Source organism: Arenicella chitinivorans, assembly GCF_014651515.1.
GTDB lineage: Bacteria > Pseudomonadota > Gammaproteobacteria > Arenicellales > Arenicellaceae > Arenicella > Arenicella chitinivorans.
The window spans coordinates 346029-403699 of the sequence record NZ_BMXA01000001.1 but is presented as its reverse complement, the minus strand read 5'-3'; the positions used below and the strand labels follow the sequence as shown (position 1 = coordinate 403699).

53 protein-coding genes and 2 tRNA genes (2 of these 55 cut by a window edge) are annotated in these 57671 nt (G+C 50.9%); 10 read left to right on the top strand and 45 right to left on the bottom strand.

The window, feature by feature from the left end; translation table 11 throughout:
• The 26 genes from yoaA to IE055_RS01685 form a co-directional block, all read right to left on the bottom strand.
• On the bottom strand, positions 1 to 1216 hold the 5' portion of the coding sequence (yoaA, locus tag IE055_RS01810; RefSeq protein ID WP_189398294.1) for a DNA repair helicase YoaA. 737 nt of this gene lie to the left of the window's left edge; only the first 1216 of its 1953 coding nucleotides appear in the window; it begins with the start codon at positions 1214 to 1216; its stop codon lies off the left edge, out of view.
• Positions 1217 to 1227: 11 nt separating this feature from the next.
• A complete protein-coding gene (rfbD, locus tag IE055_RS01805; protein ID WP_189398293.1) occupies positions 1228 to 2103 on the bottom strand; it encodes a dTDP-4-dehydrorhamnose reductase in 876 nt (291 codons plus the stop codon).
• A 1-nt stretch (position 2104) separates the two neighbouring features.
• Positions 2105 to 2653 (bottom strand): dTDP-4-dehydrorhamnose 3,5-epimerase, encoded by a 549-nt coding sequence (gene rfbC / locus IE055_RS01800; protein WP_189398292.1) that lies wholly within the window; start codon positions 2651 to 2653, stop codon positions 2105 to 2107.
• A gap of 87 nt (positions 2654 to 2740) precedes the next feature.
• Positions 2741 to 4378, bottom strand: coding sequence for a glycerol-3-phosphate dehydrogenase/oxidase (locus IE055_RS01795; protein WP_189398291.1), 1638 nt, complete (start codon positions 4376 to 4378; stop codon positions 2741 to 2743).
• Between the two features lie 124 nt (positions 4379 to 4502).
• The gene (locus tag IE055_RS01790; RefSeq protein ID WP_189398290.1) at positions 4503 to 6632 is read right to left on the bottom strand and encodes a spermidine synthase; all 2130 of its coding nucleotides are present in this window, start codon (positions 6630 to 6632) and stop codon (positions 4503 to 4505) included.
• Positions 6633 to 6778: 146 nt separating this feature from the next.
• A complete protein-coding gene (locus IE055_RS01785; RefSeq protein WP_189398289.1) occupies positions 6779 to 7726 on the bottom strand; it encodes an OmpA family protein in 948 nt (315 codons plus the stop codon).
• 55 nt (positions 7727 to 7781) lie between these two features.
• Positions 7782 to 8537, bottom strand: a complete 756-nt coding sequence (locus tag IE055_RS01780; RefSeq protein ID WP_189398288.1) for a TadE/TadG family type IV pilus assembly protein — start codon at positions 8535 to 8537, stop codon at positions 7782 to 7784.
• 45 nt (positions 8538 to 8582) lie between these two features.
• Positions 8583 to 9134 carry a tetratricopeptide repeat protein gene (locus IE055_RS01775; protein ID WP_189398287.1) on the bottom strand — a complete coding sequence of 184 codons (552 nt, stop codon included), beginning with the start codon at positions 9132 to 9134 and terminating at the stop codon, positions 8583 to 8585.
• Positions 9127 to 9495 carry a DUF192 domain-containing protein gene (locus tag IE055_RS01770; RefSeq protein WP_189398286.1) on the bottom strand — a complete coding sequence of 123 codons (369 nt, stop codon included), beginning with the start codon at positions 9493 to 9495 and terminating at the stop codon, positions 9127 to 9129. Before IE055_RS01770 ends, IE055_RS01775 begins: the two co-directional genes overlap by 8 nt.
• A gap of 2 nt (positions 9496 to 9497) precedes the next feature.
• Complete coding sequence (locus tag IE055_RS01765) at positions 9498 to 10376, bottom strand: type II secretion system F family protein (protein ID WP_189398285.1); 879 nt, start codon at positions 10374 to 10376, stop codon at positions 9498 to 9500.
• Positions 10369 to 11220, bottom strand: coding sequence for a type II secretion system F family protein (locus tag IE055_RS01760; protein WP_189398284.1), 852 nt, complete (start codon positions 11218 to 11220; stop codon positions 10369 to 10371). The genes IE055_RS01765 and IE055_RS01760 overlap by 8 nt, the downstream gene beginning before the upstream one ends.
• Positions 11221 to 11229: 9 nt before the next feature.
• A complete protein-coding gene (locus IE055_RS01755; protein ID WP_189398283.1) occupies positions 11230 to 12978 on the bottom strand; it encodes a TadA family conjugal transfer-associated ATPase in 1749 nt (582 codons plus the stop codon).
• A 3-nt stretch (positions 12979 to 12981) separates the two neighbouring features.
• Positions 12982 to 14370: a type II and III secretion system protein family protein gene (locus IE055_RS01750; protein WP_189398282.1), complete on the bottom strand. Its 1389-nt coding sequence runs from the start codon at positions 14368 to 14370 to the stop codon at positions 12982 to 12984.
• Complete coding sequence (gene cpaB / locus IE055_RS01745) at positions 14297 to 15349, bottom strand: Flp pilus assembly protein CpaB (protein WP_189398281.1); 1053 nt, start codon at positions 15347 to 15349, stop codon at positions 14297 to 14299. The genes IE055_RS01750 and cpaB overlap by 74 nt, the downstream gene beginning before the upstream one ends.
• A 275-nt stretch (positions 15350 to 15624) precedes the next feature.
• A complete protein-coding gene (locus tag IE055_RS01740) occupies positions 15625 to 16329 on the bottom strand; it encodes a class II glutamine amidotransferase domain-containing protein (protein WP_189398280.1) in 705 nt (234 codons plus the stop codon).
• A gap of 20 nt (positions 16330 to 16349) precedes the next feature.
• Positions 16350 to 17222: a hypothetical protein gene (locus IE055_RS01735; protein WP_189398279.1), complete on the bottom strand. Its 873-nt coding sequence runs from the start codon at positions 17220 to 17222 to the stop codon at positions 16350 to 16352.
• Positions 17219 to 18628, bottom strand: coding sequence for a Tad domain-containing protein (locus IE055_RS01730; protein ID WP_189398278.1), 1410 nt, complete (start codon positions 18626 to 18628; stop codon positions 17219 to 17221). The genes IE055_RS01735 and IE055_RS01730 overlap by 4 nt, the downstream gene beginning before the upstream one ends.
• Positions 18629 to 18672: 44 nt before the next feature.
• The gene (locus tag IE055_RS01725) at positions 18673 to 19056 is read right to left on the bottom strand and encodes a hypothetical protein (RefSeq protein ID WP_189398277.1); all 384 of its coding nucleotides are present in this window, start codon (positions 19054 to 19056) and stop codon (positions 18673 to 18675) included.
• Positions 19057 to 19077: 21 nt separating this feature from the next.
• Positions 19078 to 20022, bottom strand: a complete 945-nt coding sequence (locus IE055_RS01720; RefSeq protein WP_189398276.1) for an OmpA family protein — start codon at positions 20020 to 20022, stop codon at positions 19078 to 19080.
• A 177-nt stretch (positions 20023 to 20199) separates the two neighbouring features.
• A complete protein-coding gene (locus IE055_RS01715; RefSeq protein ID WP_189398275.1) occupies positions 20200 to 20478 on the bottom strand; it encodes a pilus assembly protein in 279 nt (92 codons plus the stop codon).
• Between the two features lie 873 nt (positions 20479 to 21351).
• Positions 21352 to 21427: transfer RNA gene (locus tag IE055_RS01710), tRNA-Glu, on the bottom strand.
• A 122-nt stretch (positions 21428 to 21549) separates the two neighbouring features.
• Positions 21550 to 21625, bottom strand: a tRNA-Ala gene (locus IE055_RS01705).
• A 268-nt stretch (positions 21626 to 21893) separates the two neighbouring features.
• On the bottom strand, positions 21894 to 22898 hold the full coding sequence (locus IE055_RS01700) for a pentapeptide repeat-containing protein (protein WP_189398274.1): 1005 nt from the start codon (positions 22896 to 22898) through the stop codon (positions 21894 to 21896).
• A gap of 74 nt (positions 22899 to 22972) precedes the next feature.
• Complete coding sequence (gene dnaQ / locus IE055_RS01695; RefSeq protein ID WP_189398273.1) at positions 22973 to 23716, bottom strand: DNA polymerase III subunit epsilon; 744 nt, start codon at positions 23714 to 23716, stop codon at positions 22973 to 22975.
• 4 nt (positions 23717 to 23720) lie between these two features.
• Entirely contained in the window at positions 23721 to 24158 is a 438-nt protein-coding gene (gene rnhA, locus IE055_RS01690; RefSeq protein ID WP_189398272.1) for a ribonuclease HI, read from the bottom strand.
• A 10-nt stretch (positions 24159 to 24168) separates the two neighbouring features.
• A complete protein-coding gene (locus IE055_RS01685) occupies positions 24169 to 24909 on the bottom strand; it encodes a class I SAM-dependent methyltransferase (RefSeq protein ID WP_189398271.1) in 741 nt (246 codons plus the stop codon).
• A gap of 84 nt (positions 24910 to 24993) precedes the next feature.
• Between IE055_RS01685 and IE055_RS01680 the strand changes: the two genes are divergently transcribed.
• On the top strand, positions 24994 to 26370 hold the full coding sequence (locus tag IE055_RS01680; protein WP_189398270.1) for a LysM peptidoglycan-binding domain-containing protein: 1377 nt from the start codon (positions 24994 to 24996) through the stop codon (positions 26368 to 26370).
• Here IE055_RS01680 and rimI read toward each other — a convergent pair.
• The 9 genes from rimI to IE055_RS01635 form a co-directional block, all read right to left on the bottom strand.
• On the bottom strand, positions 26367 to 26852 hold the full coding sequence (rimI, locus tag IE055_RS01675; protein ID WP_189398269.1) for a ribosomal protein S18-alanine N-acetyltransferase: 486 nt from the start codon (positions 26850 to 26852) through the stop codon (positions 26367 to 26369). The genes IE055_RS01680 and rimI overlap by 4 nt on opposite strands.
• 9 nt (positions 26853 to 26861) lie before the next feature.
• A complete protein-coding gene (locus tag IE055_RS01670; RefSeq protein ID WP_189398268.1) occupies positions 26862 to 27755 on the bottom strand; it encodes a uracil-DNA glycosylase in 894 nt (297 codons plus the stop codon).
• Position 27756: 1 nt separating this feature from the next.
• Complete coding sequence (locus tag IE055_RS01665) at positions 27757 to 28296, bottom strand: hypothetical protein (RefSeq protein WP_189398267.1); 540 nt, start codon at positions 28294 to 28296, stop codon at positions 27757 to 27759.
• Positions 28280 to 29239, bottom strand: a complete 960-nt coding sequence (locus IE055_RS01660) for a DHH family phosphoesterase (RefSeq protein ID WP_189398266.1) — start codon at positions 29237 to 29239, stop codon at positions 28280 to 28282. Before IE055_RS01660 ends, IE055_RS01665 begins: the two co-directional genes overlap by 17 nt.
• A complete protein-coding gene (locus IE055_RS01655; protein WP_189398265.1) occupies positions 29239 to 29589 on the bottom strand; it encodes an arsenate reductase family protein in 351 nt (116 codons plus the stop codon). Before IE055_RS01655 ends, IE055_RS01660 begins: the two co-directional genes overlap by 1 nt.
• Positions 29590 to 29662: 73 nt before the next feature.
• Complete coding sequence (locus IE055_RS01650) at positions 29663 to 31651, bottom strand: ATP-binding protein (RefSeq protein WP_189398264.1); 1989 nt, start codon at positions 31649 to 31651, stop codon at positions 29663 to 29665.
• A 175-nt stretch (positions 31652 to 31826) separates the two neighbouring features.
• Positions 31827 to 32618, bottom strand: coding sequence for a sulfite exporter TauE/SafE family protein (locus IE055_RS01645; protein ID WP_189398263.1), 792 nt, complete (start codon positions 32616 to 32618; stop codon positions 31827 to 31829).
• 80 nt (positions 32619 to 32698) lie between these two features.
• Entirely contained in the window at positions 32699 to 33475 is a 777-nt protein-coding gene (locus tag IE055_RS01640; protein WP_189398262.1) for a sulfite exporter TauE/SafE family protein, read from the bottom strand.
• Positions 33476 to 33499: 24 nt separating this feature from the next.
• Positions 33500 to 34138, bottom strand: a complete 639-nt coding sequence (locus IE055_RS01635) for a rhomboid family intramembrane serine protease (protein WP_189398261.1) — start codon at positions 34136 to 34138, stop codon at positions 33500 to 33502.
• 170 nt (positions 34139 to 34308) lie between these two features.
• On the opposite strand from IE055_RS01635, the gene IE055_RS01630 reads away from it, so the two are divergent.
• From IE055_RS01630 to IE055_RS01615, 4 genes are all read left to right on the top strand, one after another.
• Positions 34309 to 36522: a TonB-dependent receptor gene (locus IE055_RS01630; protein WP_189398260.1), complete on the top strand. Its 2214-nt coding sequence runs from the start codon at positions 34309 to 34311 to the stop codon at positions 36520 to 36522.
• Positions 36523 to 36674: 152 nt separating this feature from the next.
• Positions 36675 to 37514, top strand: a complete 840-nt coding sequence (fghA, locus tag IE055_RS01625; RefSeq protein ID WP_189398907.1) for an S-formylglutathione hydrolase — start codon at positions 36675 to 36677, stop codon at positions 37512 to 37514.
• 93 nt (positions 37515 to 37607) lie between these two features.
• Positions 37608 to 38102: a (2Fe-2S)-binding protein gene (locus IE055_RS01620; protein ID WP_189398259.1), complete on the top strand. Its 495-nt coding sequence runs from the start codon at positions 37608 to 37610 to the stop codon at positions 38100 to 38102.
• On the top strand, positions 38099 to 40339 hold the full coding sequence (locus IE055_RS01615; protein WP_189398258.1) for a xanthine dehydrogenase family protein molybdopterin-binding subunit: 2241 nt from the start codon (positions 38099 to 38101) through the stop codon (positions 40337 to 40339). The genes IE055_RS01620 and IE055_RS01615 overlap by 4 nt, the downstream gene beginning before the upstream one ends.
• Here IE055_RS01615 and IE055_RS01610 read toward each other — a convergent pair.
• From IE055_RS01610 to IE055_RS01600, 3 genes are all read right to left on the bottom strand, one after another.
• Positions 40336 to 43449 carry an efflux RND transporter permease subunit gene (locus IE055_RS01610; RefSeq protein ID WP_189398257.1) on the bottom strand — a complete coding sequence of 1038 codons (3114 nt, stop codon included), beginning with the start codon at positions 43447 to 43449 and terminating at the stop codon, positions 40336 to 40338. The two genes, IE055_RS01615 and IE055_RS01610, sit on opposite strands and share 4 nt — an antisense overlap.
• Positions 43446 to 44537, bottom strand: coding sequence for an efflux RND transporter periplasmic adaptor subunit (locus IE055_RS01605; RefSeq protein ID WP_189398256.1), 1092 nt, complete (start codon positions 44535 to 44537; stop codon positions 43446 to 43448). Before IE055_RS01605 ends, IE055_RS01610 begins: the two co-directional genes overlap by 4 nt.
• 123 nt (positions 44538 to 44660) lie before the next feature.
• Positions 44661 to 45113 (bottom strand): acyl-CoA thioesterase, encoded by a 453-nt coding sequence (locus IE055_RS01600; protein ID WP_229794071.1) that lies wholly within the window; start codon positions 45111 to 45113, stop codon positions 44661 to 44663.
• A 146-nt stretch (positions 45114 to 45259) separates the two neighbouring features.
• Here IE055_RS01600 and IE055_RS01595 point away from each other — a divergent pair, with 146 nt between their 5' ends.
• Positions 45260 to 46153 (top strand): alpha/beta hydrolase family protein, encoded by an 894-nt coding sequence (locus IE055_RS01595; protein ID WP_189398255.1) that lies wholly within the window; start codon positions 45260 to 45262, stop codon positions 46151 to 46153.
• Positions 46150 to 47400: a kynureninase gene (kynU, locus tag IE055_RS01590; protein WP_189398254.1), complete on the top strand. Its 1251-nt coding sequence runs from the start codon at positions 46150 to 46152 to the stop codon at positions 47398 to 47400. The genes IE055_RS01595 and kynU overlap by 4 nt, the downstream gene beginning before the upstream one ends.
• A gap of 5 nt (positions 47401 to 47405) precedes the next feature.
• Here the strand turns inward: kynU and IE055_RS01585 are convergent, their stop codons facing one another.
• From IE055_RS01585 to IE055_RS01575, 3 genes are read right to left on the bottom strand one after another with little or no spacing between them, the layout of a single operon-like run.
• Positions 47406 to 48161: an SDR family NAD(P)-dependent oxidoreductase gene (locus IE055_RS01585; protein WP_189398253.1), complete on the bottom strand. Its 756-nt coding sequence runs from the start codon at positions 48159 to 48161 to the stop codon at positions 47406 to 47408.
• Positions 48162 to 48170: 9 nt separating this feature from the next.
• Positions 48171 to 49313, bottom strand: a complete 1143-nt coding sequence (locus tag IE055_RS01580; RefSeq protein WP_189398252.1) for an acyl-CoA dehydrogenase family protein — start codon at positions 49311 to 49313, stop codon at positions 48171 to 48173.
• A 6-nt stretch (positions 49314 to 49319) separates the two neighbouring features.
• Positions 49320 to 50501 (bottom strand): thiolase family protein, encoded by a 1182-nt coding sequence (locus tag IE055_RS01575; protein ID WP_189398251.1) that lies wholly within the window; start codon positions 50499 to 50501, stop codon positions 49320 to 49322.
• Positions 50502 to 50700: 199 nt separating this feature from the next.
• Here IE055_RS01575 and IE055_RS01570 point away from each other — a divergent pair, with 199 nt between their 5' ends.
• Positions 50701 to 51915, top strand: a complete 1215-nt coding sequence (locus IE055_RS01570) for an NAD(P)/FAD-dependent oxidoreductase (RefSeq protein ID WP_189398250.1) — start codon at positions 50701 to 50703, stop codon at positions 51913 to 51915.
• Here the strand turns inward: IE055_RS01570 and IE055_RS01565 are convergent.
• Both IE055_RS01565 and IE055_RS01560 read right to left on the bottom strand, forming a co-directional pair.
• A complete protein-coding gene (locus IE055_RS01565) occupies positions 51912 to 53099 on the bottom strand; it encodes an FAD-dependent oxidoreductase (RefSeq protein ID WP_189398249.1) in 1188 nt (395 codons plus the stop codon). The genes IE055_RS01570 and IE055_RS01565 overlap by 4 nt on opposite strands.
• A 90-nt stretch (positions 53100 to 53189) precedes the next feature.
• Positions 53190 to 53597 (bottom strand): DUF2177 family protein, encoded by a 408-nt coding sequence (locus IE055_RS01560; protein WP_189398248.1) that lies wholly within the window; start codon positions 53595 to 53597, stop codon positions 53190 to 53192.
• A gap of 146 nt (positions 53598 to 53743) precedes the next feature.
• Between IE055_RS01560 and IE055_RS01555 the strand changes: the two genes are divergently transcribed.
• Positions 53744 to 54622, top strand: coding sequence for a mechanosensitive ion channel family protein (locus tag IE055_RS01555; RefSeq protein ID WP_189398247.1), 879 nt, complete (start codon positions 53744 to 53746; stop codon positions 54620 to 54622).
• Between the two features lie 24 nt (positions 54623 to 54646).
• Positions 54647 to 55627 (top strand): zinc transporter ZntB, encoded by a 981-nt coding sequence (locus IE055_RS01550; protein ID WP_189398246.1) that lies wholly within the window; start codon positions 54647 to 54649, stop codon positions 55625 to 55627.
• Positions 55628 to 55649: 22 nt separating this feature from the next.
• On the opposite strand, the gene IE055_RS01545 is transcribed toward IE055_RS01550, so the two are convergent.
• Positions 55650 to 56114, bottom strand: a complete 465-nt coding sequence (locus tag IE055_RS01545; RefSeq protein WP_189398245.1) for a spore coat protein U domain-containing protein — start codon at positions 56112 to 56114, stop codon at positions 55650 to 55652.
• Positions 56111 to 57671: the 3' portion of a fimbria/pilus outer membrane usher protein gene (locus tag IE055_RS01540; RefSeq protein WP_189398244.1), read on the bottom strand. The gene runs 875 nt beyond the window's last position; only the last 1561 of its 2436 coding nucleotides appear in the window; its start codon lies off the right edge, out of view — the gene reads right to left on this strand; its stop codon occupies positions 56111 to 56113. The genes IE055_RS01545 and IE055_RS01540 overlap by 4 nt, the downstream gene beginning before the upstream one ends.

Sequence of the window (57671 nt, the reverse complement as noted above, 5' to 3'; positions counted from 1 at the left end):
ATGTTGCAGAGGTAAAAACCCGCGCTTGCTGCTGATTCCCAAAATATCGAGCTAGTTCGCTGCCAATATTTAACGGTGTTTCATGGATCCTGAATGTACGGCGCGCGATTTCAACCCAACGCACAGTTTCATCGCTGTCGCTCTCCTGCGCTAAGACCTGACACGCCTCGGCCAGCTCACTGGCTCGCTCGTAGCAGCGGGTGAGCGCTTCACCAGCCATGGAGGCCTCCTCCAGCACATCACGAAACTCAGACAGCTTATCCGCCAACGTTTCGAGTTTCTTGGGCAGGTTTGGAATCTCATCCAACAAATCGATCCACGCGACACGCCGCTCGTTTAACCCTAGCGCTAGCCGATAATCAGCGGTCAATTTATCTAACTCATCGGCACAGGGAATTAAAGATCGAATTAGACTCTTCTCCCTTAACTCGGCGGCTCGAGTGTCATTGGCCAATTCCATGATTTGCCAAGAACTGAAACTACTGCCGAGAAAATTGGAAGCGATATCGGGAATTTGATGCGCTTCATCAAATATCACCGTATCCACTTCAGGTAGCAGAGCACCGAACCCATCGTTTTTGAGTGCTTTATCAGCAAAGAATAAGTGATGATTGACGACCACAATGTCACTGGTCAAGGCAGCCTTGCGGGCTTTGTTGACAAAACAATCTTCGAAATAACTACATTCCTGACCGATACAATTGTCGACGGTTGAGGTGACCTGCGGCCAAATACGCGAGTCCTCAGGCACCTCGGTTAAGTTGCCAACGTCGCCATCCTTGGATCGACTGCCCCACTGATAGATCGCTTCGAGTTCGGCCGCTTGGACTTTATCCAGACGACGAGGGCCACCACGAGTCAACGATAGACGGTGTAGACACAGGTAGTTGCTGCGACCTTTGAGGAGCGACACTTTGACGTGCAAAGCCAAAGTTTTGATAACGAGCGGGATGTCGCGGTGGAATAGTTGCTCCTGCAGATGTTTGGTCCCAGTCGACAACAAGGTCTTCTTGCCCGACAACAAAGCCGGCACTAGGTAAGCAAATGTTTTACCGGTACCAGTGCCAGACTCCGCCAACAAGGTCTGTTTGTTTTCAATTACGTGTTCAATGGCCTCGGCCATTTCCACCTGCGATGGGCGTGACTGAAAGTTAGCGACGCTGCGAGAAAACGCGCCCGCTTCTCCGAGAATATGCGCAATACTGTCGGAGTCCATACGCTACAAAATCAAAGCGACTTAGATTCAGCAGCGCACTGTGCTAACGCGGTGCCCCAATGTGGCAGTGCAATGCCGAAAACCGACTTCAACTTGTTGCCATCAAGGACAGAAAACGCCGGACGTTTGGCCGGCGTCGGGTAATCGGCCGTGGCAATTGGGTTAACCGTGACATTCGTGACCTCATTTTCGACAAAAATGGCCCGCGCAAACTCACACCAAGACGTTTGACCAGCACACGTAAAATGGTAAATACCCGATTGTTCCTTCCGCAAACCACCTTGCTCCAGAATAATGTCGACCAAACGCTTTGTGGCCTCGGCAATGCTGCCCGCGTAGGTTGGCGCACCGATTTGATCAGCCACCACTGACAGTTCATCGCGTGACTCGGCCAAACTTAACATCGTGCGGTAAAAATTTTTGCCATGATTTGAATAAACCCAGGCCGTACGCAAGATCAGCGCAGGGGCGCCCGATTCAAGCACGGCTTTTTCGCCTGCCAGCTTACTTGCGCCATACACACCGGTCGGGCCAGGCACGTCAGTTTCTTTATATGGCTTGTCCGCATCGCCAGGGAATACATAATCGGTAGAGAAATGAATCAGCGGCACCTGATGCCTGGCCGCGTACTGCGCAATCTCAGCAACTGCATCGCGGTTAATGGCGTAGGCGAGTTCAGTTTCCGATTCAGCCAAATCCACTGCCGTATAGGCCGCAGGGTTGATAATCAAATCCGGCGCCAGTGCCGCAAGCGATTCCTGAACTTGATCTACTTTGCTCAGATCCAGTATCTCGCGATTGGCCACTTGCAATGAGTCTGCTGGCAAAACACCTTGCAAATAAGTACTCACTTGCCCGTTCTGACCAATTAAGAGAATTTTTTTCATGCTAATCTGCCACCGTCAGCGACGGTAGATCAGCAAGTCGCTGACCCAGCTCATCTTTGGCTGACAAAATCGGAGAGTCTACCGGCCAGTTAATACCGATATCCGGATCATTCCATAATACACTGCCCTCCTGGCTGGGCGCATATAAATCGGTACACTTGTAGACCACTTCTGCGGTGTCGCTGGTCACCACAAAACCATGCGCAAAACCGGGCGGCACATACAATTGCTGTTTATTTTCATCATTCAGGTAATAACCAACCCACTTACCAAAGGTTGGTGAACCAGCTCGAATATCAACGGCCACATCAAAGATCTCGCCCTGCACTGTTCGCACCAGCTTACCTTGCCATTGTGGATACTGGTAATGCAGGCCGCGTAAAACACCCCTGGTGGACTTGGAGTGGTTGTCCTGAACAAATTCAGCCGGCAACCCCAGTTCAATAGCGACCTCCCGGTTGTAGGTTTCCATAAAAAAACCACGGTCGTCACCAAATACGTTTGGCGTCACCAACAGGACACCGTCGAGCTCGGTTTGTTCTACTTTCATTGTTGATTATCCGGAAATACGCAAAGGTGCGATTGTACCCTTTGCTGCCAGTGATGAGAACCGTTTCATCGCTGGCAGCATGGTAAGCTAGAATGGATTCGGGCCATCCAATTGATCCCCCAAAGAAGCGATATATTCCTCGAGTTTTGCCTCAGCTTGATCGCCAAAAAATATTTTACACGCCTCCATTAGGCCTGGCGCATGCACGATATCGCGATTGCGTACCACCTGCGTGATTTTCGAACGTCGGCGCAGAAAGTCTTCCAGCTTAGTTACCATTTCATAGCGCGCGGTATGCTCGATCTCACAACGCAAGTACTCAGCACTCTGCATTAAGCGCTCTGCCTGCCTTGGATCCTGCCGAATATCTTCCAGCAACTCTAAGGCATTGCCACCGTATCGTCGCCAAAGCCGTTGAGAGAGTGGCTCTGATGATCCTTCGACCGTATAGTTGTCGAGGTCCATGAGTCGTGCCCGATGGTAGAATTCGTCTTTGACTGAGTCATCATCTTCACCGTACCACTTAAAGCCCTCAAACGGTAATTCGACCCCCATGTCACTTACCAATTCTGCGATTTCATTACCCACGTTTATGCAGTCTGTGGTCTTACCACCAAAAATACTGATATGACGGTCAGATGCATTCACATCGACTGCATGCTTGCGTGACAATTTAACCCAATCCGCGACGCCATCACCGCCCTTTTGTGCTAGTGGTCGGACACCGCAGCGCTCCGCGATCACATCGTCTAAGGTAATCGGTTGCTCAAAGTCTAACAGGCTGTTGATATTTTTTAACACGAACTCTCGATCTTCCTCAGTGACGGTCACATCCGGACTGGCAACTTGCGTATCGGTGGTACCAATCGAGGTTTTATTGCCCATCGGTATCACGAAAAACAAGCGACCATCACTGGCAAAAAAGGCCAGAATACGATTGCCTTTGGTGACCCGATCAATAATCAAGTGAATGCCCTTGGAGAATAAATGTCGGTGCTGGGTCTGTTGACCGGTCAATTGATTATGCTGATCGACATAGGGGCCGCAGGCATTAACCAGCACTTTTGAACGAACGGTAAAGGTCTCGCCAGAGAGCGTGTCGCGTGCCGTCACATGCCAGAGTCCATCTTTGCGTTCCGCGCCAGTCGACTCAACATAGTTTGCAGCGACACAACCATAATCCATACTGCGGCGGATAAAGTTAAACACGAACCGGGCATCATTGTCATATAGGTAAGCGTCTGAGTATTCGAAGCCGCCAGCGGCATTACTGGTGTTAATTACCGGTTCACGCTCTTCAATTTTGCGCGCATTCATGTAATCTGGGAACTGCGTGTAAAAACGCCCGATGATCCAGTAGAAAATCGTGCCTAAATACACAAACCAAGAAGGAAACCGAAACCCTTTGGCGATGGTGGTCAGAAAACGAATCTCTTTTACCGTCGACGGGTAACTCTGCATTAAGTGATTTCGACTCTTACACAGGTTGTTGACCAACAAGTATTCATGCGACTCGAGATACTTGATGCCGCCCCAGGCCAGATTGGAAGAATTGGAACTGGTTAGCCCAGCAAAATCACCACGATCAATTAACGCCACAGAAGCGCCTTTAGCACTCAACGAGGCCGCAGATACCGCGCCGTTTATCCCACCACCTAGCACCAAGACATCGAATACTTTGTCTGCACGCTGAAGACGCTCAATATTGCTGTTACGTAAATCCATAAGCCGGTCGTAATTGTAAAAATGCGAAGGCTAGTATATACGGAATCTGACCTACCGTGATCACGGCCAGATGACAAGTCCGACATGAAAACATGTCATCCGGCCCGGTTGGCAACCATCGAACCTATTCAAAACAGGTTAAGTAAGGCTTGTCAGCTAGGCTTCGAGTCTCTGGCGTTTGCAGTATGCGCAGGATGTTACTGTATTGATCCGTCCACAATGGCAAGGTTTTGGTTTGACCGGGTAGACACTCCTCAGTCAGCGACATGGCCTCCAAAAAATGGTCGTTATTGGTCATGAGAATCCAATCCGAAGCATAGATCGCCTGATCATCAACGTCTTTATTGGTTACCCGGAAAACCTTTTTGTTCAGTTTTTTGGCAAAAGCCACCACTACCGGAGTTAGGTCAAGATGGCGATTTGACACGTGCATGGCTAGTACGCCATCAGACGTCAGGTTCTGCCAATATAGTGTCACTGCCTCCAGGGTCAGCAAATGCACTGGAATTGAATCACCGCTGAATGCATCCACTGCCAGCACATCAAATTGATAGGGTTGCCCTTGTGACGTGCGTTTTTGTAAGGCAATGCGGCCATCCCCGAGCACCACGTCAGCGGGCACACCCAACGCACGCAAATCAGCAAGATAAGAGAAATACTTATCTTCCATCGTAATCACGTTCGGATCAATTTCGAAAAACGTCATTGCTTTACAGTTCTGACACAAACTGGCGATGGTAGCGGCCCCCATTCCCAGCACACCGACCTCAAGCTGTCTTTTTGGAACTGGAAAATGACGAATCGCGACACCAACGCCGCTTTCGGGTCCGTAGTAACTGGTAGCGGCGAAGATCGGCGCATCGTTTAATCGCATCTGCGAGCCATGAATAATTGCGCCATTATTGAGCAAGCGGATATCACGCACGGCAGTCGGGTCTTTAGCGTCAAACACCATTTCACTCACGGTCAGCACACCATAGAACCCCCGCACCTGCTCGGTGTTATCTGCTTTGGTGTTCTCGATGTGGGCATACAGCATCAAGCTCAGAATAAAACACATCAAAATCCAGCTGGTTTGAGCACTCAAATCCAGCACACGCGAGCGGATGGCTACGGTATCGAAAATACATAAGCCAGCCAAAATCAGCATTGCAACCCATGCGATCTCGAGCTCCCAGTAACCAGAAAAAATCTGCGGTGCAATCATTGCCACAAAAAAGCCACCGAGAGCACCACCGAACGAAATGGTCAAATAGTATTTGGTTAGGAAATTCGGATGGGGTTTCTTGCGATACAACTCGCCATGACACACCATGCAACCGACAAACAGTATGCCGGTGTACGCCACGACTTGGTACCAGAAACTTGCGGTACTGCCCAACAGTAACGCGACCAGCGCTGCGCCAACCGACACTAGTAACAGTGGGATCCAAATTCTGCGTTGGTACCAACCAGGTTTATCAAAACAAATAATAAAAGAGATGAGATAGAGCGACAGCGGCAGAATCCATAGGAATGGTACCGAAGCGATATCTTGGGTTATTTGATTGGTCGTCGCGAGCAGCAATACCGATGCGGTAGCCGCCAGCGCAATCCATAAAAAGATGTCTGCCACACGCGTTTCGGAATCGGTTTCGGGGCCCGGTTGCTCACTACTCGCCGTGGCGTCAATTCGTCGCAATGACCATAAACAGGCAACACAAACCAGCAAGTATGCGATAAACCCGGCAGACCATAGTCCGGTCTGTGACTTCAGAGTAAGGTATGGCTCGATCAAAAAGGGATAAGAGATCAAACCCAACAATGAACCAACATTGGATAAAGCATACAGTCGATATGTCTGACCGCCTGGAAACACACTCTGAAACCAGCTTTGGAACAAGGGCCCGGAGGAAGAAATGAGGGCGTAGGGTAGGCCAACCGTCAACACCAGCAGAATCAATATATCGATCTGCGGTTCAGGCACACCTTGCAGCGATGCCGCAGGTTGAGAAGGCTCGATTGGTAAAAAGACAACGACGGCAAACAGAACTAACACGCAATGGATTGCCGCTTGTAGTTTAGGCGTAGCCAAGCGCGCCAACAAATGCGCATACAAATACCCAAGCAATAGGAACACCTGAAAAAACACCAGGCAAATGGTCCACACGCTGGATGCACCACCGAACCAAGGCAAAATATAGCGTGCAATGATTGGCTGAACCTGAAAAAGCAGAAAAGCTGACAGAAATACCGCAACGGCGTACTTAATCATAGAAGATGCTCATTAAGTGCTTGCTACGGATTCAAGTGATTTTCAACCGGAGCCAAGAGAAAAATAATAGGATGAACGACGATCTGGGCCGACTGTACGCACAAATATCTTGTATGTATTCAGTAGGCCTCGATGCTCGATTTAAATCACGATGGGTTTTGTACCACGTAAATGTCTGCACGGCGAGCACGACCAGCAGACTGCTGACCACCATCGATTTCGCCAGCGCCCCAAGCAATAAATTGCTGCGCCGCTAAGCCTGAGCGGACTTTTAATTGCTCCATTGTACTGTGGGCACGCATGCGCGACAGCTCGAGGTTTGTGATGGCATCACCTGCCGAATCCGTGAATCCGACGATGACATAGGTTTTGTCATCGCCATTCAGTTTGACTTGTTCAGAGATGAGGCTCAGCTTCTCGGCGTTATCGCTCGCGGAACTGCCAGTGTCAAAATACACTGTCGACAGCAATGAGACCTCTGCGATGTTGTGTGCCTGAGGACTTTGATACTGCGGCTTGGGAATTCCGGGTATGCGATACAATGCGGGGTCGTAGACTGAACGTAAAATCATTCTTGGTCGACCATCAAACTCTGTTACATGCACCATATTGGCGACTAGATAGCGACTGCCGTTGCCAACGGTACTCAACAAATAATATTGGTTTTCCGTTGGCCCCGCGACAGACTTATCGAAGAAAATTTGCCAGCCGGTTGTCTCTCCACAGCGTGTACCTTGGCATTCAAATTCAGCTGTCTGTCCCCGCGCTGAGAAAAATGTTTTCGCCTGCTGAAATAGAGAATACGCACTTTGCTGCTCGTCAAAATCATATACCTGATGACACACCGAGCCTTGCATTTTGACACTCGTAACCGGTCGGTAGCCGACGGAGTAACCATCCTGCTCAGTATTAAAATACTCAACCGGTCCCTGAATGACTTCCGCTACCGTGCTGTGCTTATCTACGTGTTTGAAGAGCTCAGCGCCAGCAGGCTTAAACGTGGCACAGGCCTGCGCAAGGGAGGTAAGACTCAAAATGGCAATCGCGGTAAGCAGGTACAGTTTAAGCATGACTCGAGTTGATAGTACGTTCATAAATCTCGTTATAAATAGTGTTTTGTGAGACTGGTTACTTAAACAAACAACCAGATTAGTTTTCTAAATCATTGCGGTAGACCGGCGTTTGCATCCGAGTAATCGCATGCGCCGTAATCGCTACGTACACGTCACCCGTTGCCAGTCCGACGGCGTTGCAAGTACGCTGCTCTACCGAGGGCCCAAAACCAAAGAATCCGCGTAGCATCGTACGATAGGCTAGCTCTCGAAGGCCTGGCACTTTCAGCTTATGACACCACAAGGTCTTGATTTTTAACAAGTTAGCGTCCTGGATGTTGATCTTCTGTGTCTTGCTACCGATCCGTATATTTTTCGTTGTCGTAGATCGGTAGGTAAGATTATCGTTAGGGATCGCGTTTACATACGAGACCCGTTGACGTCGCTCATCTAGAATCGGCATGCGTTGTTTAAAGGCATCGAAAGTGCGTCGATTGGGACTGATTATTTCAACCGTATCCAGGTCGCCGATGGCTGCTGCATTGACACTAAATTCAAAGGCTTTGGCTTTTGCGTAGCCACCGATAACACTGGCGGCACTTCGGTCACCATTAACAAACAAGGGCATCATTCCACCGGCCAGCGCATCGCGCATCTCGGATCGACGTGCGTTGTTTAAAGCCCCTGCTCTAGCTGCTTCGAAAGTAGCGACGTTCAACGTCGCCTTGGATCGATACACATAGGCGACCTCTACGATGCCGAAAAGCAAAATAAAAAACAGGGGCAGCACGTAAATCAACTCAACCAAGGTCGCACCACGCTGTGTATTTATTGCTTGTCTAAAACTTTTCATGTCCATACCTCAATTCATGCCGTTAAACCAACCCTCTACGACTACTTACTCATTCACTTCCCCAACCACGTGCACCTGCGAATTGCTGGGTGCTTCTTTTTTATCCGATTGCCCTTCATTTACCTTGTTAATCAATCTGGCTTTCAGCGCAAGTGCCTGATCAAAGTAAGGTGAATCAGGTTCGATAAAGCTCAGGCTCTGATCAATCACCTCAACCGACTGACTGACCCGTGTAAGCGCAAGGTTAAACCAAGCCTGCTCAAACTTATTATCGATCTTCAGCACCTCTTCGTACGCGTTGACAGCAGCCGCTAAGCGCCCAGAACGATAGTAGATATTGCCTAATTTGAACCAGGCATCCGCCAACGTGGGATGCGCCATCACAATATTCAGAAACCAGCGCTCAGCTTCCACCAAACGCCCTTCTTGATATGCAATATTGGCTTTCTCAAACTTGGCCTTCAGATCCAGTTGGCCAGGCAAGCCAGTCGCTGTTGGGGGCCTCAGCTGCGAGCCCGTTGGTGGCGTGACGCAGGCCGACAACAGGCTCAGTACAACAATAATGACGACTCCGAAGCCACTTTTTCGGTTATACATTTTTGACGTCCTCGACCCTTTGAAATTCTAAAACTTGACCAACTTTCATTTGGCGGGCACTCGATTCACCTGACTTCATTTCAAGTACCGAGCGACTGCCCAACGAATATGAGAATCGCCAAGGCTTTAGCCCTGACACTATTTTTGTAATACTGAACTGTTTATCCAAGAACACGACATCAATTGGGAATCGCATCCCGAACATGTGCACGCTTGAACACCGATCAAACCAGTAGACTTCACCGGCACTTATTCCTGACTGAAACAACAAGCCTCGCGCGCGCTCAATGAAAGACTCCATTTTGTGTACGCGGTAGGTTTGCCGTTCTTCACCAGGCAGTGTCAACAACCAGGACATCATCATCATGTCTCAAAAATGAACTTCAAAATAATGGGGAAGAACAGGACCACAAACGTGCATGGAAAAATGAAGGCAACCAATGGAAAAGTGAGTTTCACAGGTGCTTCCATCGCTGTTTTCTCCGCTTTCTGGAAACGCTCGATTCGGCGCTGCGTAGACTGTATTCGTAAGGTCTCGGACAAACTGGCGCCAGTTTGCTCAGCCTGAGCCAACGCGGCAATCAAACTATTGATCTCTTTCATATTCAAGCGATCCGCCATCAAACGCAGTGCAGCAATACGACTCATGCCGGCACGTACATCACGCAGTACGGTATTAAATTCTACCCCGAGTGGACCAGGAGGGCCTTTCTCAACCGCTTGCTGCATCGCGCCACTCAAGTTCATGCCAGCCTCAATTGCCATGGTAATAAAATCCAGAAACGTAGGCAGAGACTTAAGAATTTCCTTTTCGCGCTTTTTACGTCGATCGTTTGCAGATATGAGCGGTAAAAAGAAACCAAGTAATGCGGCCAATAAAACATACATCCAAGAAAACATCTCTAGCATATTCAGTGCAACTGCACATGCACCGCCTGCCAATAAGAATGCACTCAGCTGAAGGCCAAAAAGTTGTTCCGGCTCCATCAAGTAAATCAACTCAGCTTTCTGGAGCGTACGCTTGGTCTGTTCGATATATTCAACGCTGAGAAACCGACCAATGTAATAGGCAAAAAAAGTTGCCATAGGCCAGATAAGCTTCATTTTAAATGGTAGAGGGTCTTTGTAAGTCCGATCATCACGGGGCACCGTGTGACCAATATTTCTTACGGCATAGATCAATGCACAAATTGACGTGGCGAACAACAGGCCTGTGGCGAATATTACTATTTGACTAAACATCGATATTCACAATCTTATGGATAAAGAAGTAACCTAAGCTCAACATAAAGCCCAAAAATGCTAATGTTAGCCAGCCATACCACTCGGTGAACAGTTGCCCCATATACGCTTCAGTGGATTCGAGAAAAAATAACGCTGCACCGACAAAGATCGGCAAACCGACCATCACGTACCCCTGCATTCGGCCTTGTGCAGTTAACGTTTTCACCTTGGCTTCCATTTCCAACTTGGTGCGGATTGTGTCAGACAATCGGCGCAACACATCAGACAAGTTACCGCCAACTTCACGTGAAATTTTCATCGCTGCGACTACAAGCTGCATTTCCTGTACATCAATACGTTTATTCAAATTATCCAGTGAGTCATCAAAATTAACGCCGAGTCGTAACTCATTCAAAAACAAATCGAACTCTTGTTGAATTGGCCCGCCTTCTTCTTTCGCACTCACCTCAATCGACTGATTTAAGCCCATGCCTACCGCCATCGACGTAGAGACACTGAGTAGAAAGTCCGGCAGCTGGTTTACAAATTGATCAACACGTCGACTTTTCAAAATTCTCAGCAATAAGCTCGGCATAAACGACATGACACCGGCCACCATCGCAGTAACCACCAGCGATTGTGTCAACAGGTACAAAATCAAAGACACAAAAAAGATTAATGCCAGCGATAAAATGAATATCTTCTCGGCGTCAATGAACAGGTACATATCCGCCAGACTCATCTTTGTTTTAGACACAAATTGAGATTTGGCTTTGGTGGCTGAATCAAACAGCGGTACCACAATCAGGTACATCAACATGACCACCAACACGCTGAACATTAATGCAACAACAATACTCATGCTAATCCCCTACACGGCCTCCTTGTTGTTGCTGTCGAATATACTAATATCAACAGGTACGCCGCTATCACGAAGTTCCTCGTAAACCTTGGGCACTAACCCAGTGGCAACGAATTCGCCTTTTACTTTCCCCTTGGCATCCCGACCGGTTTGCTGAAATTTAAAGATCTCTCCCAGCTGAACGACACCCTGGTCAATTCCGGTCACCTCACAAATACTGGTTACTTTTCGCGTTCCACACGAAAAGCGAGTTTGTTGCACGATAATGTCGACAGCCGAGGCTATTTGCTCTCGGATCGCCTGGATCGGCAATTCCATACCGGCCATCATCACCATCACTTCGATACGTGAGATACAGTCTCTTGGACTGTTGGCGTGGGCCGTAGTCAATGAACCGTCATGACCCGTATTCATCGCCTGAAGCATATCCAACGCCTCGCCACCACGACACTCACCAACAATGATCCGGTCAGGTCGCATCCGCAGACAGTTTTTAACCAAATCTCGAATATGAATTGCACCCTTGCCTTCTTGGTTCGGAGGTCGAGCTTCCAGAGCCACCAAATTCGGCTGATACAACTTTAACTCAGCAGCATCCTCCACTGTTACAATACGCTCGTTATCCGGGATGTAGTTTGAACACACATTTAACAGCGTGGTTTTACCAGAGCCTGTACCACCGGAAATCACTACGTTCTGCTTGTTTGTGACGACCATTTCAATAAAGTCGACCATCCTCTGATCCAGCGAACCGAAACCGACTAAGTGACTTGCCGTCAGCTTCTCCTTCATAAACTTTCGAATGGTGATGGACGAGCCCTTCAACGCCAACGGGGGGATTACGGCGTTAACACGTGAGCCGTCTTTAAGACGCGCATCCACCATCGGAGACCCCTCATCAATACGACGGCCAAGCGGTGTGACAATCCGTTCAATCGCGTATTGAACAGCACGGTCATTAGTAAAGGTTATTTCTGATTTAAATAGCTCACCTTTTTTCTCGTAGAAAATATCATCTGCCGAGTTCACCATAATCTCGCTGATATCATCATCGGCAATCAAATCCTCGAGCGGCCCAAGTCCAATTGACTCGTCCAGAACTTGTTTGACTAATGAGTCACGATCCAATTCTTTAGGGAAGTCTTTGTACCCATCGACGATTTCTTTGAGCATCTGCTTAGTCATGCTCAAAACTTCGTCATCGCTCATGTCTTTTACATTCACACGCCGCAAATCCATCTGCCCCAATAGCGCTTCATGCATCTTCGCTCGCCATTCACGCCCCTGCTCCATCTTCTGAACGTCGATCACGGGCATCGTGCTTTCGGCAGCTGCCTTCTTGGCCTCTTTAATATCGGTAACAGATGCTTCGGGGCGCGTATCAGGGCTGCTCTCAGTCTGATTCGTGTCAGTGCTCTGGTCGCTGTCGTCCGTTTTTAAGTTCTGTGATTTGGAACGGTCTGTCTTGTCTTTAATGGTCAATACATACGAGTCAATGAGAATGGCATCTGACGCTTTGATCGGACCGTACTTTTCTTGTTTTTCGCCATTAACCGAAACACCACTGGATGCGGATTTCATATCAAGGATATAAACACCATCATCTTGATTATAGAGACAGGCATGCTCGCCACCGATACGCCAGCCACGTAACTGCACTGCACTGGCCTTATCTTTCCCGATTGAAACCTTACTCTCGCTGGTCACGACCGTGTCAACATGTGTGCCTTTACTCGTGGTAACAATAATTTCTATCATCAGTTACTCCGCAAGAAGTTTATTAAAAACCCCACCATTACCCTGGATCTCCTGCATCTCCTTGAGCTGCTTCTCTACTCGGTCATTTACTGCTGGTGACTTCACATCTACAACCTTAGTCGTTACCAAAAATACAATTTCGGTACGTTGCTCCTCCAAGCTCTCGGATCGAAACAAAGAACCCAATACAGGAATTTCGCCAAGCAAAGGAACACTATTGATGGTCTTAGTATCATTGGTTGTCAGTAAACCAGAGATCGCAACGGTGTCACCAGGCTGAATACTAACGACACTTTCGGTTTCCCGTATTAACAAACCCGGCACACCGAGAACCTGTACACCGTTATCAATAGAACTAATTTCAGCCCTGATGTTTGAGACGATTGTTCCGTTTGAATCAATTGTTGGTTCGATATCAAGTTGAATTCCATACTCTTGAAATTGAACGGTCGTTTGCCCGTCAGAATCAGTGAATGGAAACGGAATGGAGCCACCGGCGAGAAAAGACGCAACTTCGCCGCTTCTTGTACTCAATGTCGGCTCCGCAAGAACACGGGCGGCGCCATTTTCTTGCAAGAAGTTTATTCTTGATGTAACCGACGTAGCTAACCCAGCGTAAGGGTAAAAGGTTTTGTCCGTAGGCGGTATTAGCCCTATAACAGAAAGCCAATCAATATCGTTATCAGTTTCTGGCACGACACGGTAGCCAACCTCATTATTTAGTAATGAGCCAATTGTCGTCACCATAGGTCCATTCGCGTTGTCAGCCCAGTCGATGCCGAGATCCTTTCGGTATCGCTTATCAAGCTCCAAGACCTGGACCTTCATCTCAATCATCTCACGATTGCCTCGAACCGGTCGCACAACTGATATTAGGTTTGGGTATTTTTCAACCAGCTGCTGGAAGCGCTCGGCTTCCTCCGGCTCGACCATCCCCTCAACGAGAATCTTGTCACCAACCGCGCGCGTGGTGACTCGGTCGTAGTTGCGCAAAATAGATTCTGTGACCTCTTGTAACTCAATCATGTCAGTTGGCAGAATCTTGACCTGGTAGTGTTGCTTTCGTTCACCAGTTTTCCAAACAACTAGATCTGTTTCACCTGCTAGAATCGGAATCAACATCAAATGCCCTGTCTCCAACACACTGGCAGTAAGGACATCATCATTGCCAACAGCAAGACGCGTCACCTCACCTACCTCGATGACCTCGATCTCTCCAACATTAAGAGAGAGCTTCTGAGTGCTGCCCCACGCTTCAGAAATACCCATCAATTGTGCACACAACACAAAAAATAACACCAATACACTTTTCATTTTTCTATTCTTCATTGCCGGCGGCTTTGTTGTTTTCTTCAGGTGAGACCGGTTCATTTTGTGGCTCAGTTGATTCACTCTCATCGACCACTTGTGGTGCTGATTCAATACTGGTTTTAGCTTCTTCCACAGCTGCGTCTCCCTTCAGTACGCTTTTGGTATACTTCCGGCCAGAACTAGCTTTCGCTGCAGTACTCATAATGGTTCGCACTTCAGGCTTGATACCAGTCGCATCACGATTAGAGCGCCCGAAGAACGTGTAAGTTCGCTTAGGCCCAGAAGCTCCGCTTTCTATGACACTGGCGGTGTCAACAACACTCCAATTGCGCATTTGATTGTCATTAGCGCCGCGCAATAAGAACACTATTTCACCGCGACTTGCTGCAAAAGCGAGGTTATCTGCGTCGTCTGCTTTCAGCGCCAATGTTACAGAACCAAAATCGAAGATATTCTCTTCGTCCAAGTAGTCTTGGCCTCGATACGGCTGCTCCTTAGTGAGTAAGGGATTTCGATCCACAGCCAATACACGGATGTTTTGAAAAAGCGGTACCAACACTTCTTCATTGCCATCGTCAGACTCGGCAAATTCGCCAGAAAGAAAAATATCGACATGATCCCCAACAGACAATAGTCCGGCATTACTCGTGAGATTATCAACCTCGAGCGTGACCGCACGCTGACCATCTTCAAGCAACTCTGAAAAACGCTCAATCAACACACCTTCCAGAAAATGCGTTAATAGCGGTTCGCCACTCGACATCGGAAATTTCAACAGACTGCCGTCGACATCCTCAAACATATCTGGAGTGATCACTGCCGCGGATAGATTCATTGCGGACACTTGCGCCACAGCCAAATTCTCGGCGCTGACGGTGGTTCCAGCAGGCAGATCGGCATTCGCAACCACAATGTCGACTAAATCACCGCCGGTTCCGGCTAAGCTTCTTTTGAGGTTTTCCTCAGCATCAGACAGGTAGCTCGTGGCCGCAAAAAATGCCAACGCACCAACAAGGAGCGCTGCTAGGAGCAGGCCCCAACTCTTCAAAAAATCTTTCATGGCTCTCGGCTATTTTTTTGGGGACGGGAGTGATTGGGCGTAGATATACGCGGAGTGCTCTTTCTTGATTGCTTCTTCAAGTAACACAACAACACTTTTATTTTTTCCCGGCACTGGAATTAGGAGGACCGAAACGATGGCAATGAGCCCGATGAGGTATTCAACCACGGTGGCTCCGCGTGCTCGATCTAGCCGAACGCGATATGTTTTCTTCATTTGTGAGTGGGTAGTCATAGCTTTTTTGAGTAGGGTAGCTCGTTATTATGATCTTTTAATTAATTGATGGATGTGGCAACTCCATAAGTTTTGCCATCACGACTGACAAAGCTTAAATTCAACTTTCTTCCCCCTTTATTCATTGCTAATACGTTAACGTCTTTAATGTTCTCGGGCGTTCCGCCCAGTACTTGCCAACCATCAGACTGCATACTGCGTAAATAGAACCTTAGGTTTTGTCGCACACTCTGCGCATTCTCAAACAACAAAGTCCGCGTCACAATGCCGCCGTCATCCGACTTAATATCATTTAAAATTTTACTTTTCGGCGGGGTTGGAAAATCTTTACCAATACCTGATTGCAATTTTTTGATGTGCGCAGAACCCGCATCGACCAATCGAAACATTGGAGTAATCCCAAGTGTTCCGTGAGTTACGGCCATGGTGTTTTGCTCAATCTGCACTGTCATGAGATAGTCGCCCTCACGATGCGATAAAATACGCCAATCTCCGAACAACACATTGGTCATTTCATCGCCCCATTCGGACTCATAAAAGGCCACGATATCTTCCTCATCGTCCTTACTCTTGAACTGATATGCGCGCATCTCAAGCCCGTTAAAGTCCATGTTATCGGCCACAATAACGACGTCCATATTTTTCGAATATGGAAATTCAGGATAGCCTTTGGCACGCGCGTCACTAAAGAGTAAAACACCAACAATAAATAAAGCACTGATTTTTTTAACTGTGAGAGAATTCATCTTGCATCGCCTCTAAAAAATTATCGACTGCGGTAACGGGTCAATCGCGACCTTGGTACGGGTTCAGAATCTACCCGTCCGATGTCCAATGAAGACGATTTAAGGGGATCAAAAAAGAACCCCGCGACGTCCTGAAGTACGTCGGTGACATCGCCGTCAATCCAATCCTGAGGTAAGAACGGCGTGACACGTTTTTTAGCATCATCAGGTCCGCCGACATTCCAACCATCAGTGAGAATGGCCGAGCCTGTGGTGAAATTCGGCTTAACACCTTTAAATTCTGGAATCCACGAGAACTCTTTTATCTCCACGGATACTTGACCAGAGTAATAGCCTTTTTGGTTGACCCTCGCGTTACCAAATCGATTGATTGTGCCAAGCACGTTGGTAATCAAACGTGTCGCTTCACCAGGTGGATTCGAATCCGTTTGACGCAACTGGACAAAGGAATCTTCGCCTGCCACCTCGCCTTTTTTGACCAACAAGTTATCGTATCGATCACGACGTCGCTTGGTTGGATTGTTAAAGCGAACCATCGGATCATAAACCAGCCCTTTTAAGTCTCGGTGCTGCTCACTGTGTAGAACCGTATCTGGCTCACTAAATATACGATGATGTATTTCATTCTGGAGCTGCGCGTTCGACTTGGCCAAATTTCGGTTAGGGTGGTAACTCGGTCGCGTTTGGAACCACACTGTTCGCTCCCAAGCAGCATAGCGACCGCTCATTTCTACTTTGTGGCGAGTATCAATCATTTTTCCCATAAGCGGGACCAGCGTAATCACACCAACCAAAACAAAGCCCGCAACAACCACGAACTCAGCCCAAACCGCGCCTCGCTGGTCATACTGCACGGGGCGCTTCGGTGCCGTTTTCATATTGGATAGAATCATAAGTTGATCCCCGCGGCGGCCGCCATAACGGCTACTCTCTCTGTCGATGAGGTCTCAACTAATCGTGGTTGCCAAAAAGGGTTATACAAGTTCCCGTACTCCAGGTTGTTGTCCCTGCGACGCCAAAGATCCCTTGGCCTAGAAAAGTAAGGCTCAGCCTTACTAATACTCAACATCTGGTCTTTTGCAATACCACCGTCTTTGGCAACGTCATACCTTTCCTGCAGGTTATAACTCGGAATATCTTTAGAAGCCTCTTTCCAAGTGCGAACAGGCTCAACCGGTTTTTTCAGTATAGAAACCATGGCCGGCCCAGTTTCCCGCAGCCCATCCTCTTCAAGATCGTAAAAAGGACGAATACTTCGAGTCCGGCGAAGGTTGTTACGCGAGTCCGTTCGTCGCGCCCACCATGCGGCAGAACTGTTTCTCCATGCACCGCCCCAGCGGCGCGTATCTCGTCGATAATTGTAATAGGACCCTGAATTCAGTGCATGTCCCGCCCCCCAACCGAGCGGTGCACTCAACAGACACCCAAACCAGCAGGGCCCGACTCGAACCCGCATGGTGTCCATAGCTGTCCACTCCCATACGTATTTGTTACGTATCGCCCGACGACGAAAATCATTGCCACCAAGGCCACGCACCGTGCCAGCGATATAACGCGTGTAACGGGTGTTTAAAAACTTGTCCTGAGAGCCTTTTACGACTTGTTCAAATTCCCCATACCGCTTTAAGTGCAAGGGATTTTTTCTACCACCACCGCGCACACTTGGCGCAGTGTTACGTTCAAGCGTTTTATTGTGCTCAGAAATAAAGTTAGCAACAGTGTAAGCCCCCACGACCACAGAAGATTCAATATCCGGGTCGTTATCCTTTGCCACCTTGTTGTGTACCTGCTGACTCGAAATTAACATCCCATTGTGGAACATGGTCTGTGAAACGCTTAAAAAGCCTAAGATAAGCTCGTTCATAGGGATAATCGCCTTAGCAGCCTTGTCAAACGCACTCTCCATGGCTTCAGCCGCATCTTCTAGCAATGCGGTAATACGTTTAATCACTGGCCCGACATAGGGGATAAACTGAGCAATATCACCAATAATGTCAATGTTTGACGCAGTTCTTTCAATCATGTGACCGTACGAACTCAAACCGACCATTTGACCAATAGCGACCTGGTTAGCGACCATCGCACGATTAGTCGTCGCGATGAAATTTAGATCACGAGACACAAAGGTTGCCACACTGTAAGCGGCGGCGTCGGAGGCATTTTGGCCACGCATTTTATGCGTCGTCACCTGGCCGACGTCGTACAGAGAAAATATGGACAACGCCATGGTCGTCATCAGGATGACGCCTAGTACAGTAGCGTAACCGCCTTGCTGTTTTCGAGAATTAAATCTGTACATTTTGAATACCTCTGACTGTTCTGGGTCAATGGGTGGGACAAAACTCAATAAAAATTGTCTGGAATAAATGCATCATCAGGCATGGACTCACAGAACTCTTTGGCTATCACATATATCGTTTCTGGGCTCACCAAGGCGAAAACTTTTGGGAAAATCGTGTCGTAGTAAAGTTTGCCAGTTTTCCCTTCGTTCATATTTTCATAACTGACCATTTCTTTGGTACCCGCTTCAGGATTGTCCATGCCGCTTTCTAAACGAATCCGATAGTCGGCAAGCACGTTTTTGGCGTTCTCGCCCCAATGGTGACAGCTAAAACCCGCACCAGGATCTGCTCGACTTTCGAAAGCTGGGGCAATCAAAATGGTCATCCACCCGAGAGTAATAACTGCGCGCTTGGCAACGTCGGGGGAAATTAAATGAGTAAACATGGTCATCGCTCTGTTACGCATTTAGTTTGCTGGCACCAGCTCAACACGCCGATTATGCGATCTTCCCGCTTCAGAAAGGTTGCTCGCTTTAGGAGACAGTGGGCCTACGCCACGCGCCGCTAACATCGTCGAGGGAACCCCATAGTCAGTCACCAATGCGGAAACCACTGCGTTTGCTCGCCGTTCAGACAAAGATTGGTTATGTGAGAAACTACCTTGACTGTCTGTGTGACCAACCACAAAAAACTGACGTTTTGGGTGGCGCTTCAGATACGCTGAAATATCTTTCAATGCCGGGCTAGATGTGGGCTGCAAAGCATCACTGTCGGTTGCAAAATACAAGCCATCAAGGATGACTCGACCAGATTGATCAATTTCATCAAATGCGATTTTGATGTCGACCTGTTTGGTTGCGATTGCCTTAGGCGTGACGACATCTTGTGCGAGGTACAGCTTGTTACCGCGGTACTTGTAGATAAAATAACTTAGCCAAGCGGGGTTATCTGCCTGCTTTTGACGAGCCACAAGATAGTGAAAATCAGTATTGACCGGTCCTGACTGTCGCACTTCGGCGTAAGCGGATGCAATCGAAGACTTACCGACAAGTTCGTACACCAAATCACCGCCGCATTCCGAATTGGAGCAGGTAAACACCAATTCAAAACCACCATTGGAAAGCGCATCATAAAAACTTTGATACACCTCGAGCGTATTATCCTGATCAGAACCAACAAAAACCGAGTGCGCCAGCTTACCTTTGATAATTTTAGGCGTCAGCACACCATCATCATCAATAGGAGTCACCGCGACCGGGTAAGCGAAAAACGATTCCTCTAGGGTGGAGTACTCACTCAGCCCTGGATAAATACCGACCAGAATGTCACTAGCCGCCCAACCAACAGTAGAAATTGTGAAACTTGTTACAACGAGTGCCTGCGTCAACACGCGCTTTAAGAAGATCAACATAACCTAAACAACACACCACACAACTGTGGCGAACAAGAATTGTGCAACTGGCCGCGCAATCGAGAAGTTCTGGATAGGAAAAACCTCAACTGCAGCGGAAGAGTCAAGTAAGCGGCTTAATCCAGTCTCCCAGATTAAAACCGCTTACTCACAGCCGTTAAACGACCTCAGCAAAAACTACTTCACACCGTTGGTGGCGCTTTGATTGTAGTTGCTCAAGTTGTTGTTTGCTTTCGCGTTGGCTTTGTTCTTAGTTACAGCCTTGTTGACTTCAGTCATGTCAGCAGACTCACCACCGAGCTCTTGTGTCATGCCTGACATTTGGCCACGGATAGCTTTACCAAAGTTACTGTAAACACCAATCGCTGCAATCGCGATCAACGCTACGATGATGATGTACTCGGTCATGCCTTGGCCGCGTTGACGTTTTTTCGCGTTAAGAACTACATTATTCATTTGAAACTCCTAGAAATAGTCGTGGTTAAGGATTTTAAATTCAGCCTGAACCTTAATTTTAAATGGGTCAGTTCAAACTGAAATTGGTGGACACAGACTACGTTCTGCAGCGTGCACCCATAAATTCGCAGCAACACGCAACTCTACGTCGACATGCTTGTGCCAATTTATTTTTAGATGCATGCCGTGAGTCCGCTTAAGGAACGGCGTGAGGTGGGTATTAGGGTATGAGCTCGCGTGACAAAGCCTGTCAGAATGCTGCGGGGGTATAAACGTGCGAGCGAAGGAACTATGGCACACAGGTGTGCACCTCGTCCACGATGAAGACGGTCGTACGTAGGTTTACCAGCATCTCAACAAGTTTTGACACCGCACACTCCTAAACGAGTCACAGCATACAAAATTTGTTTTATACGCCCCCCCGGAAAACCCACGGACGTATCGTTAATTAAATTGCGACTTCGCGAAAGTCAATTTAGCTAACAATGTGTTCAGCTTATCTTACTTTTTTGTCACGAGTCAATAAACTTGGAAAAAAAAATTTCAAAATTTTACACAACAAAATCAAAAACTTACAATCAACTACCACAAATGTCGCAATTCTTCAATCATTTTTTTAGGCAAAAATCCAGTTACAGACTTACCTAATTTCAATGCAGGTGCGACTCTACGCTCACTCTATTACAAGATTATGAATACGCCTAATTAGCAGACAAATTGTACTGATAAAAGACATGGACGCAGCAGATCTGCTTACAAGACAATTATTCGAATCGCCATCCCATGGCGCCTCCGAAAAAGTCTAAACACGCGTCTGGGCAGCATTCTCCAAGCAATAAAAAAGCCCTGCTCAGTTGAGCAAGGCTTTTTTATTGGCGTCCCCAAGGGGATTCGAACCCCTGTTACCGCCGTGAAAGGGCGGTGTCCTAGGCCTCTAGACGATGGGGACGTCTATTTTCCTTCACTTTCACCTGTGGTCTCTGCCAGGTCACTCTTTTTTGGACGAATCCAAAAGAGCCCTCAGCGCGGGAAGCTCGGCTTCCGTTCGCGCAGCGAACTTCGCGAATGAACTGGTGGAGCTAGGCGGGATCGAACCGCCGACCTCTACACTGCCAGTGTAGCGCTCTCCCAGCTGAGCTATAGCCCCAGACCTCGAAGGAGCGCGTAAGATACGCGTCGAAACGGAATCGGTCAACCCTTTTTTAAAAATTTTTTATATTTTTATTCGGACAGATAATCGCGACCATTTTCGCACCGAAAAAACCACACAGTCACAAGTAAAAAGGGAGCTTATCTCAATCAAATAGGCAGATAAATGTCAAGCAACATTCGCATAACCCGAAGGCTGCATATCCTCGGGCACATAGGCTCTCAACACCCCGTGACTGAGTCGCGGCGCTCTATGCAAAACGTTTCTAACGACTAAATATGCGTGAAAAGAATCCGCGTTTTTTTACTTCACGCGCCAGTCGCTCGCTCTGCGCCTGAGAGACATGGCGCTGACGGTGCAACTCGGAGTCCCAGGTTGTGAGATTGGAAAACTCCAAGTCTGGAAATTCTGCCAGTGCAAATTCTTTACTCAGGCCCGTCGCCATCAAATTTGCCGCCTTGACATTGGTGCGAACGAACAAACTGCCCGAAACGCGCGCCGAACGTAAATTGCTTTCCTCTAGCGAGGCCTGGGAAAAATCAGCACGTGTGAGACGACTATTGGCCATATTGGCGCCTTCCATTCGTGCGTGTCTGATAATAGCGCCGCTCAAAACAGATGAGCGTAAATTTGCCGTTTCAAAATTCGTAAACAAAAGATTGGCATTGGAAAAATCTGTGTTAAACAAATTCCCATTCATCAAATCCGCATTCTCCATCTGCGCGCCACGCAGCTTCGCTGAACCCAGCTCGACGTGACGCAAACTCGCGTTATTGAGTTTTGCATCAATAAGACGGGCACCAAATAGCTTGCTGTGATCAAGCTTGGCTCGATTCAGGTTACAGCGCAAAAAAACTGCACCGGACATTTGCGCACCGGTAAAGTCAGCCTGACTGAGATCACAATCAGTAAAATCGGCCGCATTCAAATGCGCTTTACTAAAACTCGCTTCACTTAAGTTTGAACACTCAAGGTTCGCACCGGACATGGCCGCGTCGTCAAACCGTGCCGAAGTCGCGTCACAATGGCTCAGGTTCGCGCCATTAAGCCGCGCACCCATTAGCTTAGCCTGATACAAATCCGCTCCAGAAAGGTCGGCACCGGTCAAATCAGCTTGTGACAGGTCGGCACCCGAAAGGTCCGCACCAGCCAAATTAGCACCACGCAGGATTGCTTGTGACAAATTCGCGCCAGCAAGGTCACTGCCAGTCAAACTAAAACCGGAGAGATCATATCCTGAGAGCTTCTTGATTTGCCTGACATCTACCATGATTCACAACCGCGAGAAAATTGCCAAACCAAACTCAGCAAGCGCCGGACGCGTGACTGCGATGCTGAGTCAAACTACTGTGCAGGCTCGTGCTTGGCATTCAGTCGAGTCCAAACACACTGCCCCTCTACCTTGTCATCAAGGCGAGCAAGCCATTCTACATGATCTTGTAACTCTTGGTTACTCGGTTGGACCAACGGCAATGATAAAGTCGCAAAGTTCACACTGGCTTGACTGCCTTGCAGCGCGCTTTCACGTCCCGTTCCGCTGTCCAGCGACAAACTGGCTTGCCCACCAGTCATTGCCAAATACACATCGGCCAGAATCTCAGCGTCAAGCAATGCGCCGTGCAACTCACGATGACTGTTGTTTATCTCATATCGACGACATAAAGAATCTAAGTCATTGCGTTGTCCTGGAAACATTTTACGCGCTTGAATTAGGGTGTCGTGCACGCCGCAAAACTCCTCAATACGAGGGCCTTTTTCATCGACTAATAGTAGCTCAGCATCCAAGAAGCCCACGTCAAATGCGGCGTTATGAATAATTAACTCTGCACCGCGCAAGTAATTTACCAAGCTTTCGGCCACGTCCTCGAAATACGGCTTATCGGCGAGAAACTCATTGGTGATTCCATGCACCTCGATCGCGCCTTGATCGATCGCACGTCTAGGGTTTAGGTACTGGTGAAAATTATTCCCAGTCAGCTTGCGGTTAATCAGCTCAACGCATCCGATTTCGATAATACGATGGCCTTGCCGGTGTTCGAGACCTGTGGTCTCGGTATCCAACACTATTTGACGGTCATACTCACTCATTTTGCTACTCCAATTCGTCGATCCCGCGATTAGCCAAGGCATCTGCGGCTTCATTACCCGCGTTACCCGCATGACCTTTCACCCAAACCCAGGTCACGTTGTGGCGATTCACCTCATCGTCCAGCGCTTGCCAGAGGTCCGCATTCTTTACGGGTTTCTTAGCCGCAGTCTTCCAACCTCGCACCTTCCAGTTCTGAATCCACTCTAAAATGCCTTTACGCACGTACTGCGAATCGGTATACACCACGAGATCGCACGGACGCTTTAAGGACTGTAGTGCTTTGATGGCCGCAGTCAGCTCCATGCGGTTGTTGGTCGTTGCCGCTTCTCCACCACATAATTCTTTACGGTGGTCACCATATATCAATAGGGCGCCCCATCCACCGGGCCCGGGATTTCCCCGGCATGCGCCGTCGGTATATATCTCTACTTGTTTAGTCACTATTTTTTTTCTATGAATGCTTACTACTGCGCGGCGCAGAGGCTCTGACCGCGGATACCAGTTTGGGTTTTGGGGAGCGAAATCGCAGACGCCCCACCAAGTTCATACCAGCATCTCGTTTCTTGGCGGTGATCATATAGCCCCCGCCGAACATCGGCAACCAGCGATCGCCGACGGACTCCATAAATCGCAGCGACCTCACCACGCTAGCTCGCCGCGATAACGGCGCATACTGAAACATCGAACTTGCGACCACCTCAAATCCCAGCAATTGCAACCAGTCAGTCACGCGTTTTACGGTGTAGTAGCGCCCTTGCATTACCGCTTTCGGGCGAAGAAAACGCTGAACCCCGAGCAAGCTGGTGGGGTTAAACCCGGTAATAACAATATGCCCCTCAGACATCAAGACCCGATGCGCTTCCCGCAACACCTGATGCGGAATCGTGTGGCGCTCAAGCACATGCGGCAGTATCACCATCGCGAAGGAATTAGGTGCAAATGGGAGAAAGGCCGGATCCGAGATAAGGTCCGCGGACTGTTGCGCGTATTGTGTCGTGCGTACGATATACGGCAGGTCTAACTCATCGATCAGGTGTTGATCGATCTGAGTCCCAATTTGCAACGCTTTTGGCCCAACAGCCTGCTTGAGGCCCGCCTTTAGAAACGGTTGCTCAATAGCAAAATAATGGCTCGCGTAGTCGCTGTGCCGCCAGTTGTTAATAGACTGCTCGTTGTGTTGCACTGTTGTCATTCCAGCTTTTCGATTACACTCATCTTACATGAAATCGAGGACAGCGACATTGACTGTTGAGCAGCCCATCTTTACTATGCGCCGATGAATTTTAAACTGCTTGTTACGTTATTATTGCTCGCGCTGGTTTCCGCCTGCGGGCACCTCGATTCCGATCGAGCCACACCAAATCCAGACGCCAAGACCACCTCAAACCTGCCACCGCTTGACGACGGTGACAGTGGCGATGACACAGATAAAATTGTGCTCTCCGATGCCGAGCTGGAAGCCGCCGACGCTGCCCCGAGCACCGACGGCGCTGCGCACGGCGATCTATTTGATCGCATGCGTGCGGGATTCGCGATGCCTGAGCTGGATTCAAAGTATGTGCGCGAATATGAGCGTTGGGACGCGACGCACCCAACCTATCTGAAAAACCTTTTCGTACGCGCAACACCGTTTCTGTATCACATCGTTGAAGAAATCGAAAAACGCGGTCTGCCGATGGAGTTAGCATTATTGCCTGCGGTCGAAAGCGCGTATAAACCCGAGGCGGTCAGTCGCTCACGGGCTGGTGGCTTATGGCAGTTTGTGCCGGCGACTGGCCGTGAATTCGGCCTGCACGATACTTGGTGGTACGACGGCCGTCGTGACGCCATTGCCTCGACCAGGGCCGCACTCGATTATCTCGAACAGCTCAACAGAATGTTTGAGGGCGATTGGTTCTTAACGCTTGCTGCCTATAATGCCGGGCCTGGCACCGTCCGGCGAGCGATCAAACGTCACCGACCACAACACAAAGCGGTGTACAAAAACCTAAATCTCCGATCTGAAACTCGGCGTTACGTACCCAAATTATTGGCCTTGCGCAATATTGTTCAGAATCCGAAAAAATATAAAGTCTCCCTGCCAAAAATCGCCAGCAAGCCCTATTTCGAAGTATTAGAGTTACCGGGACAGATCGACTTAAACCATTTTGCGGAACAAACACAGATCGACCGCGACCTGTTGCGTCACCTCAACGCTGGTTTCAAGCGCTGGGCCACGGCACCTGACGGACCGCATCGCATCTTGGTGCCGATCGGCGATGGTGACATGATTACACGCGCTGAAACCGCAATTGCATCCGCGCCGGCGATCCGCTTCCAAAATCATCGGGTTCGTCGCGGCGACACGCTCAGCGGCATTGCACGTCAGTACGGCGTTAGCGTGGCATCACTGCGTAAGGCGAACCACCTCAAAAACAATATGATCCGTGCTGACCGCGACTTGGTTGTGCCGGTGCGTGGCGAGCTTGCCGCACTCAGCACTGCCAGTTCGCAGACCGAGCTAGTACACCAAGTGCAACGTGGCGACACACTGTGGTCGATCGCACGCCGCTATAATGTCCAAATTCGTGAGCTGTTAGATTGGAATAATTTTGCGCGCAATCAGATTCTACAATTGAATCAAACCATCTTGATTCGACCGAGCTTGAATTAATCGACGATCCGCCGAACGAAAATCAGCGCATCCTCTCGATCACCGTGCGGCGTCGAGTAATAGTGTTTGCGCACCGCGATCTGCTCGAATTGCCACTGCCGATATAGATTCTGTGCCTTTTGATTACTGAGTCGCACCTCGAGAAAGAGCGTGTTGCACGCCCTCGCAGCAGCCAGCTCGAGTACATCGTGTAATAGCCGGTGCCCCAAACCAACACCTTGCGCCGTCGGCGCGACAACGACATTGAGAATCTGCACTTCATCTAGCACGCTGCTGCAAATATGATAAGCCAACACCTGCCGTTGGCAGCACAGCACCCGGCACACGTAGTCACTGGTGAGGGCTTCCTCAAAAGACAGACGACCCCAGGGACTCATTTGCGCAGCTTGCTCAATCTGTAACACGGCAGCCAGGTCAGCATCCTGCATATCGCGCAGCTCGATGCCCTGATCCAGAATCATCTGCTGTAACGCGGAAGACATGCCGACCAATTACGGAAGCTGACGATACCAGCGTAACGCTGTCGACAAATCGCGCCACACCTCAGCTTTCAATTCATTGTGCTCCAGCATCTGCAATGGGCTGTACGTCGGTACCACTCGAACCCCGGTCGAGAAGCAAGTCTGAGTCTGTTTACGAAGAGCATCCAAGGGTTCGTTGGCCTTGAGCACCGACTGTGCAGCAAACTCACCGAATGCCACCACCACCTTCGGCGCAATCAACTCAATCTGTCTACGTAATATGGCATGGCATGCTGGCGACAGACTTAGATCGTCCGTCGGTGCGCATTTGAACACCGTGGTCGTGTACACGCTGGTCCGCGCCATCCCACAAGCGGACAACAGTGCGTCATATAAGCCCCCAGCCCGACCATTACAAATCTGGCCTTCTCGCAGATCCGTCGTGGTTGGTGAGTCAAATACAAATAGCCACTGTGCTTGCTGACTGCCGTCGCCCATTACAGCGTTATTGGTATTACAACTCGGGCATAGGAGCCCGGTATTGATCATGGACTGCAATGTGGTCCAGTCTGCGACCGCAACCGGATCGGAGACCAACGGTTCTGAGATATCGGGAATGACATGTTCCGGCTCTTCGCGCATTTCAGGTGCCGTTAACGCTGGCTCCGAAGCCACCATAACCGGAGCCAAAACCGGAACCTGGTGCCCCCCCAGCGCTGCCACAAACGGCTCAGATTCAATGGCTCCAACCTGCGCATCATCGTCCAGTGCGGGCACCTCCTGGACAGCTTGTGTTTCCGTGCTAGGAACTGGTATGCCTTCAGGCTCAACGGTTTCGGGCGGTGCAGAGACAACCTGAATCTCTGGCTTAGCACGTAGGCGCCACGCTTGCACATGCAGTTGATTGAGCAGCTCGGACGTCATGTCAGAACACCAAAAATAAGGCGGCGATCAACACCAATAAAAGCAACAGTAACCCGGTGACCAAGGCAATAAACGCGAATAACGGATTAGCCAGCAAGGTCACGCCACCGATCGTGTCGAACACGGCACTAAACGCCTCCTCATTGCGCACCGCATTTAAGGTGCTGAAAAGCCCGCGCACACCTTTTCTCTCGCCTAGGTGCATCGCTTTGAGATGACCGACCAATTGATTGTCACCATCCATCAAGCCGGCAACCTGCGTCGGTGCTTCACTGAGTTGTGATAACACAAACCAGATAAAACTCCACAGTAATGCTGGCAAACACACAATCACGCATTTAATAGCATTCCACCACCAAGCAGACTCTGGCGAATACACCAGCCAGGCAAGGTACACAGAGGCAAGCACACCAAAGCCGACAAACCAGCTAACCTTTCGCAACAGGCCCTCTGCCACGCTGCCAATCCGCTCGACGATGCGCACGACTTTGTCGCGGGTATCAGCTTCCGGCTCGGCAGATTGCTTATCGATAGGTTTCACACAGCACCGAGATAAACTGAGTAAGTTCAGACGCCGGCAATTGGTTAATGCCCGCCGCCGCGGCACGTCCACCGCCTGTGGCAAACTGACGGCAGACAACGTCCGCGTGTTGCTTGTTATTTAATGGCGCGCGCACACTGACTAAAAACTGTCCATCACTGCGTTCAGTCAACACGGCATGTGCACGATCTGGCGCTCGATTGGCCAGGTCATTCCCGAATACGCCACTAACGCGCCTTGCCCAAGCTTCGTTTGGCAAGATATAAATTTCTGCCTCGGCTGACCGGTGATGCGGCGTCATCGCAGCAGCGTGATTCATGTCGGAGTGGTACCCGTGCTTCAGGGTACCAAAGGTCTCAGGATCCTCCAGCATAAACTCAAACGGCGAGGCGAACTGCATGGTACGCTGAGCCAAAACTGCTGGATCAAAATACAAATCCTCAAGCCCGGCACCGTACCCATTGTAATTCAGGTAGATACCCAGCAACTCCAGCTCGTTTAGCTGAGCATCGGTGAGGTCCAGGGGTTTCGCAAGACCACGAGCAGATTTTAGTAAGTTATCCCCAAAGGTGCCCACCACAGCCCAGGCCAAGTAGCGCCCCTTCAATTGCTGATTTATCAGTAGGCTGGTGCAAACGTCGGGCGTTGTATTAATCAAGGTCGTGAGCTTTGGGTGATCTGGTATCTCGCCGGCAAAATGATGATCGCAGTAAAATACAGTCGCACCCGAGCCAAGCACTCTTTCAAGCTCGAACCGGTTTTTATCCAAGGAGATATCCAACACGGTAACTAAATCCCCTTGTTGAACCTTGATCCGCTCCAATAGTTTAATGTCACGTTTAACACCAGTCACCAGTTCTGACTCGACTGGTTGATGCAGACGCAACTGCGTCAACGCACAAATGCCATCGGCATCGCCATTAAAACAATCTACATACCGCATCACACCACCGCCTGCCACTCGTCCGCCTTAAAGCCCACCAAAGAAGGACCTGTTGTGCCAACCAGAAATGGCCTTTTAATCAACTTTCCGTCACTCGCCAGCAATGCCAACGCCTCCGCTTCAGACATGGTTGGCAGTGAATCCTTTAATTTCAGTTCACGGTACCGAACTCCGGAACGATTAAATAAACGCCCAATTTCTCCGCCGTACGCCGCCAGCATGGTACGTAGCTCATCCACTGTTGGTGGTTGTAGGGTAATATCGATCGATTGAAACTCGACAGTATGCGCACGCAGAAATTTAACCGCGTTGCGACAGGTCGAGCACTTTGGGTACTGATAAAGCTTCATAAGTTGGCCGAGGGCAATTCAAAGCGCAATTATAGTCGCTTCGGCCGACATCGTCAGCCATTGCATGGCCTAATTACACGCTAGCCGGCTGCTGTGCAGTACTGGAAGATCTCAACACGGATGTCGGAAGGCTGATCATAAATTGCGCCCTAACACCATCTGGCGACCCGATACCAATCTTACCACCCATCTCAGTCAAGGCCGCTTTTACGCGCTCCAGGCCCATGCCCTGCTCCGGCTCATCGGCTTGCGTGGCTGCCGTCGAGAACCCGGAAATAAACACCAGGCGCACTAGCTCATTTTTAGATAAACGTTCACTTACCTCTTTTGTCAGAATGCCACGCGACACCGCTGCCTGTTTGATTGCATCAAAATCGATGCCCGCACCGTCATCCTGCACCGAAAAGCGCACCTCCGACTGGCTCGAGTCGTGTCGCTGTATGGTGACAACGCCCGTGGCGGCCTTACCTGCACGAAGACGCTCATTGGGAACTTCCAAACTGTGCATCACCGCATTTTCGACCAACTGCTGAAATAATTTAATCAACTCAGGCTTATACTGAGGCTGAAAAACATCTTCATCGAACCCAGACAGTACCAACGATGCCTGCTTTTGCTGACTCGCAGCAAACGCTTGAGCAAAGTGAGACAGTTCATCGTTCTTGGAAGTTCTTGCGTTACTCGGCACTCCCTGTGGCTGACTGACTACTGACAAAGCTGGTGTCGTTGCTTGTCTAACACCGAGTCTTGCCGACAATTTCTCAAGGATATCCAACTCGGCGATCATTTGCTTTAGTGGCGCGCCGAGGTTCACGATCTGCTCAGAACTGACTTCTGACGCCTCCAACAGAACATCAACTTTTACCTCAAACGCCTGTGCCGAAGTCTCTAAAAGCACGTTACCAACCTCTGCCGCTTGTTGCTTAAGCGCATTCACTGCCGTTTTAATTTCCTGCATTTTGCCCTCATGTGAGGCATGAAGCTGATCTGAGTTTCGCAATGCATCGTTAATTGCCTTCAAATGCTGATGCGTTTGTAGGAAAAATGATTTGGTCTCAGCAGTCTGCGTTGCAACACTGCCCAGCAACAACTGAAACCGCTCGTCATTTTGGCGGCTGAGTTCTTTCAACTCTCGCTTGAGATCCGCTTGCGGCGTAACGTCCGACACGGTCACCAACAAACCTGCAGCAGGATTTTGTTCGTTGCGAGCAAATTCAAAGCTCAGGTACTTGCGCTTCACGTAGCCCTTATTATTCTCGGTGACGATTTCAATCTCATTCAAAGCCTGAGACGCGACGGTACTGCTCTCGACCCGGCTACCCGCCAGCTTGGCGGTAACATGGGCACGAACTTCATTCAGGTCATCGAAACTAATCAATCGCTTTAAAAATTCAAAAAAGTCGCCACGAATTGGCTCATCGATTCCAAACAACGTCTGCACGGCTTGCGACTGAACCGAGCCGACCTGGTGATTGGGTTTAACGATAAATAAGCCTTCCTTGGTGGCTTCCAAAATCGTTTTGTTCTCTCGCTGACTTGCGCTCAACATAATTTCTGAGCGCACTAGTGCCTTGCGTAAACCCAACACTAACCTCGCCGTTAACCCAACCACACCCAATGAAATCGCGAGCCAGAATACCAGTCGAGCAAGTTGCTTTTGCTGCAATTGCGCCAAGAGTCCGGCATTTAGGGTTTCCACCGCGGAACGAATTGCAGGGTCATCGCCATCCTGCATTGCAATGACCAAATTATTGAGTTCAGTTGCAAGCACCTGATTGGGTAACGCAGGCACTTCGACCGCATCAAGCGGAGTAGCAACCGCGCCACCTTGCTGCAACTGTAAAACAAAATTCTTCAGCGACGCACGTTTTACTCGACCGGATACATCGGCGTTCAACCACAATTTTTGCTCTGTCAGACCCGCGCTCAAACGCGTCGCGGCTTGATTCAGCGCAGGCTGCAACCAAAACACCTGCCCCAGCAAGCCCAGCACCAATAGGATTATCATCGCAGCGAGCAGCGAGGCATAGCGAGTTTTGTTTAGGCGAGCAGTCGTAACCATATTCCCTCTAAGCACCCTGGCAGGAGCAGAGCAGAGTTAATGTATTGTGTAATTTTAAGGGAGCCCGATCTACGGGCCGGTCGGCGTGAGTCAATCGCAACCCTACCGTTGTAACACTGGATGGAGAGCCTGTCCAGCCCGCCGTGAAGCCCAATTGTACCCCCAGCTATTGATACTACATGGCAATGGCACTAAACAGAATCCAGGCAGCGATGAATAATTTAAGCTGCACTGGGGTAAACCAAGCAATCACGTGCTTCGCCAGCGTGCCACCGACCAACGCTGCTGGGCCAGCGAAGACCAAGACATTCCAATCGATGGCAGGCATCAACCAAAGGTATTTTTGTACGCCGACCCAGACCGACATTGCGCTAACGCTCACCGCGACGCCGACGGCCATACGCACCGGATATCGCATTAAAATTAGCAGCACGGCGACTAATTCGCCAACGCCAATGGATAACCAAGCGGTAATCACACCGCCAACGAGACCGACCGTCATAAACAGAAGGTAGAAGTATCCCTGTGCCTGTACGGGCGGTAGCTTCCGTTTCTGCGCCCGAATAAGATAATACGTGGTCGCTAAAATCGAGATCGCGAACATAATCGAGAAGCCTTTAAACAGACTCACAACCTCATGCGCAGCACGCGCCTCAAACAAGATTTGACCTGCCGCAACACCAAGCATAGAAGGCAAACCGAACCATATAATATGCGGCAAGTATTCGCGCCAAACACTTGGTGCACTGCTCGCCTGTTGCAGCTTGGCATGCTTGAACCACGCGAGCGTACCGGCGGTCATCCCAAAGCACTGGATCGCGAAACTGGTAGCAATCACGGAATCAGGGGACAACCCCAACAAATTAAACGCCGGCACAAACACCACACCGCCACCCGCACCAGTGGAATTCGCCACCACAGCACCAAACAACGCGAGCAGGAAAAAATACCAGTAACTAAAATCCATCGGTGAACGAGAGTAGAAAATTGATCAATCGGCGCACGGGCACATCGTATGACGACCGCCCAGCGCCAGAGAGTAGCAGCTTACGATGCTGCCTGATAGAAAAAATACGCGCTGAGCAGGATTGTCATCACGTTAATTAGGTGTTGATGTGAATCGTCATTCAGGCGTAGCAACACCGTTTTACCCAACCAGTTTCCGGGAATGGTCGCCAGCCCCAAGGCAACGCCCAACCACAGCCCATCGAAGGTGAGCAAGGCGGTGCCACTAAAAACCAGCAACTTGATGCAATTCATGCCCAACACGATACACGCCAAGGTGCCGACAAACTCAGTTCGTGTGAGAGTCCGTGACTGGCCACGCAAAGATTGCGAGCGACGGCCTTGCAGGAACGGTGCCAGCACAAAGCCCGGGCCGATGACATTCCCAGCTAACACGCCCCAAACACTGCTGGCCAAGCCAAGCAACACGTCGCTCACCTGCAAATTTTGTCGTCGCGCCCAGAGCTTAACCGGAATCGAGCATATTAAAAACGCAGCCATCACCAATGCCACCGTGGTCGCAGATAAACCGACAAACAGCCACGCCCCGAACAAAATTCCTGGTGCCGCGAACAGGCCAACGAGTCGCACCGATTGCCAGTCTATCTCATGTCGATGCAACCAAACGCGGCTGCTATGACTGATGATCAAAGCACACGTGGTCAACGGAATTGCATTTTTAATCCCGACCACATGAGTCAGGACTGCGGCCAACAAAATCCCACCAGCCATGCCGGTGGCACCGTGTACTACGGCTGTGACAAATGCGGCCACCATTAGTCCCGCAGTCATCGCCGCGTTGAGATCTAATGCAGACATCATCGGATTACGAGTGTTCGCCGATCACCAATTCGGGCCAGCCAGCGTTTGCTGCACGAACGACACGAATAGATACGGATTCATCAAGCCAGTAAAAACAAAACCCCACACAGCGCCGGCGAAATGTGCCATATGACCTATGTTGTCATTGGCCTGTTTGTCCTTGACCCAGGAGTACCAGAGATAGCCAACCCCAGCCACGATTTGTGGAATGGCGATCACACCATACAGGTAAAGGTTCTGCCAAGGCGCAAAAATGATCACGCCAAACACCACGGCTGATACCCCACCAGACGCACCTAAAGCAGCGTAAGTACTGTTGTAACGATGACGAAAATAGTCCGGAATCGAAGCCACCACAATGCCGCCCAGATACAAGATCAAAAACTTAAGCGCGGTCCCCTCACCCAGAAACACGGGAAAATAGCTCGTCTCCAGGGCATTACCAAATGACCATAAAACAAACATGTTGATCAACAGGTGCAACATATCCGCGTGAATAAACCCGGAAGTCAAAAAGCGGTACCACTCACCTTCCCGTCGCACCGTCGCAGGATGAAATAACAACTGGGATTTGACGGCTTGGTTTTCCATCACCAGAAAGGAGACAACACAGGTGATTGCCACCAGTAGATTGGTGACGGTAAATAGCTCAGCAGGCATGGGAAAATAGCATGGTTGATCAGACCGCTATAGTATCGCGTTTCGCTATTTTTGCGGCCAAAATGTTGGCAATTCATGAGTTTAGGGGTTCTTTGCAACGTCGTTGGTGGTAAAGTCACCACTCCTAGAGTTTTTCAGCTTGACCCAACGTGTTTACCCGGATTTTTACTATGAGTATTCGATTCATTACTGCCCCACTGGTTGTGGGACTAGCCAGTCTCTCGACTGTCGCTTCCGCGCAGAACAATCTAACCCTTGAGGAAATTGTTGTCACCGCGCAAAAACGTGAACAAACCTTACAGGACATCCCCGCTGCCGTGTCGGCGATTCCATCAGAGCAAGTGCAGGACCTCTTGGGTGCTGGCGAAAATATTCGCGCACTGGCGGGACGTGTACCGAGCCTGCAAATCGAATCATCGAATGGACGCCAGTCGCCACGATTCTATATTCGCGGCCTTGGCAACTATGATTTCGATGTCAATGCCACACAGCCAGTGTCCATGATTATGGATGAGGTCGCATTAGAGAACTCGGTACTAAAAAGCATCCCGCTGTTTGATGTAGAACGCATCGAGGTGTTAAAAGGCCCACAAGGCACGCTATTTGGTCGCAGCACCACGGCTGGCGTGGTTAAAGTCGATTCGGTTCAACCATCCGAAGAATCGGAGGGCTATATCCGCTTGGGCTATGGCAGCCGCGAAACCGTGTCGGCAGAAGGTGCAGTCGGTGGCGCTGTAAGCGACACACTTGCTGCACGCGCGTCATTCAAATACTTGGATCGTGGCAACTGGATCGACAATACCTTCAACGGGGCGGGCGATGATTTTGGTGAATTTGATGAATTTGCTTACCGTTTACAACTGTTGGCAACACCGAATGACCAATTTTCAGCCTTATTCAAATTGCACGGTTTCAAACAAGACGGCAACCAGCCACAAATATTTTATGGCAACGCGTTCACACCCGGTGTTGAAGGTCTGCGGCCAGGCTTTAATCCTGAGGTCGCGTCACACGACGCGCTGGTATCGGGCATGGAGCTTGACCACTTCGGCGGCAGTGCCAAACTAACGTTTGATCGGGACAACACCACAATCACATCAATCACCGCGTACGATACCGTCGAGAGCTTCAGCCAAGCTGACATTGACGGCGGCGTTCAGGGTGGACCTGAAGCAATCGGCCAATTAGGTGGTCAAGCATTCTTCAGCGTGTCTTCTGGTGACGGCTTATCAGATCACAGTCAATTAACTCAAGAATTGCGTTATGCGGTTGATCTGGATGATCTGTTTTATCAAGTTGGCGTGTACTTCTTAGATGAAGACATTACGGTAGACAGCATTGACTTTGCCAACTCGGGTGACCGCATCCAACTGACTCAAGCACAGCAGGACACGCGCTCGATGGCAGTCTTCGGCCAAGCCGAGTTTCATCTGACCGAGCAGTTCTCTATCGCTGGCGGTCTGCGCTACACAGACGATGACAAGGAGCTTGAAGTCATTCCAGGACCAGGGTCTACCGCACCAGCAGCGACCATCGAAGCCAGTGATGACTACTTTAGCTGGGAACTGTCGGCCAATTACGATTTGAACAGCGAATGGAGCACCTACGCACGATTGGCCACGGCATCTCGCGGGCCGGTTACACTGGGTCGATTTGGCTTCGTCAGCCAGGCGGATACCGAAGAAATCACGTCGTTTGAAGTCGGCTTCAAAGCCGACCTATTTGACGGGCGCGGCCGCTGGAACACCACGGTGTACACTTTCACCATTGACGACCAGCAACTGACCGCTACCGGCGGGACTGGCAACACCAATGAACTGCTGAATGCAGCCGAGGTGACCGGCTCCGGTTTTGAAACTGAGTTCGAATTCCTGGTCACGGACAATCTGCGTTTGAACACCAATTTGAGTTACAACGAAACAGAGATCAAAGATCCGAATCTAAATACCGAATTGTGTTCAGCCACACCACTGTGTACCTCACTGGACCCGATTGTGGACACCTTCCCGGGATTCTTTGGCACCGTCAATCTGGTCTCTGTAAACGGCAACCCACTGCCTCGCGCACCTGAGTGGCTATTCAATTTCTCACTCGACTACGATTACGAGCTTGAGAATGGTCTGGTGTACGCACAAACCGACTGGAATTACCGCAGCGACTCCAATATCTTCTTGTACGAATCGGTTGAATTTGTAGCAGAGAAACGCTGGATCGGTGGATTACGCATTGGCTACAAAAACGCGGACAACAGCATCGATATCGCATTGGTTGGACGCAACATTACGGATGAAGTGGTAGCCGATGGCGCACTCGACTTCCTGAATCTGACCGCCTTCGTCAATGAACCCGCCTTCTGGGGATTAGAGTTCACAAAACGCTTCTAAACCGTTAAAAACGGCGACCAAAAAGGGCATGCTTAGCATGCCCTTTTTTGTTTTCAGAGCCCAGCAGGCGAATCCGGAATCCGCACTGGTCGTCGACACGAGCAGCAGCTACACTGATGTCTATTCAAACGTTTGGTCACGAGGCCTTTTTCATGCAACTGAACTCCGATATCAAGTCATTCGGTGGACGACAACGCCAGTACACACACCCGTCACAAACGTTGTCCTGTGAGATGACGTTCTCTATCTACCTGCCACTACAAGCCGAGTTTGGTCCAGTGCCGGTACTATACTGGCTCTCGGGCTTGACCTGCACTGATCAAAATTTCGTAACCAAGGCAGGCGCACAGGTTTATGCAGCGGAGCACGGCATAGCCATCGTTTGTCCCGACACCAGCCCACGCGGCGACAGTGTTCCCGATGATTCAGACGGCGGCTGGGATTTCGGTTTAGGTGCCGGCTTTTATCTAAACGCGACCCAGCCACCTTGGTCCACGAATTATCAGATGTACGATTACGTGATTGAAGAATTGCCCACGCTCATTGAGCAGAACTTTCCGATCGATTCACAACGACAGGCGATTTCAGGTCATTCGATGGGCGGGCACGGCGCACTGACGATCGCACTCAAAAACACAGCTCGCTTTCGATCGGTGTCCGCCTTTTCACCCATCGTTGCCCCCACTCAATGTCCTTGGGGCGAGAAAGCCTTTACGCATTACCTCGGCGGCGACCGGAACGATTGGCTGCAGTACGACGCGTGCTCCTTGGTTGCTATAGCCACAGACCAACTTCCGGTATTAGTTGATCAAGGCACCGGTGACGACTTTCTGGAGACGCAGCTCAAAACTGAGTTGCTGGTCGAAACAGCCCAAGCCGCCAAGTACCCGATGCAAATCCGAATGCAGGAAGGCTATGATCACTCTTATTTTTTTATTGCTAGCTTTATCGGCGAGCATATCGCGTTTCATGCTGAACACTTGACGGACTGATACACAGGCAAGCGCAAGACCATACAATTTATACTCGACGAAGTGTATGATTATTCCTAAACCACAAAATTATAGAGGGTCGGGAGGCAAACCATGAAGCTTGTTGTCAATGAGCAGGAGTATGACGTCGAGGTCACTCCAGATATGCCGTTACTCTGGGTACTGCGCGACGAATTGGGCATCAAGGGCCCCAAATTCGGCTGCGGCATTGCAATGTGCGGAGCGTGTACGGTGCACATTGATGGCCGCCCGGTGCGCGCCTGCTCTTACCCGGCGTCTGCCGTGCAAGGTGCGGTGACCACCATCGAGGGCCTGGGACAACCGGACGCATTGCACACTGTGCAACACGCCTGGATTGAGCATCAGGTCGCCCAATGTGGCTACTGTCAGTCCGGACAAATAATGTCTGCCGCCGCGTTACTCGAGACCAATAACAACCCGTCGGATGCGGAAATTGACACCGCCATGTCGGGCAACCTGTGCCGCTGTGGCACCTACCCCAAGATTCGAGCGGCGATTAAGAGCGCAGCTCAAGCTTTGCGTTCACAATCGGTTCCACAGAATGATGACGCGGAGGGCACGGCATGAGCACATTGGGCAAAATAACCCGACGTACTTTTTTGGTCGGCTCCGTCGCCATCGCCGGTGGTGTCGCTTTCGGCTATTGGAAGTACAAACAACCAATAGAAAACCCGCTCAAATCCGACCTAGATGACTCGGCAACCGCACTCACGCCGTACATCATTATTGATCAGCAAGGTGTCAGCATTATTGCACCGCGGGCGGAGATGGGTCAGGGTGTACACACCACGTTGGCCGCCTTGGTTGCGGAAGAACTCGAAGTTGCACTGGACTCTATTAACGTGCTCCACGGCCCAGCATCGAATGCGTATTTCAACGCCGCCGTACTCGAAGAAGGCATTCCATTCGCAACGACCGATGTCAGCCGGACGGCTAACATGGTGCGCGAGTTCACCAAAGTTCCGGCCAAGTTTCTTGGACTTCAAATCACTGGCGGCTCGTCCTCTATACCCGATGCATTTTACAAGATGCGCATTGCCGGCGCAGCCGCGCGCGAAGTACTGCTACAAGCTGCGAGTACCCAACTAAACGTGGCGACCAGTCAACTTTCTGCCAACGAAGGCCAGGTTTTGGCCAGCGATGGCCGCAGCCTGGCGTACACCGAATTAGCGGTTACAGCGGCTAGGTTTGAACCGCCCAAGGAACCGGTACTTAAACCGCGATCTCAGTGGAAACTGCTGGGCAAGTCAATGCCACGAGTTGACGTAGTCGCTAAATCAACCGGCACTGCGGAGTTCAGTATCGATGTCGAGTTACCGGAGATGCTTTACGCCTCGGTCAGAATGAACCCCCGACTCGGCGCTCCGATGACCTCGTTCGACGCCAGCAAAGCCGAAACCATGCCCGGCGTGAAACGCATCATTCAAGTCAACAACGGCGTTGCAGCGGTGGCTAGCAACACTTGGTATGCGTTTAAAGCAGTTAATGCAGTGCAATGTAACTGGGCCAATGCAAGCTACGCCAACGATACTAAAGGGCTCCTTGCGGCGGTACGCGACAGCCTCACGGCAGATCATCAAGACAGTCAATTTCGTGACGACGGCGACGTCGAACAAACTCTGCAGTCTGGCCAAGTGATTGAGGCAGAGTATCAGGTACCGTATCTGGCACATGCGGCCATGGAGCCATTGAATGCCACCGCGTGGCTGCGCGATGGCAAACTCGATATCTGGGCAGGCAACCAGTTGCCAACTCAGGCACTCAAAGAAGGCGCAGCGATTACCGGCCTCGACGAAGAAAACATACGTGTTCACACAACGTTAATGGGCGGTGGCTTTGGGCGACGCGCCGAGATGGACTTTGTAATTCAAGCAATTCGTATTGCTAAAGAATTCGAAGGCACACCGGTTAAGACCACCTGGACACGTGAAGAAGACACTAGCCATGACTTTTATCGACCAATGGCAATCGCGCGTTTCAAAGCCAAACTCGAAAATAACACGATCGATACCTGTGATTTACATCTCGCCGCGCCATCTGTGGCTGAGTCACAGATGGGCCGTTTAGGTGTGCCAGTCGGTGGGCCGGACATCATGATCGTGCAAGCTGCCTGGGACCAACCATACGACATTAAAAACTATCGTGTTACCGGTTATCGCACACCCAAGGCCTTTCCGGTCAGCTCATGGCGTTCGGTCGGCGGCTCTCAGAATGGCTTCTTTCATGAAAGCATGCTAGATGAGATTGCTCATGCCGGCGGTTTGGACCCGTTGGAAATGCGGCTGCAATTAATTAATCATGATGTGTCTCGCAAGGTACTGGAGGCGGTAGCCGAACTCTCTGACTGGGGCCGCGAACGACCAAACGGACATGGCCTAGGGCTTGCCTTTGTTTTGTCATTTGGCGTACCCACGGCACAGGTGATCGAAGTTGCTGCGATTGATGACAGTATCAAGTTGGTCAAAGCTTGGGCTGCTGTGGATGTCGGTATCGCTCTGGATCCGCGCAATGTCAAAGCTCAGGTCATGGGCGGCATGAACTTCGGCCTAGCTGCTGCCATGATGGGACAAATTACGGTAAAAGACGGCGAGGTACAAGAACGCAACTTTCACAACTACCCTTCCTTGCGCTTCAATCAAGCACCTGAGATCGAGGTACGAGTATTGGAAAATGGCGACAAAGTCCGCGGCGTCGGTGAACCCGGCGTACCGCCGGCCGCACCAGCGCTCGCGAACGCGATTTTCGCAGCAACTGGAAAGCGAATCCGCGAGCTACCTTTCAGCAAGCACGTACGATTTAACTAAGCCCGCCGCGTAACGCTAATTTCCGTCTCCAGCTGTCGGGCGACTTCATTTGGCGAAGTCGTCCGACGGGCCACCAAACTGTACACCACAGGCACAATAAACACCGTTAGTGCCGTGGATGCGAGCACACCAAAGAGAATGACCGTCCCAATTACCAAACGCGTCTCGGCGCCTGCGCCACTGGCGAGAATTAGCGGAATTGTTCCGGCCACGGTAGTCAACCCCGTCATCACGATCGGACGCAATCGAGTCACCGAAGCGGTCAAAATTGCGCGCCGAAATCGGTAGCCCGCATCGCGGAGCTGATTCGCGAACTCGACGATCAAGATGCCGTTCTTCGCAGCCAGGCCAACCAACATTATCAAACCAATCTGCGAATAAATATTCAGAGATTGGCCGGTAACAGCCAAACCCAGTAGTCCGCCACCAATAGTCAGGGGTACCGTGGTCAAAATAATCAACGGATGCAAGAAGCTCTCGAATTGTGCTGCAAGAACCAAAAACACCACGGCAATCCCGAGTAAGAACACAAACATTATGGAACCACCCGACGTCATAAATGCGCGACTCTCACCCTTATAGTCAACCACAGCTTCGTCCGGCAAATGGGCATCTACAAGCGCTTCCAAGTGCGCCAATGCTTCGCCCAAACTAAGCCCATCGGCCAGGTTGGCATCCAGCGTGATAGCACGCACTCGATTAAACCGCGCTAGACTATTTGCAGCCCCGTACTCTTTGATATTTACCAGATTCGACAGCGGAATTAACTGGTTAGTCCGCGCGGAACGAACGTAGATATTTTGAATATCATTAAACGACCGTTGTTGACTGCGCTCACCTTCCAGAATGACGTCGTACTCTTCACCCCGCTCTAGATACGTGGTAACCCGACGCCCACCCATCATTGTTTCGAGCGTACGCCCAATTTCCGCAATGGTGACGCCGAGATCGGCGGCCCGTTCGTAATCCACAACAAAATCGATTTGTGGTCGCGTCTGCTTGAAATCACTGTCCAACCCCAAAAAGCCTGGGTTGTCTTCCTGAATCTTAGCCTTTAAGACATCGACCCATTCGGCAATTTCCTCATAGGTTGAGCCGCCGACCACAAATTGGACCGGTTTTTGCGTGCCACCACCAAAGCCTCGCCGCATGACTGGAAACGCACGAACCCCGGGTAGATCTTTGATACGTTCACGCACATCGTCCATGATTTCCCAACCAGAACGTCGCTGCGACCAATCGTTCAAAATCACAATCGCGATACCACTATTGAAACTCTCGATCGAGCCGAACGCGCGTGGCGCGCGCACCAGGAGTCGATTGATCTCTCCACTCTCCACCAAGGGCATCAGACGCGCCTCGATTTCGGTCATGTATTCGTTGATGTATTGAAAACTGGCACCTTCTGGACCGTTAACCAACAAAAAGAAAGCACCGCGATCCTCGGCCGGGCTGAACTCCTGCTCGATACCCTTGTATAACAAGCCCGAGACCACAATCAAAATACCAAATACCACCAGTGGAATGGCCGGCGCCCGAAAAGTACGCACTAAAATTCGGCGATATGCCCGGCGCGTCTTACGAAACAAATTGTCAACGCCGGCCACCAGGCGATTGGGCTTGGGTGTTTCGGACGACAAAATTTTAGAGGCCAACATGGTGGACAAGGTCAGCGCGACCAAAGAGGAAAACGCTACCGCTGCGGCAATGGTCAACGCAAACTCCGTGAACAGTTGTCCCAAATCTCCCTCCAAAAAGGTGATCGGTACAAATACCGCGATGAGTACCAATGTCGTTGCCACGACCGCGAACCCTACCTGTCGCGCGCCTCGATAAGCCGCGACTAACGGCGGCTCATTTTTTTCCTGAATCCGTCGCACGATGTTTTCCAGCACTACGATCGCGTCGTCCACCACCAGGCCAATCGCCAACACCAGCGCCAACAAAGTCAATAAATTAACCGAGAACCCGAAGGCGTAAATGGCGATAAACGTGGCAATAAGCGACACGGGAACCGTCACTGCCGGGATTAACATCACCCGAAAGCTGCCCAGAAAAAGATAAATTACGAATACCACACAGGCAATCGAGATGAACAACGTGCTGTACACTTCATTAATGGATGACTGAATAAAAATTGACGCGTCAAAACTCTGCTTGACAGACATTCCCTCCGGTAAATTTTTATTCAATCGTGCACTCAAGGCTTTCACCGCCCGAGCCACATCAATGGTATTTGCGGTCGACTGCCGTACAATACCTAAGCCCACCATCGGCTCCTTATTGCCACGGAAAAACGTGCGATCCTCTACCAGCCCTTTTTCGACGCGCGCCACGTCGCCCAGACGCACCAAATACCCGTCTTCCCCTTGCTGCAATACCAGTTTCGCGAAGTCCTCCGGCGTTTTGAAACTACGATCAACGCGTGCTTTAAAAAGTACTTCGTTCGATTCAATCGACCCCGCGGGTAGCTCTATGTTCTCGGCGCGCAAAGCCGACTCAACATTACTCACACTTAGACCACGTGCGGCCAACGCTTGTCGATCCAGCCAGATTCGCATCGCGTAACTCTGGCGACCGCCTACAATCACACGTGCGACGCCGTCCAGCGCCGAATATTGTTCAATCAAGTATCGACGCGCGTAGTCGCTTAACTCCGGCACCGTCAATCGATCACTCACCAAATTCTGCCAAAGGATCACGTCGTTGTTACTGTCGACCTTTTGAACCTCAGCAGGATCAGCCTCTTCGGGCAGGTTGTCCATCACGCCGGCAATTCGATCACGCACGTCATTCGCTGCCGAGTCGATATCACGGTTAATTGAAAATTCGATCACCACGCTGGAGCGTCCGTCAGTAGACGTCGATTCAATAAATTCAATCCCCGCTACACCCGCGACGCGTTCTTCTATTATCTGGGTGATGCGAGTCTCGACGATATTCGCAGGCGCACCCGGATAGTCCACCTGCACGGTCACGACCGGCGGGTCGATGTCTGGATATTCTCGCAAGGATAATCGCTCGAAGGCGACCAGACCAAAGGCAATCAGCAACAATGAAATTACGGCCGCAAACACTGGCCGTTTAACTGAAATATCCGACAGAATCATGAGGCGTCCTGACTTGGCGTCGCTTCCAACATTTGCTTAAGCGTTTCTCCCTTGCTTTCGATCGCCTGAATCGCCAGCAGGCCACCATCGCGCGCAGTCATGGTGCCATGCACCACCACCAGCTCATCGGCAGCCACACCATCAAGGACTTCTACTTCACCTTCGCGTCGCACACCGAGTTTTACCTCTCGGCGCTCTGCTCGATGCGCCTCGCCTTCTGGTATCGCCACCAATACGAACGCTTTATCAGCGTTGTGAATTATCGCCTCTTCCTGCACCACCAAAGTTTGACGTGGATTGTTGCGCAGTGTCACGCGCATCAATAAACCCGGTTTGAGTTGTCGCGACTCATTTTGAATTAAAGCTCGGGCGGTGATGGCGCGAGTAATGGGGTCGACGCGGCTATCGACGCTGGTTAATTCACCGTCGTAGCTTTGTCCTGGAAACGCCGCAGCCGTGGCCGAAATCTTCAATCCGGGAACCAATGTACGCAAAAACAATTCTGGGACTGAAAAGTCCAGTTGCATAACACTGTCGTCGTCGATTGTGGTAATCATAGCGCCTGGTTGCGCTAAAGCCCCCACGCTGATCTGCCGCAAGCCAACCACGCCATCAAATGGTGCAACTACTTTACGTTGTGCAATTCGGGCTTCAACAGCCTGCACTCGCGCCTGCGCAGTTTTCAGCAACCGTCGGCTCTCATCCAAGGCCGCTTCAGACGCAGCGCCACGACCAGCCAACGGCTCGAAGCGATTCACTTGACGACGCGCCTCTTCCACTAAGGCCTGCTCTTCGGCAAGTTCTGCCAACTCTTCCGAGGCATCCATTTCAACCAATAGCTCACCTTGCTTCACGCGCTGCCCATCACGGAAATGTACGGCAGTCACCAGTTCAGTCACGGTTGACGCTAGGGTCACGTTTTGTATTGACGTCAAGGTGCCAAGTGCCTCGATATCATCGGAAAAAGACGCCAGTTTAACCGGTGCGACAAACACGCCAGTCGCACCGCCATCATTCTGCGCCTGCACAGGCGTACCAACGGCAAGTAGCCAAACACTCAGGGTGAGGAATACAGATCTTAACAACATTATCTTTCTCTAAATTCAGCTTAGGCCAATATCGTTCGGTAGGATACCACCGCAAAAAGGCGGCAACGTGACGATTCGCTTACTGTAAACGAAAATAGTTCAAATTTTCGTTTAGTTTTTCACTCATCCAGGGAGCTCAACACCAGCATGGTTGCTGACCTGCCCCGCACCGGCATCTGTTAGGCGTTGACGTAGATCATCGGGTATCGGCGTGGACTGATATGCGCCACTGTCCACCATCACATACGTAATTTCGGAGGTGGCAATGTGCTTACCGGTCGGATGACAACGGTGTGTCAATGTCAACTGATACGAAGAGCGCCCGAGATGGGCCAGTGCGACGTCGATTGCCAGCACGTCGTCAAATCGAGCTGGTGCAACCCAAGTAGTGGTGAGTTTAACCACTTGAGTGTCGAGACCTCGCGCCAAAAGATCTTGGTAATTTCCCCACACCGCCCGAGAGAACTCCGTGGCAGCGACGTCGACGTATTCACCGTAACGCGCGTTGAAGACCACACCTTGCGCATCGCACTCTGCATAACGCACTCGCAAATAATGTGTGAATGGTTGTTGCACGATTCATTCTCCGGTTCTGGTTAGTGGCGTAATCAGCCATGAGTCGCCGGACAGCAGATCAACTTCAAGTCAGTCACAGCGAGTTCGGCGCGCCATGAAATTACATTTCAAACGGATATTACATCATTTTGCAGTAAACTAGTGCGATGAAAACACTTGCTCTAATTCACGTCATTATATGCTTCGCGCTCGCCGCGATGAACCATGCTGCGGCTACGTCTCTGATTGAAAGAGAAAACAACGACGGCGCATTGTGTGACCTCCCCTCGGCACGCAATGTAGCCTATTCAGCAGTCACCGCACTGCCAGTTTCAGCGCCCTCTTCACGCCACCAATACGGGGAATCAGAGGTCGAGATTGCCGAGCTATGGCTACCTTCGGGCGAGTCTAGCGTGGTGCCGGAAGACGGCTATCCGGTAGTGATTTTTATTCATGGCGGTTGTTGGTTGAACCAGTTCGACATCAGCCACAGCCATGCCATGAGCACCGCGCTAAGGCATGCTGGCTACGCAGTTTGGTCGCTCGAGTATCGTCGTACAGGCGACCCCAATGGCGGCTGGCCCAACACCTATACTGACGTGTTGAACGGCATTGATGCACTCTTCGAGCTTGACACCGTGCCGCTTGATTTAAGTCGCGTCGTACTAACCGGACATTCCGCCGGTGGCCATCTGGCATTGCTGGCCGGAAGCGATCGTACTGAACGGCTACAAGGCGTCATCGGCTTAGCGGCAATTGTGGATATCGAGCGTTACGCGCGTGGCAAAAATAGCTGCCAAACTGCAACACCTGCGTTTATGGGGGGCACACCGGATGAACTAGTACGGCACTACCGAGAAGCTAATCCAATTCATAGAACGCTGCACCCAATGACACGTTTATTACACGGTGACCTAGACTCGATCGTGCCGATTGAGCAAACACTAGCCCTACAAGAATTGACTCAGATCACCGAGGGAGCGGGCCATTTCGACTGGGTTCACCCTGGCACACCTGCGTTTAAGTCCTTATTACGAAATCTGGCGGAGTTACTACCATGACGTGTCCAGACTCAATTCGCGCACTGGATCAACAAGACCCCTTGAAGCATACCAGGGCGCTATTTGAATTGCCTGTTGAGACCCAGTATCTGGACGGGAACTCGTTGGGGCCGTTACCCCGTGCGAGCCGCCAACGACTCGAACACGTGGTACAGCAACAATGGGGACAAGACTTAATCACCAGCTGGAATAAACATGGCTGGATCCGGCTTTCACAGCAGGTCGGAGATAAGATCGGCACCTTGATCGGGGCCGCACCCGGGCAAGTTGTGTGTTGCGATTCAACTTCCGTCAACCTGTTCAAGGTGTTATCTACTGCACTGCAAATCCAAGCCAAACAGGGTCGGCATCGCATCGTTTCTCAGCGGGATAACTTCCCGACAGACTTATACATGGTCGAAGGCCTGGCCTCACTCCTTGGTGAAACACGATGCGAACTCGTCACGCTTGATACCAACCAATTAATCGATCACTTGGACAACTCGGTAGCCGTACTGATGTTGACACAAGTAAATTTTCGTACTGGCTATTGTCATGATATGCGCGCACTGACCGAAGCCGCGCATAAGGCAGGCGTGCTCGTTATCTGGGACCTGGCACACAGCGCCGGGGCGATGCCCCTATCACTGGACGAGTGGAAGGTTGACTTCGCCGTTGGTTGTGGATACAAGTATCTGAACGGCGGGCCTGGAGCGCCAGCCTTTGTGTATGCCGCCAGTCGCCATCACGGCGCACATACGCAGCCGCTAAGCGGTTGGATGGGACACGCCAAGCCTTTCGAGTTCAGCCCGAACTACACACCTGCACCTTCAATAAATCAGTATCTATGCGGCACACCCAGTGTATTGGCAATGAGTGCGCTGGATGCCGCGCTGGATGTGTTTGACGGCGTCGATCTAGAGACAATAAGAGCCAAGTCACTGGCACTCTCAGACTTGTTCATCAACATCCTACAAGCCGAAGAATGCTGGCATGAGTTCTGCCTATTAACCCCTGCCGAGCATGCTGAACGTGGTAGCCAAGTCGCATTGGCGCATCCGCACGGCTACGCGATCACACAAGCCTTAATCGCAGCGCGTTGCGTGGCCGATTTTCGCGCACCGGATGTTATCCGTTTCGGCTTTACGCCACTCTATCTACGCTACGAAGACGTTTGGCTGGCGGCACAAAAATTAATTCGTATCGTCCGTGAACAAGATTACTTGCGGCCCGAGTTCAGCAAAAGTACTGCCGGGCCGGTAACGTGACGGATCTAACGCGGCCCCATGCGAATTCCGCCATCCAATCGAATTACTTCACCATTTAGATAGTCGTTATCGACAATGTGTGCGGCCAACTTAGCGAATTCCTCGGCACGCCCCAGGCGCTTAGGAAACTGCACCGCTTGCTCCAGTGGTTTGACGAACTCCTCATTCAGCCCAGCCATCATTGGCGTCTCAAACACACCCGGCGCAATGGTATTAACGCGTACACCACGGGGGCCCAAATCTCGCGCAATCGGCAAGGTCATGGCAGCCACACCACCTTTACTCGCGGCATACGCCGCCTGACCAATCTGGCCTTCAAACGCCGCTACAGAGGCTGTATTGATAATCACACCACGCGCACCGTCCGCATCCAAGGGTTCCAATGCCAGCATCTTTTCCGCAGCTAGCCGCAATACGTTAAAGCTGCCGATCAGGTTCACATCAATCACCTGACGAAACTTATCCAACGCCAAGGCACCGTCACGACCGACCGTTTTGCCCGCTGGCGCAATACCCGCACAATTAATGCAAACTCGAATCTCACCGAGCTGCTCAGCGATCTTGTCCATCACCGCGGCAACGCTGTCGGCCTGCGTGACATCCGCTTCAAGATAAACGATTTGCGGATCGGCTGTGGGGTCTGGTATGCGACGATCCAGCACCGCCACCTTGGCACCATGGCGTACAAACCAATCCACACAAGCACCACCTAAACCGGACGCGCCGCCGGTGATCACGACCACTTTATCGGTAATATTCATTTCTAACCCTCAAGCAAACAGATGTTTACTGACTATAATTTTCTGTATTTGCGATGTGCCTTCATAAATCGTGGTGATACGCGCATCGCGTAGATAGCGCTCAACCGGGTGATCTTCCAAATAGCCCGCGCCACCTAAAAGCTGCACGGCCGTACCACACACTTTATTGGCTGTTTCACTGGCATACAGTTTGGCCATCGAGGCCTGCTTGGCATACGGTAATCCTGCTTGCTTATTGTAGGCCGCCTGCATGGTGAGTAAACGTGCGGCTTCCAGTTCAGTATAGGCATCGGCAACCATCCACTGCACACCTTGAAACTCAGATATTTTCTGATCAAACTGCGATCGCTCTTGGATGAATGCTTTCGCGTAATCCATCGCCGCAAACCCCAGCCCCAAGGCCAACGACGCGATGCCAATTCGGCCGCCGGTCAGTTCCGATACCGCAATTTTATAGCCATGATTCTCGCCCCCCATTAAGGCGCTGGCGGGCACACGACAATCAGAAAACACCACTTCATTGGTGCTCGACGCATGTTGCCCCAACTTTTTCTCAGCCGTGCCGATGGTAATACCCGGTGTATCCGCCTCAACCAAAAAGCAGGAAATACCGCGTCCTTTGGGCGCCGTTTTATCGGTCACTGCCCAGACCACAAATAGGCCAGCATACTCAGCACTGGTAATGTATAACTTGCTGCCGTTGAGCACCCAGTCATCGCCGTCACGTGTTGCGCTGGTGCGCATGGCGGCAGGATCCGATCCCGCTCCAGCTTCGGTTAAACAGAATCCTGCGGCCGGGTAAGTACCGTCACACAGACGCGGTAGATAGCGCGTTTTTTGCGCCTCATCAGCCACTGATTCGATCACCTCCGCCACCATATTATTGACGGACACCGTCACCGCGGTAGACGCACAGGCACTGGCGATCTCGGTAATCGCGAGACTGAATGCTACCGTACCAACATCACTGCCACCGTATTCGGCGCTGACATTTAGCCCCATGAAACCCAGCTCCGCCAGGGCATGCAAATTATGCAGGAATAAGGTGCGGTCGGACGCTACTTTCACTGCAGCCGGTGCCAAGACTGAGCCTGCAAAGTTTGCGGCAGTCTCTTGGATCAAACGCTGATCTTCAGTTAACGAAAAGTCCATGTCGGATCACACCAACTCAACCGCGATGGCAGTCGCTTCACCACCGCCGATACACAAGCTGGCGATGCCGCGTTTTTTATCCAGCCGCCGTAAGGCGTGTACCAGCGTCACGATAATCCGCGCACCAGATGCGCCGAGTGGATGGCCTAACGCACAAGCACCACCATTGACATTCACTTTATCGCGGGGAATTCCCAGCTCTTGCATGGCCGCCATGGTCACCACGGCAAAGGCCTCGTTAATCTCAAACAAGTCCACATCGTCAACCCGCCAATCGAGTTTTTGCAACAATTTTTGCATGGCACCGATCGGGGCTAAGGTGAACTCTTCCGGCTTCTGCGCATGGCTCTCATACGCAGAAATTTTCGCCAATGCGCTGGCGCCTCGAGCTGCCATGGCATCCTCGGTCATCAACACCAATGCAGCGGCGCCATCGGAAATAGAACTCGAGTTAGCCGCGGTGACTGTACCGTCTTTGGCGAATGCCGGTTTTAGCTGCGGGATTTTTTCTGGCTTTGCGGTGCGAACCTGTTCGTCTTCTACAACCGTCGTGACACCGCCGCGGCCTTGAATTTCGAGCGCTGCAATTTCATCGGTAAAATACGCTTTATCTGTTGCTTCGGTTGCGCGGCGCAGTGATTCAATCGCAAAGGCGTCCATGGCCTCACGACCGATCCCGAATCGATCGGCGGTTTGTTGACCAAACTCGCCCATCAAACGTCCACTGTCAGCGTCCTCTAACCCGTCGACAAACATCGAATCTTTGGTCGACTGGTGCCCCAGACGAAACCCCGCTCGTGCTTTGGGAAGCAGGTACGGCGCCAAACTCATACTCTCCATACCGCCAGCGACTACGCAGTCAACGCCGCCCAACTGCATTGCATCGGCTGCCAACATGACAGACTTCATACCCGAGCCACACACTTTACTCACCGTTGTACACGGTGTTGAGACGGGTAAGCTGGCTTTCAATGCCGCCTGCCGCGCTGGTGCCTGACCAACGCCGGCGCTGATCACATTACCCATGTACACTTCATCTACTTGATCAGGCTGAATGCCCGCAGCGGTCAGCGCAGCCTGAATGGCGACCGCTCCAAGTTGCGGCGCGGTTTGCGAAGACAAAGCACCCTGAAAGCCGCCCAGCGGCGTGCGCTTGGCACTCACGATATAAATCTCTTTAAGCATCATCAATCTCGCTATTGTCAGCCCGTCAGCGTCATTGCTGGTTCGCTGGAAGTTCGCAAAAGTATACCTTAAACATTACGTTTACGTAAACGTAAACCAAACAACACCGAGCCTCAACAACAAGCTTCAAAAAGTTCAATTAGAATTCTCGTGAATCTCCAGCTACACTGACGCTTTGTCCATCTAATCAAACAGCGTACCTATGCACAGTGTTGTGATTATCGGCGCTAGCCATGCGGCCACCGAAGCCATTGCCACCCTGCGAAAGCTGGGTTGGACTGACAAGATTATCCTGATCGGCGATGAACCTCATCTGCCTTACCATCGCCCACCATTGTCCAAAGCATTTTTGAAGGGTGACCTAAGCGCAGACAAGTTGCTCATCCGGCCGGAGTCTTTCTATCAAAAACACGATGTTGAATTGCATCTCGGTCGTCGCGCGGTCGAAATTGACCGACCTGCGAATCGGGTGGTTCTGGATAATGGCGAACAACTCGACTATCAATATCTGATTCTGGCGACCGGGACACGTGCCCGAAAACTGCCAGTGGACGGTGCGGATTCTGAACGCATACATTATTTGCGCACGTTGCAAGACGTGGAAGTAATCCAGGCTAAACTAACTGAAGGCACTAAAATGCTGATCGTTGGCGCTGGGTATATCGGGCTCGAAGTGGCGGCATCAGCGCTGCAGCTCGGCTGCCAGGTTACCGTGCTCGAAGCAATGGAACGAGTGCTTGCTCGTGTCACCAGTGAGACGGTGTCAGAGTTTTACCAACAAGTGCACCGAAACGCTGGCGTGGACTTACGCCTCAATGCGTCGGTCACAGGTTTTACGCACCAGCCAGATAACTCTCAAGCAGAATTGGGAGACGGGTCAAAGCTCGAGTTTGATATTGCCTTGGTTGGTATTGGTGTAGTGGCGAATACCGAACTCGCAGCCGGCGCTAGCCTGGTGTGTGACAACGGCATTGTGGTGAATGAACATGCGCAAACCAACGACCCGCATATTTATGCCGTTGGCGACTGCAGTTATCATCACAATCCATTTTATAACCGCCACCTGCGACTCGAATCGGTTCCGAATGCAGTTGAGCAAGCCAAAACTGCTGCCTCCAGCATTTGTGGACAAGCTATTGTCTACGATCAACTACCATGGTTCTGGTCTGATCAATACGATCTAAAACTACAAACCGCCGGTTTGTTTGACGGATTCGATCAGGTGGTGGTTCGCGGTGATCAAGCAACGCGTAAATTTTCAGTTTTCTATCTGCAGGACGGCCACGTCATTGCGGTGGATGCAATCAATTCACCGGCTGATTTTATGCTTGGCAAAAAGCTGATTCTGTCTCGCGCAACACCGGATACAGATGACCTGAGTAACCAGGAAGTGCCACTTAAGTCGTTACTCGTTTAATCACTGGCCGACACTAAGCGTGTGTGATTGGCGTCGTACTCAGCCAAAAAACGTGCTTGTCGCTGCGCGGCAATGCTTAAACCACCAAACAGCTGCTTCTGTAACCAGGCTGACGACAAATGGTACAAACGCCCGACTCGCGCAGAGTCTCGTTGTACTTTGTGTGCACGGGCTCGCCGCGTGTTTTGATAGAACTTCAAGGCCATTGGCAGGTTCGGCTCAGCCGCCAGTGAACGTTGCAGAACACGCGCATCCTCAATTGCCAAGGCCGCGCCGGACGCCATAAATGGCAACGTCGCATGCGCCGCGTCTCCCAACAAGGCAACTCGCCCCTGAGTCCACGTTGACATCGTTGGCAGATCACATAGCGTCCATCGGTAGCAGGCGTGCCGGTCGACCGCATCAATAAGTGTCTGAACCATGGGATGCCAGCCGCTGAAATCCTCTTTGAGTTCTTGCCATGGCGCGACACTAACCCAATCCAGTGCATCGCTGCGCCGGTTCTCGACCACACCAACAAAATTAAGCAATTGGCCGGCATCGACGTAGTAGACCACCATATGTCGCCCGGGTCCGACAAAGTTAGTGGCGATGAGCGGCATAAAGTCGCTCGGCAAGCGTGATACATCAATGACTCCGCGCCATGCCACGTTGCCTGTTTTGCGTGGTGCGACGCCGGGATTCATCTGTGTTCTGACTGCGGATCGGATTCCGTCCGCGCCAATCAGGCAATCGGCTTCTAATTGGAGGCTACCAGCTCGAACCCGTACGTGATTCACGTCGGCCTTAAATGTTTCGACCCGACTATTCATATGAATTTCGATACTCGATTCCTGCCGCACGGCATCAACGAGGACCTGTTGTAGGTGCGCGCGGTGGAGGTGGTAGTAAGGTGCACCGTAACGAGAAGCGTATGACGCACCAAGCTCGGCTGAATGAAATTGCGCTCCGCTTATCCCATGACGAAACACCGCCGCACCGGGCGCAACCGCATACTCTTCCAACGCAGCACCCAAACCGAGAGACAACAAGACTCGCATCGCGTTCGCACCACATTGCAGACCCGCCCCAAGTTCCAAAAACTCAGATTTTCGCTCAAGCAACGTCACGTGATGGCCGTCACGTGCTAAACACAACGCTGTGGTCAAACCACCAATACCGGCGCCCGCAATCACGATATTCATACTGACGCCTGCGCGGTGATAGCCTTGTTTGTGTTGACGCGATTCATAGTCGCGTAGTGTAACTGGGTTCGAACAAGAATCAATGCCGGGCTAAGTTACGCTGGTATTCCGCCACCGTGTTACAAATACAGCGATGGCACAACAGACCGCGGTCACAGTAATACCCCACAGCACATCGGCGACCACCAATTGCCAGGTCCACCCGTCGAGTACGGCAAAGTTGGTGAGCGCGTAAGTACCATAAGCCAAGCCGCCGGTAGTTCCGCCGTAGACTACAGCCAAACGTGGTGAGCCACGCTTAATTGCAGGTCTACAAAAAAACACGGCCGCCGCCGCATACAGAATATAGAACAGCACTGCGGCCAGCACATTCGCGTCCTGCGCCATCAAATGATTCACCTGAGTTCGATACATCCCAACCACGACTTGACTGATCCAGATCGAGTCCAACACAAGAAAACTGGTCAAAAAACCAAGAAACGCAATAACATAGTTCATGCACAGCACGATACTACTCAGACGTGAGCATCGCGTCATTGAATTGAACACACGCTGTCTTGCTTGGTGAGGCGCGCACAAGTCCATTATACTGCCAGCTTGATAAACAAAAATAACGATGCAACAACGCCACGTCTGACAACCTGATGCAAGCCATTACACAAATTTGGAATACCAGCGTGATTGCCACCAATGGAGGAATCAACGTCACTGTCGGCGATATCACACTCGTGCTCATATTACTGCTGGCCGGCTATCTCTTGAGTCGACTGGTTGAGTTTTTACTGGCGCGCAAACTCGCACATACCGAATTACGTGCCGACGCGGTAGACATCATCAAGCGCGTGTCATTCTATGCGATCATGATTCTGGTTGGCATCACGACGCTGAGCCTGTTGGGTATACCGATTACGGCATTTGCTTTCGCCACCGGCGCAATAGCGATTGGGGTTGGGTTCGGGGCGCAGAACATTATCAACAATTTTATCAGCGGCTGGATACTGATCGCCGAGCGCCCAATTCGTTTGGGAGACTTTATCGAGATTGACGGTAACCTCGGGGTTGTTGAGCACGTTGGCACACGCTCCACACGCATCCGCCGAGTTGACGGCGTACACCTTCTGGTACCTAATTCTAAACTACTCGAAAACACCGTCACCAATTGGACACTCGAAGACCAATATACCCGCACATCGGTGCGCGTTGGCGTGGCGTACGGTTCTGAGATTGAACGCGTTCGCGAGCTGTTCCTACAGGCGGTACTTGAACAACCTGAAGTCATTGAAAAACCCAAACCGGAAATCGTGTTTGATGACTTTGGCGACAATGCACTAATATTTGAAGCCCTATTATGGTGCGATGTGCTGGGTGAGAAACCGCTGCGCCAAGTACGCAGCGAGATTCGTTTTCGCTTGCATGCATTGCTGAAAGACGCTGAGATTGTCGTCGCTTTTCCACAACGAGATATTCATCTCTACACCCAGACACCACTCGCAATCAAACTCGATCGCGAAACCGACCGTTAGGCGAATATGTGAGGTAATGAGCTAATGAATAGTCCGTCTGAGCCGTTGTTTTTATTCCAATACCTGCTGTCACCAACGGCCAACATTCAGCTCACTACCGATCATCAGGCCAGTTTGCCCGACGATCCTGAAGCCTGCCTTTGGCAACACCTTGATTTAAGTAAGCCTGAGAGCTACCCATGGCTGAGTGAGGCCGCTGGCGTCGACCCCGTAATTGTTGAAGCACTCGCAGCACAGGAGACTCGGCCACGAGCATTCGCGCACAAGCAAGGCGTTCTGGTGGTGTTGCGCGGTGTCAACACCAACCCTGGACACAATCCGGAGGATATGGTTTCGGTTCGAATCTGGATCGAAAAGAATCGCATTATCTCCAGTCGAAATCGCCGCTTGCTTTCGGTGTGCGATCTCGCCAACAGTTTGGACCAAGAGGATGGCCCGCACACGTCCGGAGAATTCCTAACTGATCTAATTGAACGCGTGGCTGATCGAATTGGAGACTACGTTAATCGACTGGAAGACGAATTGGCGGAGGCAGAGGATTCATTGGAAGATAACGATGCCGATGATTTACGCAGCAGACTTGGTTCGTTACGTCGCCAAATCGCATCGGTGCGCCGCTTCCTGGCGCCTCAACGCGATGCATTAGATAGGATGCACTACGTGGAAAACAATATTTTCACAGATCACGACCGGCAGCGCTTACGCGAAGAGTCGGACCGGATTTCTCGCTATCTTGAGGACCTTGACCTTGCTCGTGAACGCGCGATCGTTTTGCAGGAGGCTTTCTTGAGTCAGCTCGCGCAACAACAAAATACGCGAATGTATGTTCTATCTGTGGTGGCAGCCATATTTTTGCCGTTGGGTTTTTTGACCGGTCTACTTGGCATGAACGTTGGTGGCCTACCTGGTGTAGAAAGCCCGTACGGTTTTGTGTTCGCAAGCCTGCTGATGGTTATTGCCACACTCGGGTTGATTAGCTTTTTCAAGTGGAAAAAATGGATATAGCCAACGTCACACAGCAACGAGATTAAAACGCTACTTCCAACACCAAGGTATCGGTATAGGTACCAACACGCACATTCTGTCGAGGCGCGATCGAGGCGTACCCCCTGAACACCTGCGCTTGTGGCAATAAGATCGCCGCAAAACGCCCGCTAAACACACGGCCGCTGCTCAGTGCCCCCCACTCTGGTCCCGCGCCATAGTTGCGACTGACAGTGTATTGAAGCTGATCGGTACCAGACGATAAGATACGGTACCCTTGCGAGACCTCTGAATTAGCAACTAATCCGAGTGAGAAGACGGTCGTGAGGGCTGGCACTACGCCGTCCGTTACACAGTCGACCGTCACATCAAAGCTCGATTGCAAAGGCGTGTTTTCAAGTGGATTGTAGATACCAAAGATGAGATCGGTGGTGGTTACATCAATCGACAAACAGGCGTTTGCTCTCGCACACACCAACAGCATGCAAATCAGCATTAACCTTTTCATTGGGATGACCTCGCTGGTGTATCAACTGTGTGTCGACAAACTACCGACGCTGCCTGCATGCGCTGGCTACCCGGGTCATCCACCCGATAATCAACGTCGAATTGGCAGATGCGGTCAGCGTACATCGCGGTAAAAGTTCGTTGTTGATCCAATTCACGCAGGTAGACAGCCCCTCCCATTGCGACCCGCGCTTGCTCGCCCGACCCCATTGCGGTCACGAGCGTACCTAAAGGCAATGCTTGCCCAGTTTCGTCGAGTAACGTCACGAGTTTGGCGTATTCACGATGCACGCCGAACCCGACCCGGGTGGCACCTTTAAAATACGGCATCACTCGGGCTTGCTCACTGTTTAACTGAGCATCGATTGGAAACTCATTAGCCTGGATGGAGATCGAATTGATTCGATACGGTGCGAGTTCCGGAAGAATCGCGTACCCGTTGCGATTGGTGCGGGTAACCAAGGTGCCACCACGGTAAATCCCGATATCTGAGTAACCGCCAGCGTCGACCAAAGCAAAGCCCTCACGGAGTGGGCGCTGCAAAAACACATTGTTATGCATCAGGACGATAGAGCCATCGGCACTGGCATTGACCGCATCATTATTGTTGGACTTTGCTGCGCCGAGATTAAAAATTGCATTGCGCGTGCTCCAGTCTAGCCCTGCTTTGGCGCGTGTAGTGTCTTGCCCCTCCATTCTCTCAATCGAGGCCTGGTAACCCACGCCAAGTCCACGCGGAATGGATTTTCGAAACGATAAGGTACTGACTGTATTTTGACGCCTTTGCGGCATGAATTCGCGATCCAGCTTTACTTTGGCGCTGGCCGAACGGCGTTTACCAAAGCTCTTGGCAATGGAAACTTCAATAGACTGATCCTCAAACTCTGCGAGCCCAACATCGGAAAATTCCGAGCCCCGTATCAAACTACCGCTGACACTGAACATAGCGCCCTCTGCGATTCGTTGCGAATAAGTGAGTGACAGCAATTTCAAATCAGTGGCATCGTGAAACTCGCGGTTAGTATAAATTAGTGAAAGCGAGCCATTACGTGTTGGTGACCACCGGAAGTTAGACGATATTTCCTCTCGAACTCGACTCCCAAGGGTGTTTTGCGACAAACTGCGAAAGTCGGCATCAAAACGCTTCCATCGTAGGCCAAGACTGCCTCGATCTGTCTGCCTCTCAAACGACGCAGTAAGCTGACGTCCAGTTCCCACTGAGCTATCGCTGCCTGCCAGTGACATTCCGAGCACCCCAACGGTGGGCACGGCAGCCACACCTGAGACCCCTAACAGTTCCAAACTTTCAGATTTTTCCACCACGACCTGAGCGGTTAAGTATGAAGTGAGTCCACGACGAAAGCGACCGGTAGCGAACGAATCTCCGTAGTCGGCACTGCGAACACCATAGCCGTGGCGCAATTTCCCAACATTTAGTTCGTAGTCATTCAGACCGACATCAAGCAAACGCGAACTCACATAAAACGGCGTGGTGAACACAGTTTCACGGCCAAGCAGATCCGTCACCACCACGCGCACATCACCTGCGCCATTCATG

What these genes read in the sequence shown, in the direction of transcription:
- rfbD (WP_189398293.1), bottom strand. Translation starts at nt 2,103, where the DNA reads ATGAAAAAAATTCTCTTAATTGGTCAGAACGGGCAAGTGAGTACTTAT.
- rfbC (WP_189398292.1), bottom strand. Translation starts at nt 2,653, where the DNA reads ATGAAAGTAGAACAAACCGAGCTCGACGGTGTCCTGTTGGTGACGCCA.
- IE055_RS01795 (WP_189398291.1), bottom strand. Translation starts at nt 4,378, where the DNA reads ATGGATTTACGTAACAGCAATATTGAGCGTCTTCAGCGTGCAGACAAA.
- IE055_RS01790 (WP_189398290.1), bottom strand. Translation starts at nt 6,632, where the DNA reads ATGATTAAGTACGCCGTTGCGGTATTTCTGTCAGCTTTTCTGCTTTTT.
- IE055_RS01785 (WP_189398289.1), bottom strand. Translation starts at nt 7,726, where the DNA reads ATGAACGTACTATCAACTCGAGTCATGCTTAAACTGTACCTGCTTACC.
- IE055_RS01780 (WP_189398288.1), bottom strand. Translation starts at nt 8,537, where the DNA reads ATGAAAAGTTTTAGACAAGCAATAAATACACAGCGTGGTGCGACCTTG.
- IE055_RS01775 (WP_189398287.1), bottom strand. Translation starts at nt 9,134, where the DNA reads ATGTATAACCGAAAAAGTGGCTTCGGAGTCGTCATTATTGTTGTACTG.
- IE055_RS01770 (WP_189398286.1), bottom strand. Translation starts at nt 9,495, where the DNA reads ATGATGTCCTGGTTGTTGACACTGCCTGGTGAAGAACGGCAAACCTAC.
- IE055_RS01765 (WP_189398285.1), bottom strand. Translation starts at nt 10,376, where the DNA reads ATGTTTAGTCAAATAGTAATATTCGCCACAGGCCTGTTGTTCGCCACG.
- IE055_RS01760 (WP_189398284.1), bottom strand. Translation starts at nt 11,220, where the DNA reads ATGAGTATTGTTGTTGCATTAATGTTCAGCGTGTTGGTGGTCATGTTG.
- IE055_RS01755 (WP_189398283.1), bottom strand. Translation starts at nt 12,978, where the DNA reads ATGATAGAAATTATTGTTACCACGAGTAAAGGCACACATGTTGACACG.
- cpaB (WP_189398281.1), bottom strand. Translation starts at nt 15,349, where the DNA reads ATGAAAGATTTTTTGAAGAGTTGGGGCCTGCTCCTAGCAGCGCTCCTT.
- IE055_RS01740 (WP_189398280.1), bottom strand. Translation starts at nt 16,329, where the DNA reads ATGAATTCTCTCACAGTTAAAAAAATCAGTGCTTTATTTATTGTTGGT.
- IE055_RS01735 (WP_189398279.1), bottom strand. Translation starts at nt 17,222, where the DNA reads ATGATTCTATCCAATATGAAAACGGCACCGAAGCGCCCCGTGCAGTAT.
- IE055_RS01730 (WP_189398278.1), bottom strand. Translation starts at nt 18,628, where the DNA reads ATGTACAGATTTAATTCTCGAAAACAGCAAGGCGGTTACGCTACTGTA.
- IE055_RS01725 (WP_189398277.1), bottom strand. Translation starts at nt 19,056, where the DNA reads ATGTTTACTCATTTAATTTCCCCCGACGTTGCCAAGCGCGCAGTTATT.
- IE055_RS01720 (WP_189398276.1), bottom strand. Translation starts at nt 20,022, where the DNA reads ATGTTGATCTTCTTAAAGCGCGTGTTGACGCAGGCACTCGTTGTAACA.
- IE055_RS01715 (WP_189398275.1), bottom strand. Translation starts at nt 20,478, where the DNA reads ATGAATAATGTAGTTCTTAACGCGAAAAAACGTCAACGCGGCCAAGGC.
- IE055_RS01700 (WP_189398274.1), bottom strand. Translation starts at nt 22,898, where the DNA reads ATGGTAGATGTCAGGCAAATCAAGAAGCTCTCAGGATATGATCTCTCC.
- dnaQ (WP_189398273.1), bottom strand. Translation starts at nt 23,716, where the DNA reads ATGAGTGAGTATGACCGTCAAATAGTGTTGGATACCGAGACCACAGGT.
- IE055_RS01685 (WP_189398271.1), bottom strand. Translation starts at nt 24,909, where the DNA reads ATGACAACAGTGCAACACAACGAGCAGTCTATTAACAACTGGCGGCAC.
- IE055_RS01680 (WP_189398270.1), top strand. Translation starts at nt 24,994, where the DNA reads ATGAATTTTAAACTGCTTGTTACGTTATTATTGCTCGCGCTGGTTTCC.
- rimI (WP_189398269.1), bottom strand. Translation starts at nt 26,852, where the DNA reads ATGTCTTCCGCGTTACAGCAGATGATTCTGGATCAGGGCATCGAGCTG.
- IE055_RS01670 (WP_189398268.1), bottom strand. Translation starts at nt 27,755, where the DNA reads ATGACGTCCGAGCTGCTCAATCAACTGCATGTGCAAGCGTGGCGCCTA.
- IE055_RS01660 (WP_189398266.1), bottom strand. Translation starts at nt 29,239, where the DNA reads ATGCGGTATGTAGATTGTTTTAATGGCGATGCCGATGGCATTTGTGCG.
- IE055_RS01655 (WP_189398265.1), bottom strand. Translation starts at nt 29,589, where the DNA reads ATGAAGCTTTATCAGTACCCAAAGTGCTCGACCTGTCGCAACGCGGTT.
- IE055_RS01650 (WP_189398264.1), bottom strand. Translation starts at nt 31,651, where the DNA reads ATGGTTACGACTGCTCGCCTAAACAAAACTCGCTATGCCTCGCTGCTC.
- IE055_RS01645 (WP_189398263.1), bottom strand. Translation starts at nt 32,618, where the DNA reads ATGGATTTTAGTTACTGGTATTTTTTCCTGCTCGCGTTGTTTGGTGCT.
- IE055_RS01640 (WP_189398262.1), bottom strand. Translation starts at nt 33,475, where the DNA reads ATGTCTGCATTAGATCTCAACGCGGCGATGACTGCGGGACTAATGGTG.
- IE055_RS01635 (WP_189398261.1), bottom strand. Translation starts at nt 34,138, where the DNA reads ATGCCTGCTGAGCTATTTACCGTCACCAATCTACTGGTGGCAATCACC.
- IE055_RS01630 (WP_189398260.1), top strand. Translation starts at nt 34,309, where the DNA reads ATGAGTATTCGATTCATTACTGCCCCACTGGTTGTGGGACTAGCCAGT.
- fghA (WP_189398907.1), top strand. Translation starts at nt 36,675, where the DNA reads ATGCAACTGAACTCCGATATCAAGTCATTCGGTGGACGACAACGCCAG.
- IE055_RS01620 (WP_189398259.1), top strand. Translation starts at nt 37,608, where the DNA reads ATGAAGCTTGTTGTCAATGAGCAGGAGTATGACGTCGAGGTCACTCCA.
- IE055_RS01615 (WP_189398258.1), top strand. Translation starts at nt 38,099, where the DNA reads ATGAGCACATTGGGCAAAATAACCCGACGTACTTTTTTGGTCGGCTCC.
- IE055_RS01610 (WP_189398257.1), bottom strand. Translation starts at nt 43,449, where the DNA reads ATGATTCTGTCGGATATTTCAGTTAAACGGCCAGTGTTTGCGGCCGTA.
- IE055_RS01605 (WP_189398256.1), bottom strand. Translation starts at nt 44,537, where the DNA reads ATGTTGTTAAGATCTGTATTCCTCACCCTGAGTGTTTGGCTACTTGCC.
- IE055_RS01595 (WP_189398255.1), top strand. Translation starts at nt 45,260, where the DNA reads ATGAAAACACTTGCTCTAATTCACGTCATTATATGCTTCGCGCTCGCC.
- kynU (WP_189398254.1), top strand. Translation starts at nt 46,150, where the DNA reads ATGACGTGTCCAGACTCAATTCGCGCACTGGATCAACAAGACCCCTTG.
- IE055_RS01585 (WP_189398253.1), bottom strand. Translation starts at nt 48,161, where the DNA reads ATGAATATTACCGATAAAGTGGTCGTGATCACCGGCGGCGCGTCCGGT.
- IE055_RS01580 (WP_189398252.1), bottom strand. Translation starts at nt 49,313, where the DNA reads ATGGACTTTTCGTTAACTGAAGATCAGCGTTTGATCCAAGAGACTGCC.
- IE055_RS01575 (WP_189398251.1), bottom strand. Translation starts at nt 50,501, where the DNA reads ATGATGCTTAAAGAGATTTATATCGTGAGTGCCAAGCGCACGCCGCTG.
- IE055_RS01570 (WP_189398250.1), top strand. Translation starts at nt 50,701, where the DNA reads ATGCACAGTGTTGTGATTATCGGCGCTAGCCATGCGGCCACCGAAGCC.
- IE055_RS01565 (WP_189398249.1), bottom strand. Translation starts at nt 53,099, where the DNA reads ATGAATATCGTGATTGCGGGCGCCGGTATTGGTGGTTTGACCACAGCG.
- IE055_RS01560 (WP_189398248.1), bottom strand. Translation starts at nt 53,597, where the DNA reads ATGAACTATGTTATTGCGTTTCTTGGTTTTTTGACCAGTTTTCTTGTG.
- IE055_RS01555 (WP_189398247.1), top strand. Translation starts at nt 53,744, where the DNA reads ATGCAAGCCATTACACAAATTTGGAATACCAGCGTGATTGCCACCAAT.
- IE055_RS01550 (WP_189398246.1), top strand. Translation starts at nt 54,647, where the DNA reads ATGAATAGTCCGTCTGAGCCGTTGTTTTTATTCCAATACCTGCTGTCA.
- IE055_RS01545 (WP_189398245.1), bottom strand. Translation starts at nt 56,114, where the DNA reads ATGAAAAGGTTAATGCTGATTTGCATGCTGTTGGTGTGTGCGAGAGCA.